This window comes from Vibrio sp. PID17_43, assembly GCF_002608565.1.
In the GTDB taxonomy this organism is placed as follows: domain Bacteria; phylum Pseudomonadota; class Gammaproteobacteria; order Enterobacterales; family Vibrionaceae; genus Vibrio.
In genome coordinates this window covers 1-57,671 of the sequence record NZ_LIXM01000025.1, presented here as the reverse complement: position 1 = coordinate 57,671, position 57,671 = coordinate 1, and the positions used below count along the sequence as shown (strand labels likewise).

Sequence of the window (57,671 nt, the reverse complement as noted above, 5' to 3'; positions counted from 1 at the left end):
AGTTAGAGCTCACACTTTTGGCACTTTGTAACTAAAAAATTATCCATAACGAAAAATTATCCCATAACGCGTTTTTGGACAAAACCGATTTAGAATGATGCGTCAACAGCGCTCTTCTATATTAGTAGAAAGCAACTTAATACCTCAAATTTCACTGAGGTCACGTCTAGTTCAAGACAGAATGGTGAGCAAGAAAGCGTGGCTGAATCAATCAACCACGCAATTTATCGCTAAACCTGACTCGATTTAACTATCTGAAAGTGAATTCAAAGCAGATACGCCAACAGGCTCTTTCTTCTGCATAGCAACCACAGCAGTACGTGAGCTGTATTCTTTGATAACTTTGTCGATCAACGGTTGCTGGCTTGCCGCTCGCTCTCTAAGAAGTTCAGCTTTAATACCATCTTGTACTAGTGAATTGTTGACAATCCAACCCCAAGGATTAATGTTCGCACGTTGCAAATCTTGCTGAAGATCGTACGCCTCTTGGACTGGTGTTGGTTCTGCTAGTGTCGTGATGATCACCTTGGTTAGATTTGGGTTTTGTAGCATAACCAAGGGGGTTTCCACGCTTTGGTTCTGACGTGTCATCTCTTTGTGGTATGCTCCTGTTGCATCAAGCAATAGCAGGGTATGGCCTGTTGGCGCGGTATCCATAATGACGAACTTTTTATCGGCTTGTTTGATCACTTCTGAGAATGCTTGAAAAACTGCAATTTCTTCAGTGCATGGAGAACGCAAGTCTTCCTCGAGCAGTTTACGACCATCTTCATCCAGTGATGCGCCTTTTTCGTTTAGAATCGTGTCACGATAGCGAGCAGTCTCGGCTGCAGGGTCAATTTTGCTTACCGTAAACTTGGTGTCGTCACTGTTCAGGGTATATTGCAAATGCGCTGCAGGATCGGATGTCGTAAGGTGAACGTCAAAGCCTTTTTCAGCTAACTTACTGGCAATCGCTGCAGCCATGGTGGTTTTGCCTACGCCGCCTTTGCCCATCAACATCACAAGCCCATGTTTTTGCTCCGCCAATTCTTCAATCATCACCGATAACGAATCATATTGATCAACGTTAATGGCCGTAGTATTGGTTGTATTAGTTGCCTTGCGCTCAGTATCAATGAGAGCTCGTAGGCTATCTAATCCCAGTACGTTACTTGATAGTAGCGGCACTTGAGCAAGTGGTAGTTTAGCCAATGACTCAGGTAGATCTTGAATCACTTTTTGTTCGCGCTCAATGATGGCATGTGCTAGCTCATCATCACCGCTTTGTTCTACAGGGAACAAGCCATTTAGTACTAAATGTTGTCCCTTCAAGCCGAGGTTCGAAAGCTCAAGGTGAGTTTTCGCGGCTTCTTTTAAGGTTGCCGACTGAGCTCGAGCCACCAAAATCAAGCGTGTTTTGTTTTCGTTTGATAGAACGTCAATCGCGTTCGCGTATTTAATTCGTTGCTTTTCAAGGCCAGCTAGCGGGCCCAAGCACGATGCATCTCCCTGACCATGCTCTAGAAATTCGTTCCATGCGCCTGGCAATTGCAACAGGCGAATCGTATGGCCCGTTGGCGCGGTATCAAACACGATATGGTCGAAGTCACCCGATAGAGATTCATCTGTTAATAGTCCTGTAAACTCATCAAATGCTGCGACTTCAGTTGTACATGCACCAGACAGTTGCTCTTCGATGCTTTTAACCACAGGTTCTGGAAGTTTGCCTCGAATCGGCCCGACAATGCGCTCACGGTAATTTTGTGCGGCGGCTTGCGGATCAATCTCCAATCCGAATAAGTTTTCAACATGGTTTATTGCGGTGATGGTTTCACCAATTTTAGTGTCAAACACTTGACCAACGTTTGATGCTGGGTCTGTGCTGACGATTAGGACTCGTTTACCTGATTCAGCGAGGGCAAGGGCAGAAGCACATGCGTGAGATGTTTTACCCACGCCACCTTTACCAGTAAAGAATAGGTAACGTGGTACTTCAGTTAGGTAATTGATCATGTCTATTCCTTAGCAGCATCCGCTTGATGCGCAGCAACTGGAGATTTTAGTGATTTTTGGTTCTTGAATTGAAATTTGAGCCCATGCAAAAAGTTCTTCACGCGTTGGGTATCGATGCGTAAGCGCAACATTGCCGTCAATTAATGTAATTGGTAGTCCTTTCTCTCCCACAATCTCAAGGAAAGCAGCGACGGCTTCGCTTTCTACAAATGCCATTGGCTCTTGAGCAAGATTGAAACGTTGAATGTCGGCTTTATTGTCTTGTAAGAAACTAAAGTCAGCAGAAAAGTTAACAAGATTCTGATCTAGGTCCGTACCGCAAACACCACTAGAACAACACATGGATGGATCGTAGATTCTAATTTCTTTCATAATGCACACCTTCAAATAGTTAATCGTCGATTAACGATATGATCGATTGTCTTTGTCCGCAATAATTTTGTTTCTAACTTTAGCAATACTTGATCTGAGTCATAAGCCGCAAGCATATGTGAATAAAGGTTAAAATAGGGACGATCAAGAAAGTTATTCATCAAACCAACTAAGTCTGCCCTTTTTACCAAAGGATTAGGTGCTGTTGCCGTATCTTGGAATTGAGCACTGCTTCTCTACTCATGCACCTTACGCTCAGTGCTTCTTGTGGGATATATCTAGGCGAAAAGCCGGCACCTAAATCTCATTTTTGATCTTTAAGTTTCGACCGTATCGTGTCAGCGTGGATAACCTAGGAGGGCAATAAGTTTTGTTCGATCTTGGCTCTTATAGCCCTTCCAAAGGGATTAAAGGGTGTAGCTTGTGTCCTTAAGCTTGCTGAGTCCCTAGCGTTAGAAGCGCCAGGTAGTATCTGGGTATCTGATGACTCTGAGATTGAGTTATCACCCATAAAGTAAAAAGCCCCAAACGATGGGGCTTTTATTAGCATATTAACGCTATTTTTTTAGCTTTTCATACCAAAGCGGATGGTGTTTCTTCACCTCTTCCATAGGTAACTTACCATCACGGAACATCGCCCAGAACGCTTTGCGGTTCACTGGCAGGGTTGCGAAGTGAATGTGGAACACTAATGCGACAATCATGCCTGCGAAAGCTACCACGTGCAGTAAGCGAGCCCATTCGACTAGGAAGTTGCCCATTAGCATGACACCGCTGATCACGAGTGCAGAAACTGCGGCAATCATGGTCCAAGCCATTAACTTTTGACCCATGTTGAACTTACCAAACTTACCGTGTTTCCCGTCAATGTAAGCCACGTTTAATTGCTTGATGCCCTCAGCAATTGAGCCATCTTTTTCTGGGAATACATGCCAGTTCTTGATGTCTTTAAGCATTACAATCACGAATGGTACGATGGTCGCCATAAACAGGAACGAGATTCCACGGTGTAGCATCTGCGCGAACACAATACCATCCGAATACGTCGTTTCTTTACCTGTTAACAAGCCATAAACCCATTGGTAGAATTCACCTAAGAACGAGAAGCTCGAAGAGAGAATTGGCAAACCCGTTAGGATAAACAGCACCACAAAGTGGATCAGATGAATGTGGAACCAGCGCTGCCATGAGTTAAAGGCAAGGACGGTGTTGTCATCAAGCAGTTCTTTGTTTTTCATTACGCGTATCCTTATTCTGCATCGCTGTGCTGAGAGTCGTTCTCTTTGGCTTTTTTCGCCAAGTGCGCACGGTGACCAGCAGCGACTGCAATTGAGCCAACCACGCCAGCTCCTGCGCCAACTTTCGCCAAATCACGAAGGGTTGAGGTTGTGCTGCTTGGGTCTTCAATCAGTAGGTGTTTACCAGCTTCAGATTTGCTAGCAATTGTGATCAAACCAAGCTCACCAACATTGCTATTCACTTCTTGTAGGCCGTAAGCAAATAGCTTGTCTTCGCTCGCTTTGTTCTCGATGCGGTCTTGCATATCCGTGCGAGAACCAAACGACAGCGCTTTCTGAGGGCAACCCTCAACACACGCAGGGCGCAGACCGGCTTCAGTTAGATGACTACAGCCATGACACTTGTTCATGGTTGCTGTTTTGTCGTTGTACTGAGGAATGTCGTAAGGACACGCCATTGCACAAGTACCACAGCCGATACACTTCTCTTCATCAATCACAACCTGACCACCTGAACGGCGTGAGATTGCGCCAGACGGACAGTTCTCTAAACACTTAGCATGCTCACAGTGCTGACATGAATTGCGAAAGTGATGCTCTTCGCCGTCAATGATCTCGGTAGTCATCTTCAGGTAAGCGACGTTGTCTGCAAGCTGGTTGCTGTTACGGCACTCAGCTTCACACTTCTTACAGCCAATACACAATGAAGAATCAAACACGATTGCATCTTTTGATTCATCTTCTTCAACCATAGTGATTGGGATGTAATCACGGATGTAGAAGACTTTCTCACCAATGTTTAACTCAGGATTAAGCGGCTTCGCGTTGTACTTTTTGATCAGTTGACTTACTTCGCTGTTAGCATCATCTAAATCACCAACCACGCGAGCACCAGACGGACACGCATCCACACACGCAGGATTTACGCCTGCTTTTACGCGGTGCGCACAGAACGTACATTTCTCAATCGTGCCTTTAGGGCGACGCAGTGGGTAAACGCTCTCTGTTTCTGGATTACCAAATGGAGAGTACGTCTCGCCCGTGGTTTCACGCATCGCAGCCGCTGAGAATAGACCTTGTGGCAACAATGGTTGGTTGTTGTCCCACGCCTTACCTGTCGCTTCTTCATTAAAATGAATCACGTTGTAAGGACAGTGAGACATGCACGATTTACAGCCGATACATTTTTCAGAATCAAACAATGTTAGGTCGTTTTCATCCTTGTACAGCGCGCCTTTTGGACAGTTTGCAATACAAGGCGCATCTGAACAGTGGTTACACATGGTGGATGTGTATTCGAATTTTACGTTCGGGTACTGACCCGTCGTGGTGACGATCTTGTCACACCAGTTTTTGTCTGGCTCAGTGTTGTTTTCCGTCTTACATGCAAAGATACAACCTGCACATCCGACACATTTTTGGGTATCAATTACCATTCCGTAACGCATGGCTCACCTCTTATACTTTTTCTACTTTGACGCCAATCTGACCATAGAAGGCAGATGAACCTGATAAACGCTCGAATGCTTGCGGCATGATTTCGTTGTTTGAGCCACCTTTAGGGATAAGACCAAACTTCTTCGAGGCATGTTTACCGTAAGCCCAGTGACCACGACCAAACGCTTTTGACACTGTGTTAGGGCGAATACCCTCAAACAGGCTAACGCGACAGGTGATAGAACCTTGAACCGTGGTTAGACGAACTTCATCGTGCTCTTTAATGCCAAGGCGTTTTGCGTCAATCGGGTTGATCTTCACCGTGTCGTAATCTGGGATCTCACCAGGATCGATATCAAAGTTAGACGAGTACCAACTGCAGTTTGCAGAGCGACCTTCACGGCTTAGACGCAGCTTGTGGTCAACGAATAAGAATGGGAAATCTTCTTCATCACCGTAACGGATTGGCTCTTCGTAGTGTGGAATCCACGCCTGTTCGCCACGCGCTTCGTAATCACACGCTGCCATCACATCATCAATACCAACGCTGTGTTTCTCAGCGTGTTTTTTCAGTGAATAGTGCAGAGTTTCACTGTAGAACTCGAACTTCTTGGTCTTGGTTTTCATCTTGCTCCAGCGTTTTTGATATGGCATCTCATCTGAGTTCCATACGCCGATCTTGATGAATTCTTCCCAACCGCTGAACTTAGTACCCGACTGGTATTTCGCTGGATCCCAGATGTTTTGCGTCATGGTTTTCGCCATGTAAACGCCAAACTCTTTATGGTTCTGCGGGGCTTTACCTGTTTCTGGATCTCTGAAATTATCCAATAGGTAGCGCATCGGCTGATTAAAGCCTTTACGAGCAAACGCTTTTGCCATTAGCCAAGGTAGACCTGCTTCATCTTCGACTTCCGCAATGTTTTGGATGATTGGTTTGCTTAGCGCTAGAGATGCGTGGCGGTTAGATGAAGACTTCTGAAGACCCCAACGCTCAAACATAAAGTGAGGCGCAGGCAGAACCAGATCAGAGAACCAAGTTAGCTCACTCACATGCGTAGTAACGTGGGTCATAAATGGAATCTTCTTCAACGCTTCATCCCACATCTCGTTACCCGGAGCGGAGAAGTTGAAGTTGTTGAAGTAGCTCAATACCACTTCTGGCAAGTATGGGTCTGCCTCAAGGATACTTGTTGCGACAGCACCTGTAGAAACACCACCACCACTCTTACCTTTCTTCAAGTTCGGGAATTCAAGACGGCCACGACGGTCAATCTTCTCTTTCTTCAGGCCGTTGTTCGCAATCTCATCTTGGTAATCAGACGTTGATGGGTTAATCACAGACACGGTTGAACCCCAGTCCATCGTACCGCCGACGTTATCTACCGCACCTAACAAACCATTAAGCGCATTCATCGCCAATGCAGTGTATGCACCGCGAGTCTGCATTTGTGAACCGCGTGAACGCCAGATCTGGATGTTTGGTGCGTTTTCACCAAGCTCTTTCGCGATTTGACGAATCTGTTTTGCGGAGATGCTACATAACGACTCAGCCCACTCCGGCGTGCGGTCTTTAAGCTCTAGGTTCCACCACTTAACAAGACCGTATGCATGGTTGTCTGCAAACAAGCTTTCATCAACGGTTTCACCTGCTTTAAAGCGGTTTTGACCATCAGTGAAGTCACCGACAAATTCACGATGCCACACGCCTTTCACAAGGATTTCATGCGCAAGTGCTAGCGCCAATGCACCATCTTGACCAGGCATAATCGGTAGCCAGCTGTGTGCTTTCGCCGCTGATGCAGAGAAGCGAGGGTCAACAATTGTCACCTTCGCGTTGTCTAGCATATTGCCCCAGTGCTGGTTGTGGTAAGAAACCTGACGGTTGGCTGATAGTGGGTCTACGCCAAACGACAAGATGTATTTGGTGTTCTTAATATCCCATTGACGGTAACCCCAGTTACCTTCGGTAAAGTAACTACCAAACTTGTCCGCTTCAGCGCATAGAGCACTGTGGCTAATTGCGTTTGATGAGCCGATGATTTTGGTCATGTTCTTCATCAGAACATCACTGAACATGGAGTAACGGCCACGCAACGTCACGTACTTATGCGTTTCGTTCTTCTCACGAAGTGCCATGATCTTCTCAGCGAACAGATCCATTGCTTCATCCCAGCTCACTTCTCGGAACATAGGATCGATACCACGCCCTTTCATCGGGTTGGTACGAATCATTGGTTTCTTGATGCGGTCAGGATCGTACAGCTCTTGCAGTGCTAGGTACTGACGCGAACAGCCTGCTGTGCCATGAATTTTCGAGTGCTCGTTACCACGAATATGGATTGCTCGACCGTTTTGAACGTAAACCTGTTTCGCACAGAAAGACGTACAACCGTTACAAACCGTTGATTCCCACGTTCCTGAGTTAACCTCAACACTGACTTTGTAGCCAGCTTTGTCCATCGCGTGAACAACTGGGTTAACCGAGAAAAGACTTAACGTTGCAGCAGCCCCCGAGCCTTTTAAAAAATTACGCCGAGATATGTTGAACTCACCGTTACTGTTCATTATATAGATCTCCATATATACATATTCAAATGAGCGTATATGTGAATATTCAAATATAGAAATACAATTTCTAACGGGAGTTTGAATTTGTGAGAGCGATTTAAGAGTTAAAACACAAGGAGATTAAGCGACCACTTTTTTGATAACAGTCAACACAAAGCTACCCATTTCTAGGTATGGCTTGCGTTAACAGGAATAATTCTTAATCAACTTTCTTAATTGCGGGTTAAAGCAACATACCTAGCTAAAACTGTTTGACTCGATACATCGCTGTTTCTGAGAGTGAACGTTTGTGGTGACCACGCCGCTCTTTCCAATACTTTTTTGAGCCATATAACTTCTGGCAACCTACTGCGAAATGTCGGGGGTGATTCTGTTGCCATTACTCAAAAATGATGTTGTGGGGATATTTTATCAATTAGGACAAATCTAACTCGCTTTTGTCCCAATCCTAATCTGAAAACCTGGAATCGTAAGAAGGTTTTGGACAATTTCGAGTTAGAGTTGCAGATCGAAATCGCCAACTCCAGATAAGCGAAGCTTGGGCAAAGTTGAGAAAGCTAGTTTAACTTAGGTGTATCGAGTAAGAGGTTAATCACCTGCGTCAAGATTATGAGAATTTATATAAACCCAAATGCATATTAACATGCTGACATTAGCTTGTTTTCATAAATCATTCGATAGTTTATGATTCATTTCATAACTATCTGAATATAATGAGCAAAGAAAGTTAATGGGCATAAACAGAAGCTGTAACATCATAATTGAACCATGCCAAGCGGGTTATGAAGCCAAGGTTAGTTTTGAAGCATATTCTACCGCTAAAGAGGAGTATAGCCGCACCATAACAAGAGCAACTAGAGATGAACTAGAACTAGCAATCAATGATTTAACAAAGAGCTTTCCTGATCACTATATGTCGGTCAATAAAGTCTCGAGTTTTCCGATGAAGCGTTCCTCTTTCAACTACCTATTGCTTGCGTTCTTAGGTGTCACTATTTTGTTTTGTATAGCAGTTTTTGGATACACTACATTTACCGAACAATCGCAGGTCATTAGTAATGGCTCGTGGGGTAAAGTAGCTGCTTTTTTCAATAATGTCGGTGCCCCCATTGTGGCGCTGATGTCATACCTTGCTCTTCTTTACACGCTACATCAACAAAATAAGTCACATGCACTTTCATTGGAAGAGTTAGCGTTGACTCGGAAAGAGCTTTCAGATTCGACATTAGCTCAGAAAACGCAGGCAGATACACTCAAATTGCAACTCGAAGAAGCACAAACGACAGCAAAGCGAGAGCGATTTGATAGCACATTTTACTCGTTGCTTGAGCAGCATAACTCTGCACTCGATATGCTTAGTACCGAAGACCTCACCCAAGGCAATCGGTCACTTAAAAAAGAGTTTGCAGAACTACATGGCAATTCTCTCTATTGTAGATACTTCCGATTGCTTTACCAAGTATTGAAGTTTATTGCTGTAGAGCATAGCTCTGAAGAGTCGTTAAATCAGTCGATATTCAGGTCTAGTGTAAAAAACGAAGAGAAGTTCTATTCAAATATCGTTCGTTCAATGCTACCAGACCATGTTCTATATTGGCTTGCTGTAAATTGCCACTGCCCATTGGGTGAGTCAGATCCATACATACTCTATAAAAAACTAATCATACGCTATAAGTTCCTTGAGCACTTAACTCTTGCCAATGGTGACTTACATGAAATTTTCAATTGGCCAAACTATGGGAAAAATTGCTTAGTTCTTATGGCTTATCGAAAAGATGACTTTGGAGAAAACCTGCATCTTAGAGACATCCATGAGGAATTAATCAAGTTAGAAAATATTCTACAGCCTACATTCAAGCCCCAAATAAAGCCTACCGAGAGTGGGCAAGAGGGATGGGAAGACATTCCAAATCGAAATCTTATAATATTTAAACTCGAGCCAAGCATGTTAGAAAATTACGACGTAAATATGTTGTATCGATGGCAAAATAATTTAAACCAGCTCGTAAAAGATTCAGCATACGCAAAACGCGACGTTTATATGGGGCAGGTTGTAAACACTCTAAGCATTGCTGATAGCTGCGAAATCGAGGGAGTTAAGAATTGTAGCGTTGTGGCGAATGATAAATTTTTCGAAATAGTTGAGTAAACCATGAAACTACCTACGGATTTCACTGAAGTAATTTCTTCTGCGAGCATCATGGATGGCGCATTAGTAAATCTACTCCGAACTAGGAATTAGAGACGGAAAAAGCCACTGTGTGCTAACAAACTTTGGGGCAATTTTGAGTTACGATACCAACAAAATCGATACCAACAAAATCGAACTAGTTCAGTGTGAAGTTTTTTCAGGTTACCTCCACGTATTTTTTGTTTTTTTAATACTAAAGTTGGCAAACCCTACTGCGGAGGCTATAGTCAATTGGACGAACCAATTGTTCAACCTTTGCAAGTGGCACCATATTTAGTAATTGATATTTAACGATAATTTTTGATTTCTTGTGCGCGAGGTAGCTTTCAAATCCCTATCTCTCCGCCACTTATTCTTAGAAAAAAGCCTTTGATTATCAAAGGCTTTTTTCGTATCTGAAGCATAGAAAAGTCACCTAACACAGATAGGTGATACATATGTATTTGATAAAATTGGCTTCTGGCGTGTACTACACACGTATTGCCACCCCTGTTTTTCTACAAAACTCCCATGACTATCCAAAGGAAGTTCGCTTCTCTTTGCTCACCAAAACGCGTCGTGAAGCGATTAAACGCAACACTCGTTTAGCCAGTGCTATCTGCTCTCTCTTCAACAAAGCACTAAATGGCATGCACAACGCCTTGGTCATTTTCTTGCTCACTTTTCATCATCGCGAACGTTCAATTACGATCTGATTGCATTTATTAGATTCCACTCTATTTTGTGAGATCCAAGTCATATAAAAATGACACACTTCCGACTATACCCTTTAGGAACCTCTACAACAAAAGGGATAAATATGGATAGGACCACCATACTTGTATATGACACATTGATGGATCTCACTAAGACCGCGCCAGATGAACACGCTAAAATTCGTCAGAACCTATACGATCAACTTAACTTGCCATTTAACAAGCAACTGACGTTATACGCACAAGTTCTGGCCCCAGCGAGCTCAGGAAAACTTGAAGACAGTAGCGATATTGATAACGCGCTAAGCATTGCAATGAGAGTAATTGAAACACCTGAGCATTAAGTCATTCATCATTTTCGCTTTGCTGTCGCATGATTTAAGCGTTCATTAGCCACATCTCTAAAATCAATATAAGAGTCCATGATGGCTTCATTGACTCTTATCTTATCAAAGCAAAAGCTCGCTTAATCCGTATCGCATTGTGACCCTGTCTGCCATATGCGCCAGTTCCCGATATTTAAATGATTCTCCGCCGTGTTTACTTAAGTAAGTTAGGAAGCAAAGAATAAGTTGCCCATCAGACAAACATAAGCCCTTACTGCGACAAATGTACCGATAATTTGTCCCTGTCGTTTGCGATGTAAAAAAGCCCGCTAATGAGTCGGCGGGCTTTTTCATTTCTGAGCGACTTAAAATATCACTGAGTTACTTCTTCATAAGATAACTAGCAACAGCTTGATACGCTGGCAATGACGTTGGATCTATCTTTGAGTTTGCGGCCGAAGGAAAAGATGAGAATCGTACAATAACCATTTCAGCGGTCGGATCGACGTATATTGTCTGCCCATGAACACCACGAGCAGCGAAAGCACCATGCTCGTTGTGCATAACCCACCACATACTGCGATAACTGCCGCCTTCAAGTGTTTTGTACCCAGCCTTTGCAAACGCTTTTTTATCTCCACCGGCCTGTATGTTTGTTACCACCTTTTTGGGGAACAGCTGTTGGCCATTGATTTCTCCACCGTTCAACATCAATAGACCAATTCGTCCTAGGTCACGTAGACCAGCACTAAGACCACCACCCGCGAAAGGAACACCCTTGGCATCCACCGTCATGTACCCATCTTGCTCTGCACCCATTTTTAACCAGATCCGCTCTGACAGTAAGGTCGCCATATCCTTTCCAGTGACTTTGGATATGATCCAACCTAAAGTGTCCGAATTAACGGTTTTGTAGCCGAAAGCCTCACCATGACTAATAGTGTCCTTTTTAACCGTTTTCAGATACTCAAAGTAACCGTTAGGGCCATCATAATCTTTTGCTTTTGGCAACGGGCTCGCAGCCTTTGAATAAACCCAGATATCTGCGTTTGGATCAGCATAGTCCTCACTGTACTTGAGCGAAGTAGTCATATCCATGACTTGCCTTACCGTGGCACTAGCAAACGCACTCCCTTTGAGGTCTGGGACAATCGTCTCGACTTTCGCATTAGGATCCAATTTTCCTTCGACAACAAGAATTTCAGCAAGCAGACCAGTGAGGGACTTGGTCATCGACATCGCGGCGTGCTTTCCCATATCGTTAAGACAGCCAGAATAGGTCTCGTATACAATCTTACCCTTGTGAAGAATGAGCATACCATCAGTATAATTAGCCGATAACGAATCTTTCCAACTCATTGTTTTTTCGCTACCTAATGGTTTGAACTTCACCTCATCGATAGCGCTATCCAGAGCATAGGTCATTGGAACCGGCGCGCCTATTCCGCGACTGACTTCTTTCGTCGGCATCAATTCACGAATATGACAAACAGTCCAGCGCATCTTTGGAAAACTGAAAAAGTCTGACTCTGGCTGCATAATGAGCTTATCATCAGGGACTGGAAATCCCTGCATCCAACCAAGCTTGACAGGGTTGGATTCGCTAGCGCTCAGAACAGGCGCCCCCTCCCCACTCGCTGAGATGAATGGGGAAAAAGTAGCGGCCAATGCTGCGAGGGTGGTCGCAGCTTTAGTAGTTGAAGACGACATTAATGAATCCTCCTTTCCAATTTGGGGCATATCCTCCTGCGGCACTTTTTATGCCCTCACCAGGAATTGAGATGCTTAATCCTGCGGTTAGATAAATGTTAGGGGTAACAATACGATTGTATTCAATAAAAAAATCATCCGATAGGTGCGCATTTGTAACGCCAGATACCACGGTTGATAGCCCATCAGAAAAATCTAACCTGGTGGCTTGTCCAAACTGTAACGGACTTCGAAGTACAGCCGCACGTACATGTGCATAACGCAATGTAACAGTATCTCGCATTGTTGGCATGATTCTAAAGCTCAGGTTATGTGACATTACGTTCGAGTTGATAAACACCATTGCGGACTTTGAACCTGTAGCCCAAGTGCTTGGTGAGCCATCGTAATAAAGTGGGTCGAAGCGTTCAATACGAGTGGTGTTTGGGTCATCACCCGAGAAGATCTGATAAGAGTAGCCTAAAGTAGGTTGCCACGAGTCGTCCGATAACGTGTATTCGGACTTGATACGCCCCCCCCAAGCACGAAGGTCAATGCGGTCGTTCCACTCATAGGCGAGGTCTAGCGCTAAACTTAAGTTGCTCAACGCACCGTCGAAACCATCCATTTTCCCATAGAAATTAAGCGCGTTCAGTTTAGCGCGCGCGTTAGGAATAATTATGGGAGCTCCGTTGCCGCCTGGTGCAGCCTTGGGATAAGCCGCGTCAGATTTAAGAACATGAATATAGCTAAGTCCAGCATACTCACCTTGTTCTCCATCCCAACGCAAGTCTAACCCATTGAGTAAGTTTTTAGTGTCATTGGAAGGTAGTTCATTTGGAGCCATGTAGAAGGCCGTTGTTGTGATGCCTCTTCCGGTCAACTTTGCAATAGCGGCTTTTTCCCATGCTTCTCGCGGACCAAACTTCAATGCGCCACGCTCAAAACCATCGGAGCCGCCGTTGGCTATCAACATTCCCGTCCCAAGTTTGAGTATTCTAGGCCCAAGCGAAACCTCTAAATTCCAATCACTAGAAAAGTTGGTCCGATAACCGAGGTAGAGCTCCTCTGGAGTGACTTTACCTGTGTTGCTTGCATCGAACGCGTCCGTTCCTGCGGTATAAGACCCGACTGCCGAGATCTTTCCGAACCAAGCGGATTCTGATGCGAAACGTCGCTCAAAACTGATGCCGGGCTCAGTATAAACTTCTAACCATTTTTCGTTTGCATTGTATTCCGTGTTTCCAGCTGCCAACTCTGCAAGGTCCCAAAAGAGGTTACGCTCAGCCACTGCGTTCACACCAAATTGAAAGTGCCCACGAACAGTCAACTGTTTAGTGTCAACAAACAACATGGGATCTGACACTGTCGATTCCGTTGCTATCGCAGGCGGACTGAGTAGTATTTCTGTCGCCATCACAAAGAATAAAAGTGGCTGACATACTATTTTGCTCTTACGAAATACAGAGGCATTACGCCAGAAACTTGCGCTATAGGGGTATTGATTATCGAGCATCCAGTGCATTCATTTTCCTTACAAAACAATAATTTGAATTAAGTGAAAAACGATATACCTATGACCTGAAGCGGTTGACTAAATTCTATAAATGGCTCATACGAAAACTATCATGTCCTTTCTTCCATTAGCCCTTACCTCTCAGTATCATATCTAGCGAGTATGAGAAGTCGGTTTACATCCCTTTTTTATCTTACATCTCAAGTAATAGCACAAGAATGATTTATAAGGCAAAGTTATAGCTTATCAGTTAGCCTTACATCAGCGCATTTCGCCCTACCTTAATTACGCTTAAAAAGCGTCCGTGATAACTTTATGGCTTTTTCTTATTGACGCGTTGTGACGCACACTCCGACAAAGCCCAAGAATGCCCTTGTTAGTTGAAGTTGTTTGGTAATCATTGTTATAACTAGGCGTATATAAATCATGGAAGATACACAATGCCTATTCATTTTCAGCAACTTGCAGCAAAAGGGAGTGCCTCTGCGCTCTCGATCGAATCCTGGCTCATCGACACTGGACACTCTTGGGGCATATTCAGCTCAGAGGGAGACATCGGCTCTTTACTCGGTGATTTAATCTGTGGCGAAATCAAACCCGAATCTGGCGTACTCGCTATCAAGGGTTTCCGTGTAGCACAGGTTTCGTTATCAGAGCAGCAACGCTTGCTCGAACAAGAAATTGAAAAAGATGACTCTGATTTTTTAGATAGAATTGACCAAGGTAGCAGCGTATACCAGCTCGTTTTTGATGTCTGTCAGGATGAGGCATTGGCTCTCCAACTGCTCGATGAACTTGACCTTGTACACCTTAAGTCAAGTGGATTTCGCGTGCTATCAACAGGTGAAACACGACGATTAATGCTGGCAAGGGCACTCGCCACCAAACCCAACCTCGTACTATTAGACAATCCCTTTGCTGGTTTAGATATCGCGCACCGTGCTTCATTGGCTGCCTACCTAGAATCTCTGTCCAAATCAGTGCAGATGCTGATCACCTTCTCTCGAGAAACAGACATGCCTGTTTGGATAGATCGCATTGCGCTATTCAACAACGGCAAACTCGACAGCACGATGGACAAAGCAAGTTGGGATAAGCACCCAATTATTGCTCAAATTAAATCTCAGTCTGAAAAACAGAGTGAAGAGATGATAAGCCTGATCCGTCACCACCAGCACTCAACGCATTTTGATAACCCACTATTCAAACTGGAGAACGGCAAAGTCGAGTATATCGATAAAACCATTTTTACCGATCTCAACTGGCGTATCGACAAAGGCAAACACTGGCAAGTAAAAGGACCAAATGGCTGCGGAAAGAGTACCTTACTGGGTCTAATATTTGGTGATCACCCGCAGTGCTACAGCAACAACATTCACATTTTTGGTAAAAAGCGTGGCAGCGGTGAAAGCATTTGGGAGATAAAGCAGCACATCGGCATGGTCTCTTCTGCTTTGCATTTACAATATCGAGTAAATTGCACTGCGCTAGAAGTCATTCTTTCTGGTTTCTATGACTCAATCGGCTTGTACTCGAAACCGAGTAAGAAAGAGATCAATATAGCTAAAGAATGGCTAGCGATTTTACATATGACTCAATACGACAAAACGCCATTTAAACAATTGGAATATGGGCAACAACGCCTACTTTTAATCGCTCGTGCAATCGTCAAGCAACCTACCCTACTGATTCTGGATGAGCCATACCAAGGTTTAGATTACTTAGGCCGTATTTTAGTGAAAAATACACTGGAGTTGATCGCGAAAGAAAACCTGAGTCAGCTCCTCTATGTTTCTCACTATCAAGAAGATGGGTTATCTAGTATTCGTAACTTTTTAGAGTTTAAATATGACAAGGATACAGGGGCTTATAAAGGCTACATTACATCCCAATAAACTGAACATGGCTGACGCCAGATATCGAATCAAACAATGAGATCGCTTGATTCGTTTCTTGTTTTTCTCATTTTCAACCGTTTGCTACCTAGACTAACCGCACGATAACACCTCTGATTAAGCAAACGAGTGCGGTTCGTTTCTAGGGATTCGTTTTCATTTCCCACTTTCTCATTTTATGAGAATATCCTGATTTAATTATTTTCCTTTTCTCAGCAACTAAGAATTATAGTTGTTGCATACTCATTATCACGTTACAACACTCTCATGACGATAAACAAAGCCAACGCTAATCAGGTAAATGAAAAGGCGCTGCAGTTGCTAATGCAAGTTGCGGTTAGCTCATTCCCAGTCTCAGCAAAAACGCTCAGTGAACAACTGAACGTGCCTCTTAGTAGTCTTTATCGGCACTTAAAACTACTAAAAGAGTGGAACCTGATAGAGGAAAGCGTACACGATAAAACCTTTGTCGTCGGCCCGGCGGCTTTACTATTGATGCACAGCTACGAAACTGCGCAACATGGCCTAGATATGGTCGAAACCATTTTGGCTCGATTAGTTCAGCAGACCGGTGAAATGGCAGCCTATATGGTGCCATCAGGTTATCGTGCACTTTGTGTCAGACAAAAAGAGAGTATGCAGGCGCTTCGATGCAGCTATGTCCAAGGACAAAGTCAACCATTGCTTCGTGGTGCCTCATCTAAAGTGATGTTGGCTTTCATGCCTCAAAGCCGTTGTGAGAAAATTTTACGCCATTTTGGCCAAGATCATCGCCTCAGCGATTGGGAGCAGGAGCTCAACATCATAAGAAAAAACGGATACGCGGTTAGTACATCAGAAATCGACCCGGGGGTTTCAGGCATCAGCGCACCAGTCATGAAAGGAAGTAAATTGATTGGAGCGGTCTCAGTGATGGCCCCGGCTCACCGAGTCGAAAAAGACAAACAACGTATTATTTTACATGTGTTGCAGGCAGCAAGGGCGTTGCCACCAGAAAGGTAATTCATCATGTTGAGCTTTTTCAAACGCTACAAACTTCATCGAGAAAAAAAACAGATTCACCACTACCCTTTTTCATTTATGACGGTATGTGAACGCATAACACCGATGACTAATAACGCGTTTGAATTAGCGGACCAGAGCCTAGAAAATGCTAGTGACTGGCTATACCAACAGCATGATCAAAATTGCGCGGCTAACCTAGGCCACTTTTCCCATAAGCAGATCGAGCAAGGATACTTCCAAGAAGCGCTGAGTCTTTCACTCTCGCGCCATTCCATCCCTGTCATATTGTCCAACTGTACCGAAGCTATTCTCTCTATGCTACCGATTGTGGTATCTGACCAAGATGAGATTGGCATCATCAATATCGGGCACAAAATGAACCTTAAGCCAACGCTTGAGCCTTGCCTTGGTTCTGCTTATCACTTTGCCCTATCACGATATCAAAATGTTCGCCTGTTTTTCGCAGGCGTCAGTACACAACACACCAAGCAGTCAACGTTGGAATATGCAGAAGATCAAGGATGTGACTGGGTAACCGATCGTGAGTTTACTTTTCGTCACCGCAATCATTTAAAGCAGCAGATAGCCAACTACCTTGATCACTGTGACAGTGCAATCATTACCATCGATCTTGCCTCGTTACTGGTCAAAAGTAACCTAGATGGAGCCCCTGCTCTCGACTTGCAAATGATGCTTAGAACTATTCGTCTCTGCTTAGTATCCGGGAAGGTAAAAACGATTCAGCTCGTTGGAGATAGTGAGCACCTTGTGTACTCAAAGCAAACCAAGGCCATTTTGGAAGAGTTGTACCAAATGGCGCCGCTGATTGATCATGCCGCTTAACACTTTCTAAATTGGGCAAAAGTCGGTACACTCCGTGCCGACTCCAAAAACACATACTTTAGAACTACTTATAGCCAGATAAATAGACCATAAGTGCGACGCAGATCCATCAGAAACTATTGAACTAAGATCACACTTGAGCTCTAATGCTTTAAGATTATGACTTGAGAACTAAAATGAATAACAATCAAGTCGACAGCGTGGGCTGCAACACAATAATAAAAACCCTCGCCTTGTTCATATTTCACACGCTTGCCGCCATTAAGAACAATCAGAATTAGGATTCTTAATGAAGCTATTACACACTTTCATGGCATTGCTCGCCGTTTTGCCATTCGCCGTTGGGGCAAAAGTTTATGATTTGGCAACGATCACTGCTTGGGATAGTGTCGAGTTTTGCGAATCAAAGAATATGTCTATTTACGAAGATACAATGCATGGTGTTATTTACTATTGCCCAGCAAGCATTACATTGAAAAATGGCGATTCTATAATCAATTCTGTCGATGAAAAATCTCTATTAAAAGCGTCATCAAAAGTCACATTTGAAGGTAACAATACCGTCGGTAGCGAATCTTCTTCTGTCTCAATCGCGACAGAATCGCCTACTGCAGGAGGTATTTTCTTCCGCAATGATGAACAGTCAAGATCGTCCATATATGGAAGTATGGATTCCCCACGAGACATTTCTCTCACCAATATAACAGTTGTAGGTTCTATTAAAACAACAGATGGGTTTGTAAATATTACAGGTGTTGACAATATTATTGACGGCTCTGTCACCGCACAAAAACAGGTTGAAATGCATGATGTTACCATATACGGCGATGTAACATCAGGAGGTTCTGGCATTGAAATTTTAGGAGAGCAAAATTACATCGAGGGATCTTTGAATGCGCTCTCCCACCTCTCTATTACAAACACATTGGTTGGTGGCTCAGTAACGTCTGGTGGTGCAATAACCGTAGATGGAGAAGGCAATATAATTAATGGTGATGTTACCTCACTGCATAATACTCTATTGCATAATACTGCTGTTTGTGGAAATGTTAAGTCCGACGGTGTATCCTTCTATTCTGAATCAGCGTCTAACGTAATCGTTGGCAACATATTGACCAAGCAAAACATCGAACTTCAAAATACAGAAGTCTTTGGTTTTATGGCTTCTGAAGGGGGCAGTGTAAGTTTAGACTCAAGTTTCCTATATGCGAATAAAGTCGCTGTCAATGTATTTCAACAGGCTACTGTCAATGGCACTGGCGTTGTCTGCGGTGACATCACGGCCTATAGCATTGATAGTGCCATCACTCGTTACTGCGGCATTGATGAACCGAATTGTACTTACGCTTCGAATGCCTGCCCAGAGATAGATGTACCCGTTTGTGAAATAAAGCCGCCATCAGAAGACGATTTTGAGCTTGTCGTTTCCCCACATGACGACATGGCATTGATGTGCGGAGACACGCTGCCACAATTTACCGTTACCACCACCAACAACGGGAAACCCGCGAGTGCGAAAGTAACCGCCGCCCTATCTCACCCTCGTCTATTTACGCTAAAAGTTTTAGAAGGAGAACAAGATGGCGACAGTTACCTTTCAACTAACGAGGGGACGCTATTGCTGGAAGTTATTCCCAAAAATATTAAACAACTGGAACTTGGGGCGACCTACACCCTAACCTTCACCATGACGGATGATCTTGAGAAAACCCAAACCGTCAGGTTCATGTTTAAACCGTTCATGTTTGAGGCGTATTCTAAAGATCGTAGCACATCAGTTGATGAGATCACTGTCATTGCAGGTAAATCACAAATCGTCAATACGCGTCTTTTAGCTTGCTCAGCAACCGGAGAGCAAATAATCGCGACAAACTATGATGGCGTGCCAACAGTGACCAACAAAGTCATAAAACCAGCCAATGGTCAGAACGGTCATTTCACATACTCCGCGGATTTTACTGATGGCGAATCAAGCCATGGTCTGATCACCAATGAGTCTGGCTTGTTCAATGTGACACTGTCCGACACTTTTACTTGTGAAGGGTATCAAGAGTGTCCGGATGAAGGCGTGGTAAAAGTGACAGGTACGTTTGATGTGAAATCACGCCCATGGACTTTAGCGATTTGTGATGGCTCGCATCCCCTTACTGCTGGTACTGCTGATTCCGGAGAGGGCTTTATTGCGGCTGGCGAAGAGTTTTCTGTCACCGTTAAACCGATTATCTGGCAATCCGGAGGATCACTGGCAGGCCCTGTCGACACTCACCGCTACTGCAATGCAGAGGTCACCCGTAACTTTATGCTGGAGGATGCGCCTGCTGCGAGCATTGTGCTTTCTAGCCAACAGGAAACCCCCATTCAGACCGCTGCGGGTCAGAGTAGATTGCTAAAAAGCACGCAAGGGTTGGTAAAATCACACACTGATACTACTGACAACGCATACACTTTTTCCCAACTCTATTGGGAAGAAGTCGGTAGCTTGCGTGTTAAAACAAATCTAAGTGGTCAATATTTGGGATTGACCGTTAACGAGGGTTACCGAGATATTGGTCGTTTTTATGCGAAATACTTTAAAGCACACAATGTCGACTGGACTTACCCTACCAATCAAGATTTTGTCTATATGAATCAACCATTAGAAAAGATTTCTTATGATGTCGTGGCTCTGAACGCAAAAAAACAAAATATCCTCAATTACATTCATTTTGCACCTCATTTACGTGAACACTTTAACTTGGGAGAGTTAAGCAGTTATAGCGACCGCTTTATCCCACCTCGTTCAACTCAAGGGGAATGGAATAAGGTCGGTAACGCAAGCATTGGAACGTTTACCGTTGCCAAAGCCGCATCGAGCGCAACATGCTTGAATAGCCCTTGTTGGGAGAAAGACGAAACCGATGGGCAATATCCAGATGGCCCGTTTAACCATGCGAATAACGTGTCTGTAAGTAAAATTGGTTTAACGTACGACGAGACTAATGTCGTTGATACGATCCATTTTTTTGATGGTCAACACGTGTTCGATAAACAACCTGATGCGCGCTTTGGTCGACTCAATTTTAAAGATGTTGGTGGTAACCAAGGGATGACGATCCGTGTACCGCTTGACGTTGAGGTTTGGAAAAATGGTCGGTTTGTTACTCACTTCAATGATAATGCGACAACGGTCAATGGTGAGCATTATACCCGTACACCAATTTGGTCAAACTCCTCAGCGGACAACACCCTTCTCACCGGCAGTGGCACTATGCTAGCAGGCCGAACTTATGGCATTGTCGCCAATCAAATTGATTCTGCACGGGAGCAAGTTCGTTTCCATCTTGATTTAAGCATCGCTGGGAACAATTTACCTTGGCTCAAATATAACTGGGATAAAAACAGCATTGAGGAAGATAACCCGCCGACCGTTGTCACGTTTGGCATTCACCGAGGCAATGACCGAATTATCTATCGAGGTGAACCGAACTTTATAGGTATGACCCGCTAAACTAGAGCCCCTGTAACCAACGCTGCAGAGATGGCATGGCTAGTCCACACTTTGTTGTCGGCTTACCAGATAAAGCGAATGCTTTTCACGGCAATCAATGACCGTCAGAAGTAGCGTTAGGAATACGCCTCTCATTTGTAAGAGGCGTAGATATTTTATGAAAACCGCCTCAGTCCCAATGTGACATAGATAGTGACTCAGCCTCTTCCACGAGTTGTACGCCATCCTCAGCTAAAAGATATCGATTGAGAACTAAATAGATTACGGCACTGCGAACCTTGTTCACATAATCCTCTTTGCTAGGGTAGCGCTGGGCAAGTTCTTCAGATGAAAATGGCTCAAACGTCCCTCCATTAGCAAAGAATATTCCGCCACCTCCCGCATAGGTGAAATCGATTCCTCCATACTTTCCTAGCGGCCCTCCCACACTAGTCAATAAACTCTGTTCGAAGGTCGTGGACATATGAGGTAAACGAATACCTCTGTCTGCGCTTCCATCACCATTTTCATCCGCTGTATAGATATCCCCACCGCTCCAACTCATCGCCGTAGCATCATTTCTTAAATCCAAAAATGACACTGGTGCAGCGTGCACAGGAGATGAGTGCATAAGTCGGCTCTTGGCTGGTGTCACCCCATGTTTAACCTGTAAATACAGGTTCCAAAATGACGCTCTGACAGCAGGAACGACAGAAATAGGGTTTTGCTTAAAATCAAGCCCTAAACCACCAAATAAAATATCAAATGGTAAAAAATTGGCGTCAATGTGAGCGAGACCAGCATAATCATAAATAGTAAGGGACTCGGAAGGCTGCCTTAATGCCCCGCGGCCTAAAGAGAGTTCAATCTCACTTTGAGTGTTAAATGCTACAGTCGGGACATGCTTCTTCGGTGGTTCCGTACAATCTCGGTAAAGCCAAGGAAAGTCGGCGTCTTGAAGTGATCGACAAATGCCTCCGGCAACGCCCAAAAACAGGCCATCAAAGATAGGATCCGACGGTTTGCCATTGAGCTCCATGGTTAACATATCCGCAAGTAATTTCCCAGTTTGAGACCAACCAAAGCCGATGGTCTGATGGATTTTACAAGCACGTATTGAGGGAAGGTGCTTGGTAAGTTTTCCTTTGCGAATCGCTTCAGAAAACGCTTGCAAGACGATATATCCATCTGTGCCTCGCTCCATATAACCGTTTGAAATATGGTCAATAACATTTTTATTCCACTGGATACCGAAATAAGTAAAACTCTGGCCAGTGCTTCTACCAGAGATTATGTCTTCCCCTAGGAACAATTGAGCAAAGTTAAGTGGTGTATAGCCAAGGGGAGTAATAGGGAATTCAAATAGTACGCTATTAACGACATCGATTATGGCCGTGTTATTACACTTTCCCCTAGGCACTAACGCTGTAATAGGAACCGTAAAGTAACCTTGAGAGCCATCGGGACGAACAAAGTCAGACGAAAAATCAGCACTAATTTGGAAATAAGGCTTATCGACCAAATTGGTCTCATTAATATCAATATTTGAAAATGGCGAATTTGCGTAAACTGAAAAAGTGAGTGCATAACACAGACACACTGCGTATTTCATGAGGGTTGATCGTTTCATAGCGGCACTCCTATACTGAGGACGCTCTTTGTTAATGACATAGTTATCACTAACAGTCTAGTTGAGTCATTGGTTGGCGCAATACGCTGACGGCCTACCCTGATGGCATCACTAAACTGCAACCTGAACGATTCACAACCAAAAAAAAATGCCCCTCAACTTGAGGGGCATTGTAAATAAACTTTATTTAACGTCGCGACGTGCTTTAAGTCGTTTCACCATCGCTAAACGACGCTCTGCTGAGCCTTGGTCTGTCGCCGACTGGTTTGGATTATTGCGGCGGCCTTGGCGATTCTTAAACGCAGGTTTTGAATTCAACTTGTCAATGTATGACTCACGCTGTTTAGGCTCATAGCCTGCAAGCTCAATGCGACGAATACGCTGTTGGATCAGGTTTTCAACCTGAACTACCGTTAGCTCTTCTTCTCGGTTAACGAAAGAGACCGCATGACCTTGTTTGCCAGCACGACCAGTACGCCCAATGCGGTGAACGTAATCTTCCGCTAGGAATGGCATGTCGTAGTTTACTACGTGAGGTAAGCTTTCAATATCCAGACCACGAGCAGCAACATCTGTTGCCACCATCACGCGTACTTTGCCTGTTTTAAATTCTTCTAGCGCACGACGACGAGCACTTTGCGCGCGGTCACCATGGCACACTACTGCCTTGATTCCATCTAGCTTAAGCTCTTTTACTACGTCGTTCGCCGTTTCTTTGTAGTTCACAAAAACCAACACTTGTTGCCAGTTTTTACGTCCAATCAGTTCAGAAAGTAATTCGGTTTTACGCTCTTGATCCACTGGGTAAAGAACGTGTGCAACCGTGTGTGCAGTGGTGTTTGCACGCTCTACTTCGATACGCTTTGGCTTACGCAGAATATCTTTTGCCAAAAGGTTAAGTTGGCTAGAGGTTGTTGCAGAGAACATCATGATTTGTGGATCTGTATCCACATCTAGCATGATCTTACGAACAGCGTGGATGAAACCCATATCCAAAATACGATCTGCTTCATCAAAAACTAGGAATTCTAGCTGAGCAACTGACACGTTACCCTGTTCAATGTGTTCTTCCAAACGTCCAGGTGTTGCTACCAAAATATCAACGCCATTTTCTAATGCGGTAACCTGAGAAGACATCTTACGACCACCAAAGATAGCCGCGACAGAGAGATTGGTGTATTGGGTGTACGCCTTAATATTGTCAGCGATTTGTTCCGCTAGTTCACGAGTTGGTGCCAAGATAAGTGCACGCGCGGTTTTGCGAGAAGCACTACGACCACTATCCAACAATTGTTGGATCATTGGTAAAGAAAAGGCTGCGGTTTTACCTGTACCTGTTTGTGCGGTAGCGAAGATATCATGGCCTTTGCGAGCCATTGGAATCGCCTTCTGTTGAATTGGCGTTAACTTCTCATAACCGCATTCTGCCAGTGCTTTAACCACTTCTGGCGCAAAACCTTGAGATGAAAATGACATTGAGCGTATTCCTTAAACAAACCACTTAAATAGCGTTAAAAATTTTAGCCGTGCACTATAACTGAATTTAAGTGATTTATCTCACTTTTTCATCTGTTAGCGCAAAAACTATTGGGACGACAAGAGAGCAACACCAAAGTCTCTCTATTAAGCGCTCTCCCCTCGTCATTCATCACGTTTAGAGAGCATGAGATGCCGGACTAAATCCCGAGCAGTGACTCGGGGCTTCGGCTATTTGATACCGCACAGCTTTAACAAGATACCTTCTAATTGTTCCCAAGGCATAAGTTGTGAGTCAATGACCTCTAATCGAGATTCAAAACCTTCAAGGCTAATCTGATTCACTGATACTACCCCATTGGCAACGTTGAATGCATAGCAGCCTTGGTCTGTATTAACCACCGCTTTGACACGTTCAGCAGTCAAATCAGAAAGCATTAAGAACAGTTGGTCAAAATCGAATTGGTACTCCGCACCAACCAACCAACCACAACTAAAGTAACCTTGGCCTTTATTTTCCTTACGGATGAACGCTTTACCCGGCGGCAACTGGAACTGTGGTTCTTGCTCTGCATGTTCATGATGATGGGATTCAATATGCGAAGACGCACTACCTTGTACACGTTCAATATCCAACACTTCTATTGGCAAGTCACCATCGTGAATCAATTTGCTGAACACTTTTGCCGGAGATTGTTCGATGATCCAATCGTTAAACACGTCAATATCATGACTAGAACACAAGTCAACTTTACTGCCGATCACCACATCGGAACTGTCTAGCTGATCAACAAAATTTTGGTTTGATAAGTACTTTTCATTACTCAAGTTGCGTGGGTCCACCAGCGCGATCGTAGCTTTTAGATCAACATAAGGAAGGTATTGTTCTGAAGTCAGTGTTGCAACCACCTGTTTTGGGTGACCTAAACCTGTTGGTTCAATAAGCAGGCGATCTGGTTTTTGACGTAGCAATGCAGTAATACCAACTGACATCGGCACACCTGCAGTGCAACACATACAGCCTCCTGGCACTTCTTTGATCAACGCACCTTGGTCTGTCATCAAGGCACCATCAATACCGATTTCACCAAACTCGTTGACCAATACCGCCCAATTTTCATTCTCTGGTTTATTTTTCAGTAAATTGAGAATAGTGGTCGTTTTACCAACGCCTAGAAATCCCGTCAGTATGTTGGTAGGAACTCGATTTGACATGCTTTTCTCCGACACGCTTGCGCATTAATACTCTGCGGAAGTATACGGAGAATGTCGTTTGCTTCAACGCTTTTTCTTACCAGGATCTAAGCCTTTTCGTAGAGCACTTGCTTTCGTTTGTTGATATTGCTCATAGTAACCCAATGCATCCACACTTTTCACACCAGACAAACACACACTGGTGTGAATCACACAGGTAAAAAACGCCACGATGGCAATGAGAATAGGAAACAGCCCAAGCGTATCTTCATATTTCAGGCTAGCAATAGCCAAAGCAAAAACACCGAGCTCTCACTCGGTGTAATCTTATGTTATGGCAAGCAATGATTAGCAAATTTGCCCTGCCATGATGGCAAGGTCTTTTTCATTCTTTAACGTAGCCTGAGCAACCAAACGCAAACCTTCAACAATCACATCTAAAGACATAGTTGGCTGATTTCCCGTCGTATCTTGTTCGGGCAACAATGGGATATGCACAAAGCCATGGCCAATATTTTTATCACGTAAGTAATGCTGAATGCCGTAAAAAACGTGGTTACAAACAAACGTACCTGCTGTGTTTGATACCTGACACGGGATCCCTTGCTCTTGCAACGTTCGCGTGATTACTTTTATTGGCAACGTCGAGAAATAAGCATCAGGTCCATCCATGACGACGGGTTCATCAATGGGTTGGTTTCCGCCGTTATCCGGAATTCGGAAATCATCCACGTTGATTGCAACACGCTCAGGTGTGATGCCAGCACGACCTGCGGCTTGGCCGATGGTAATCACATAGTCTGGTTGGTGTATCTCAATTGCAGTAATGATGGTATCTAAAGATTCATAACGTGTTACCGGGACTTCACATACAACGATCTCGCCACCATCAATCTTTGCGTTCGCCAGTTTATTCACTGCTTCTAGTGCAGGGTTAATTGACTCACCACCAAAAGGCTCAAAACCCGTAATTAGTATTTTTTTCATCATTATTTTCAAAACGCAAAGGGGGATATAACAAAAACCTTAAAGGTCACAATTGCCTTATTTGGCACAGCCATAAACCGCATCATACCAATACAATACGCAATAACGTTAACCAATTGCATGTGTTCTGAGAGCATCATCTTTACGATAGTGCACAAAGTACATAAATCATTTAGCGTTATTTATCCGCAAGATTATGCCCAAGTAACATCGAGATACTTGCCCTAAAAGAGTGAGTTGAGTATAAAATTGTTTGCGTGATAAGGTTATTGAGGGAGAGGTATTGGTTTATCTTAATAACTTCGTTAGAGTACGCGACCATTATGTATCTACAATCCGAAGAGATGGAATACAATGAACATTGATAACCACATTATCGAAACCCTAGAAGAGCTAGAAGCGTTTCTTCATTTGATAGAGAGCGGCGCACTAGGCCTTGACGGCGTAACTGGCGTTGCTCTTGCTACCAGCAATACCGATGGCCGACCATTTGTTGCGGTACTAGGCGACAAACATCAACTTCTACTTGGTCGCTGGGTTTCCCAACACGTTTACGACAACGGTAAAGATATCATTCGTAACGGTGTGAACAAAAAACATTAATCAATCCAACCACCAAGCTCAATCATCTATTTGAGCTTGGTGGTTATACCCTACCTTTACAACAGTAAATCCATTCCAAACAGCCTATTAATCGGCTTTAGAATCACATTTTTCCAGTTCCGCGTTAAAACGTTGGATAAACGTTCCTGTATCCTCGTACTTAGTAAACACCATAAAACCGTCACCCTGATTAACGAAAAACTCCAAGACGTCCCCCTCAATATTAAGTGTGAGATCACTATTGAATGAGGCATCAAGCATCACGCCATACAACACCGTCGATGGTGTCATATTAAGATAATTCGCCTTTTTCTCTGGATTTAAAGCGTTCTCGTATGCCAATTGTAGTGCTTGTGCGTTTACGTTATCGCCTAGATAGAGCACTCGCCATCCATTATCACGTTTCAGTACAAACGACGGCTGACCAAACTGAGTCTCTATTGCGGACAGTACCGCTGAATTACTCTCAGCAGTTAACTTAACTAAGCCTGAAAAATCCATGACAGACTTACCTTTGTAGAGACGAAAACCTGCGCGAGTTATCCCATCCTTTATGTCTTGCAAAGGTTGACTGTTATACGTCGTAATACCATAGATAGGAAAAGGGTCGAGATCATCAGGAAACTTGTTGAAATCCGCAAGAGACGTAATTTTTACCAACGGTTGAGAGCACGTGACAATACTGTCAGTCTGGAATATACCCGCAGGACCAATGAAGCCATCATCATAACCTCTATCAAATTCAAACTTCCCCTGATTCATTGAGGTGGCTACGCCTTTATCATTTTTTTCTACGACAAAAGCATCGACTTTGAACTTAAGGTTATTTATTGATGCCGCCTCAACAGTGTTACCAGTCAGTTTTATCTCTTCTGCTAATACTTTGCATGAGATCAAACTGGACATAACACCAATAATAAACATGACTCGATTCATCGTTACTGTCCTTAATTCGACTAATTGTATAAAAATGCCTTGCGCCCCATGCGAGCAGGCATGTTTTATGCGTGGATTTCCTAATTATAGTGGTAAACTAAAATTGACCACAGTTTTAGAATTTTCCCAATATAATCGTTCTGATTCATTGGCAGTTAGACCACCGTTATACTTATGTAGCCTGAGTTGGCTGTAATATCCAATAATGTATCTTGTTGAGCCTCAACGAAACTACGATAACCCACTGTTGGCACCCATCCTGTTTTCAGACTTCTAAAGAAACGCTCCATCGGTGCATTATCATTACCCCAACAATTTTCTCTGCGAGATAAACTCTGTTTTATTTGAAACGCCACAGTAATTGACGGTTTTTACGGTTGGTATAGTGACTGTATTGATCGCTATGGAACATGACGCCTTTAGGCTTACCACAAGCCTCATACGCCATCAAAAGGGCTTTGCTTGTTAGTCGAGTATCAGGTGATAAAGGCATTGACCAACCAATTTTCGGGCAAAAAGGTCGATAACAACTGCTAAATACATCCAACGATTTCCCGTCCAAATATACGTCACATCACCCACCCTGCTCTCATTCGGTGCTGTAACCGAAATCGGTCGACCGGTAGTGGGTTGGAAAACTTGAACACTTAGCTAAAGTGCTAGCATGAGGAAATATAAGTCAAATTCAAAGAATTTAGAAAGCATGTTCAACCCCTCACTTTGGGGGAAAGGTCAGGTATTGTGAGTTGAACATTGTCATTTCACAGTGAATTAGTTTGGCTAGACTTCCCCTTTGCCTACTAAAAGCACAATCGAACTGGCTGCTATTGTCAAACTGCCTATTTTAAACCAAAATAACACTGTATATATAAACAGCACTATTTATGAACGTTATTCCTATTTCTGCCAGTGCCGGTATCACCGGTTTTGAATCCCCTGCTGCTGAGTACCGCCAGCTATCTCTCGATCTCGATGAGTTATTGATCGAGCATCCAAGTGCGACTTTTCTAGGGCGTGCCAGTGGTGACTCGATGCAAGGTGTCGGTATTTTTGATGGTGATATCTTGATCGTAGATCGCCATGTGGCACTCAATAATATGGATGTCATCGTGGCGAACTTAAACGGTGAGTTTGTCTGCAAACTGCTTGATATAAAGCATCGCCAGTTACTTTCAGCTAATCCGATTCATGCGCCGGTTCTGGTGCAAGATTGCGATACCTTTTCGGTTGAGGGTGTGGTGATTCGTTCTATTCGTTGCCACCGAGCAAGCCACTTATTAAGGCAAGAGTGATGTTCGCCCTAGTCGATGCCAATGCGTTCTATTGCAGTGCAGAGCAAGTCTTTCGACCTGAATGGCGTGGTAAGCCGTTAATCGTGTTATCTAATAATGATGGTTGTATCGTGGCGGCTAACCGCCAGGCAAAAGAGGCCGGTGTCGAGAAGTTCAAACCCTACTTTCAAATGAAATCTCTCTGCGAGCAGCGTGGTGTGGTGGCATTATCTTCTAATTATGAGCTTTATGCGGATCTCTCTTCAAAAATGATGGAGGTCATTGGGCGCTTTGCACCAGAGCAGCATGTCTACTCGATTGATGAATCTTTTTTGTCGTTTCATCGCTGCGCTCCTGCGATCTCTTGTTTGCGTGAACACGGGATGTTATTGCGTAAAGCGGTTTGGCGAGAATGTCGATTACCCGTTTGTGTCGGCGTGGGGCCAACATTGACGCTGGCTAAAATCGCTAACCATGCTGCTAAAAAAATTGCCGGTTATGACGGTGTATGTGTACTGGACAGCAAAGACGAACGAGAAAAGGTGTTAGCACAGCTCTCTGTTAATGATGTTTGGGGAATTGGTAAAAAGCTTACATTACATTTAAAGCACCTTGGTATAACGACAGCATTGCAGTTGGCCAACTACCCTGCCCCTTTAGCGCGAAAGGTGTTTAATGTGGAGTTAGAGCGAACGGTGCGAGAGCTTAACGGCCAGGTATGCAAGCAATGGGATGAAGCAAGAGCAGATAAAAAGCAGATTTTCTCAACGCGCAGTTTTGGTGAGCGGATCATTGATGACGTCGCGTTACGTGAAGCGCTTTGTCAGCATGCCGGAATTGCATCACGCAAGGCAAGGCGACAAGGTTCTCTGTGTAAGGTATTGGTCTGTTTTGCTTCTAGTTCACCATTTGATGATACACCCTACAGTAAACGCATGATCCATCGTTTCCCCTACCCAACTGCAGATGTGACGCAAATTTCTAAGGTCGTATCGGAGTTCGCTAACCAGTTATTCTCTGAGGGTGTGCGTTTTTATAAAGTGGGCGTTGGGTTGTTGGATTTGCTTGATGGGCGCCAAGAGCAAGCCGATTTGTTTAACCCTACCCCAAACAATGCGCCACTGATGTCTTTATTTGATGGTTTAAATCAGCGCTATGGGCAGAACACGGTGTTTTTAGGCGCCCAAGGGATTGAGCAGAAATGGCAAATGCGGCGTCAGTTTTTAACGCCGCAGTACACTACGCGCTGGGCGGACTTGCCCAAGGTTCAGTGTTGAGGTATTTCAGAAAACTCTTTGACAGAACCACTTCGGGAACTTTGCTAATTTAGCACCACATCAAATAGCTCAAGTATGGAAAGTTCTTAATTGGTGTGTCCAAAACTGATGTCGAAGACCAGCTTTAAACCAACAGTAGATCATAGATTCATATTAAGGTCGCAGAATTTACCTCGCTAGTAGTTGGAGTTACTTTACTCTGCGTCCCGACTGGTAGTTCGGATCGCGTTGTAAGTCGGTCCACTTTAAACAAGTGTTAATCACAGAGTTTTTACATTTCATATATCTTTGAAATTTGGCATCAAACAAGCAGAAATTGTCTCTCCTTGATACTCTATCGAAGAAGCTAGCTCACCATTTATAACCACGTTAGGAACGCCCATTTTTGCCAAGTCGCGTGTTGAGTAGTACCACCCATGCGTTTCCTTTATTAATTGACATTTTTTTGAACTGGTTTGACCATAGACTGTGATGTCTGGGTCAACATCAATGTACTTAAAAAATGCATCTTCTTTTTCACGCAGTCGTGCTACAAACTTCATTAAGCCTTCTTTATCACCAGAAGGGGCCATCGCTTTCCAAATCTCATCTGACTGCCTTGGGCCTCCATGCCAACCAATAAGAGAACCATTCTTAATCAAGACCGTTTTGGCAGCTGGAATAACATAATTTGCACATGCAGAAAAACAAAGCGTATCAACTTCTATGTCTAGGTTATTTTCTTTGACAAAATACCCAAGTTCGATGCCTGAAAGCACATCACCGCCAGGGCTAGTGATTCTAAGCTTTTCAATCTCTGCACCAGAGTTTCGCACAACTCTTAATGCTTCCAAAACGCTATCGCCAGATATTGGACCGTCAAAGTTAAGGGTTTTTCCTGTGACCGATACATTATGTTCGGGCATGAAAATAACTGGAATACTTTTACAACCAGACAACACGGCTAGTGATACTAGTGTGAGACAAAGAAATCTCATTTTTTGAACTCCGTTTTCAGTTAGTTTAATTCTATCTTTTTGACGGTGCATGGGTTGCCAGCAGCCATACAGTTAGCAGGAATATCTTTCGTAACGACGCTACCTGCCCCAATAACTGCACCTTCTCCAATGCGCACTCCAGGAAGAACAATACATCCGTAACCGATCCAAACGTCATTGCCAATGATGACTGGCTCAGCTTTAATATTGTCAAGTTCATCCGGATGGCCTCGCTTTGTAAGCGCATGGCCGCTGCAATCCATAATCACGGTATTTGGGCCAAAAATCACATTGTTTCCTATTGAAACTTTGTCGTAAGCACAGATGGCAGTACCTTGGAGCACACACCCTTTGCCAATGACTATTTTTCCAAAAGGTTTGTCTTTAACTGAAACACTTGTCAGCTTGGTGACACCAGAAGGAAAGGCAGGAAAGTGGGATGATTCAATGTAACAGCCTGAATCGATAGCGATCACCTCATTCCCGTTTGGTAAAGCATCGAAGTCATTTGAGCCGACTTTAGTCAGAGTAATCGAAGGGCAACCAGAAAATGTTACCCAATTTTCCGAACCAAAGTATTTACTATATTGTTCCATCAATTCAACGTCAGATAATTCAGAATGATTATCTGGACAGAGTATTCTTTCGTGGTTATACATCTTGAGCTTCCTGCTTAAAATTATTTGGGATTTCCTGAACTAGACCACTATCCATAAGCAATACTCGATCAGCTGATGCTATAGTCTCTGGACGGTGCGCAATCATCAAAATAGGCGTATTGATTTCTTTAAACATCTGGCAAACAAACGACTCCGTATAGATATCTAAGCTACTTGTCGCTTCGTCCAACACTAGAAACTTAGGCTTTTTATACAATGCTCGTGCAATGAGAATTCTTTGTTTTTGGCCGCCTGAGAGGCTAGAACCCATCTCCCCAACCAGCGTGTGATAGCCCATGTTTAATCGTTCGATATCATCATGGACACCCGCCCTACGTGCGCACTCAACTAGCCAATCTTCGTCTAGATCACTAGCGAAGAACGTAATATTTTCGATTATTGAACCACTAAACAGCTGGTCTTCTTGCAAAACTGCACCAACTTGAGTTCTAAGAGATTTGGAGGCTGTCGATTTATTACCAAAGTAGTTAATGCTGCCCGATGTAACTGAATAGATACCTAATAACAGTTTAGAAATTGTTGACTTACCACAACCAGACGGCCCAACTAACGCAACAACCTCATCCCTTTTTACACTAAAACTTGCGCCGTTAAGAATTGGAGGCTGATCTTTTCCGTAGGAGAAGAAAACATTGTCAAACTCGATAACAGTATTGCTTGGATTATTGGTTACAACGGGCAACCCTAGGGCATCAGGAACACTTTCCGTTTCTTTCTCAGTTAAAACGATATCCGCTAAACGTTCGTTGTACACAGATAACATCTTAAATTCGAAATACTTATCGATTAATGAACTAATACTGGCAGAAAACCGACCTTGATATGAAAGAAAAGCCATAAGCATGCCGATTGTAAATAGTCCATCCAGTACTAAATTTGCACCGAACCAGAGAACCGTCGAGGAAACAAGACTAACAATCGTCACATTCATTGTGTTGTAGATCATCCCAAGCTTTTGCTCGTGTAGCTGAGCGTTTCTGCGATTAATATTGAGGTTCCGCCAAGACGACTCACGCCATGGCAGCGTCCCGTTAACTCTTAAGCTCAATACACCGCGAACTGTCTCTATGAAGTAGCTTTCTTCTTGCGTACTGGCTTCCCAAGTATTTTCTTCGGCGCGCTTAAAAGCACCAAACCACGCAAACCTGAGAGCGATGTAGCCTAGCGCCGCAGCAATCGCTATGAATGAGAGCTGAGGACTGTAAACCAACATAACCGACAGAGTACCAACCACTAAAACTAAATCGAGTAGGGCTTGAATAGCGCTCGTCGTTAACGTTTGTTGAATGACATCCACAGCTGAGAATTTAGCACTAATGCTCCCGATATCCCTTTTTTCAAACCAATCTATAGGTAATCGAAACAAATGATGGAAAACATTTGCCGCCCACTGCATGTTGAAATTCACGGACAGCTTGATGGTCGCCCATTGCTGAGCAAGGCCGATTAAGGTTTGCGTCGCGGTAACCATAAGTATGGATCCAATGACAAGTACAAGAAGATTTTTGTCATACCCAACCAACACTTCATCGATCACAATCTGGTTAAAGATCGGCAAAGTAAGCGCTAACACCTCTAAAACCAATGCGAACACAAAGATTCGACCTAGTGCTCCTTTAAGGCCAACGGTTTTACCAATTAGAGTTGATAGCTGAACCGCTTTGCTTTCAACTTTTTCCTCAAAGTCGTGGGTCGGTGTTAGTTCAAGCGCGATGCCTGTGAAATGCTTATTGACCTCATCATGACTCAGTGTCAATGCACCGTTGGCTGGATCGTGAATTTCAATTTTCTTGCCACTCACTTTTTTTAACACAACGAAATGATTGAGATTCCAATGCAAAATGCAAGGTGTTGCTAATTGCTCCAATTCATGTAGATCTAAACGTACTGCGCGACCTGAAAGCTTAAGAAGTGCACCGCACTCAATGAGCCGTGCAAATGACATCCCATGCTGGGTAATACCGCATTTTGCTCTTAGCGATCGCAAATCAGTTTTGTAACCATGCCAATCAGCAACCATCGCGAGGCATGCAATACCGCATTCAGCCTTTTCTGTTTGTCGGATTAAAGGGAGCTTCTTTCCCCACCCCCAGTCTATCAACCCTTCTGCATGCATGATTACATTCGTCCCTTGATGGTATACAAAGGCTCTAACAGCCACTCGTAAACCTTACGTGTGTCCAGTTCAATATCTGCGGTCAATGTCATTCCTGGCACAAACATTTGCTCTTCCCCATAAACCGTAATAGTCGGCTTATCGAGTTTTACTCTCACTTGGTACAAGCCAACGCCACCATGAGTGCGCGAAAGCTGGCTTTGTATCAATGGGCTATTGGGCAGCATCTCAGCGGTGACAGCAGATTTTGATATTGATGAGATAACACCTTGTTGTACGCCAAACTTTTCATAAGGGAACGCATCGAACCGTAAGCGGACATCTTGGCCTTCTTGAATAAAACCTATGCTGCGACTCGGTGCGTACAACTCAACAACAACTGGCTTTTCTCCCTCTGGGATAACAACAAGAAGCGGTTGACCTGTGTTAACTGAATGACCTTCCTTAACGAAAATTGACGCAACCACACCGTTAATCGGCGATACTACCTGGGTATCCGTTTGGTAAAAGTACTCAATTTTGTTTTGAGCAATTTGCTGAAGCTGGCGATCAATTTCTTGCAGGGTAATGTCGAGCTCTAGCTGGAGCGTGTCTTTCGTTTCTTCTAGCTTAGCTTGTTCTCTCACCAACCGTTGTAAACTTAGCCGCTGGGTTTGCACCTTAGCTTCTAGTGTTATTAGCTCAAGCTTTTGCCTTTGAAGTTCAATAGTGGAGATGAACTGCTTATTAACCAACACTTGCTGTTTATCAACCAAACTTTGAGCAAGAGTTAGCTCCTGTTCAGATAAATCAACTACCACATTAAGTATGCCCACCTCTTCAGACAAACGTACCAGGTCATCATCAATGACCTCTAGCTGGTGTTGCGATTTCTCTACTTCTTTATTTCGGCGTTCATTTAACAAAATAATTTGATTATCAATTGTGGAGACAATTCGCTGTTTAACACCTTGACCAAACTCATCATATCGCTCAGTTTTTATCTCATACAACGGTTCACCAGCGAGTATTGTCTGACCTTCACTTACAAAGACTTTTTCGGCATAGCCTTCATCATTTGCCTGCACTTTGACAATGCCCCCTGTCGGACTAACCACACCGTTTAGAGTATCTCTACGGGTGTACTCGGCAAAAACAACGAAAAAGATAATAGTCATCAAAACGAACACAGATGCACCTACGAATAGGTACTGATTCAATGATGCATCAATCAAAATAGATCCTTGATGGTCTGATTTCTGCGCCTCAAAATATTCTGGCCGATATAGATGCTTGGCTCTTACTACCACGAGTGATCCTTTCCCTAAACAAACAGAACTAGAGTTGCGTCACTGCAATTCTTTGTTGCTTATTTGACACCAACCTGGTGTTTACTTTTTTGGCCGATAAGTCGACACCACATTGACAGATCTTGGTTCTGCATTTTGTAGGGTGGGTGGGAAGCTCAATGTTTTCGTCATAGATGGAGCCAATCGGGCCATCCTGCATACACCAAGAGCGATAAATATCACCGCTGAATGTAACAACTAAACTATCAATACCAGCGTAACAATCCCAACCGATAAAATTTGTTTGATCGTTAGCGATTAAATCAAAAGTGGACAAATTCTCAGCTGTACCATCAGCATAATTCACTTCCAGTTCAGCCATTGACGGTGGGAGTGTTTTAAGCTCTGGTCGACCACGAAAGTCTTTCATTATCCGTTCTTGTTCACGGGTGTACGGATATTTCTGCGTAATGCCACCGTGGCCAAAGCCTTCAAAAAGAGGTTGAAGAGCAATAGAGCAACGTACTTCTTGTTTAAGTTTGTTTGCAAACGCTAAACAGTCATCGAAACGTTCAGGAACCATCATGACATTAACGTGAAAACGAGTGGATTTAGAAGCCTCGAGGACTTTAGATACCTCAATAAAATGGGATTCACTCTTGATGTCGTTAATATGATAACTAAGGCTCACTCCAGATAAATACTTAGCATTGTTTTGCCACCAAGACAGTTTTTTTGAGCCATTGGACACAATCGTGACTTCACCATTTTTACGAGAAATATATTTTAGCAAATCGCTAAAGTAACCTAGAAGAGTTACTTCACCTCCTCCAAATTCAAAACATGGCCTACCATTACCGTATTCTATATTATCAAACAGATGCTTAACGAAATCTATTACAACTTTATAACTAGGAGCCTTAATAGTTCCTCCATTTAAATCTGAATGGCAATAATTGCACTTATAATTACAAGAATTCATCAAAGCCCAGTTAATATAAAGTCCACTTTTAATTCTATTGTTATATAGATACCAATCACTACTCATCATTTCCCTCATAATTGCACGTAGGGATAATAGATAAAGCTAATGCGAAATACACGAAAACCATAGACAATACAAAAGATAGAATGATTACAGAAACCCAACCTAGTTCGGTGTAGACATTTAATAGCCAAACAATAAATGGAGGAAGCATAAAGTATAGATTAAACCATTTTGAAATACTTAAGCTAAAACCACAGTTGGAGCATTTGAATTTTTTATCTAACTTTAAACCAAATAACAATCTAAATAGGTTGACATTCTGTTTACATGAAGGACATTGTCTCATTATATTTACTCCTATCCTCCACACCTTAATATTTGGCGTGAAGGATATTTTATATCCATGTTGTAATAGACGTTTTATCTATCGGCCAAACCCTGTTGAAGATCCGTCCATACCTCCGGCATGCCCGTGATAAGCTCCTCCATTATGCCCACTTTGACTGGCATTAGCGCTATTACTGACCATTTGAGAACATAAAATACCGGCGGCAGTCCCTGCCTGCCAACTTTTTGTCACTGCCCCAACTGCTGCCCCTGCTATCCCACAGCCGATATTGCCTACAATCGTCCCTACGCTACCGTCACCGCCACCATAAACCATTGAAATTTCATCAACACTTAAATTATACATAAATTATTTCCTTATATTTAAATTACAGTAAAAGAGTACTGCGCTCATAAAAACTATCTTGTTAGCCAGCCTTTTTTCTTACCTAGAATTTCATCGGAATATCCAAGTAAGTTCGGTAGCCACGTTATAGACTCCAGCAAGGCTGAATATATTGGCGCTTTGAACACCTGCCTATTTGATAAGTCACCATACAAATCAAAATCTCTGATATAAGACTTCACGAGTAAAAAGTAGATCATTATATTGGCAACCCCGAACACTATTGGAATCCAAATACCCATTACAATCATAAATCCAAATAAAATGATGCTAGAAGGAAATATGTATTGTGCTGCAGTCAATAGAAACCAAGGAGATGCACACAAACCCGCTATCCAATGTGTCTTCCAAGCTTCCATATAAGCTTCTACTCGCCCACGAGCCCAACGCCGACGTTGATTAAACAAACCCTTAGCATCAGTTGGGCACTGCGTAGTTGCCTTTGCTTTAGGAGCGTAACCTGTTCGATAGCCATTTGATATTGCCTTCCAACACCATGCGATGTCTTCGACTAACCACTCGCTCCAGCCTCCTAGTTTTTCCACTGCTGAAGCTCGGTGCGCGACAAATGCGCCTGCTAATACTGGAACACAGCCGAGTTTGTCTTGTGCGGCTCTTATCGCGCCATAAAAGCTAATATGTTCATAATGTTGCAATTTACCTATAAAACTGTCTTTATGATTTTCCGGCGTAATATAGCCACAAACAGCAGCATATTTATCATCAGACCAAAGTTTGGTAACCAGTTCATAGATACCGTTGGGCTCAATATAGGTATCGCTATCTACAACGACATACACCTCCCCAGTAGCGACTCCAAGTTCCAAGACATGATCTAAAGCAAAGCCTTTCCTCCCACCGTTGACCGCTCTTTCAACAATCTGAAAGTCGTGATTAGCTTTAGTGTTAGATATCCACTCTTTAACTCCAGTAATTACATTATTTGTCGAGCCATCATCAATAACAATAACCTGAATTCGGCTTGAATAGTCTTGTTCATTTAACTTGTTCAATGCACAGATTAAATGCTGTTCCTTTTCGTTATAAAAAGGCAAAAATACCGAAACTTTTGGGTCATCTCTATTTGTGGACTTTGACTTTCTGAACTTATAGCAAACGAACAAAACTAGTGTTGTTACAAACGACAATAAAGACGTAGAAATTAATATTACTTCTATAACATCAATCATGTTCATCTCACTTATGATAAATAATCGTTAATAAGCTGACTAACAGATTGATAGTCATAATTTGTATGCAAATGCCCCTGAAGCATGGTAAAGGATGAATATTTGACCCTTCGCAAAGGAAATCCTACAGACTTAACATCTAAACCGAGGGCTTTTGCTTCAGCGAGTACATCCTGACGAAAGTCTTCGTCATTAAAGCGAGTAATAAACCTTCGCTCTTCGTGTTTTAGGCGCTCTTTTAAAAGGCTCGCTTTATCAATATTCGATTGTGAGTGATCCTCAATACTTAACTCAAATAACAGAAACTTGTTCTCATATTCATCAAGTAACCTCGAAAAATCTGATGAATATTCTCTTATTTGATTTGGTGTCAGTTCGCCTTGCGAGTAGTGGTTAAGCGTGTCAATAAAGTTAACTAACCAGGACTCTATGAGCTCATGGTCATCCCATACGGCCCCGACACCATTTGCGAGTACATAGTTACCGAAATCAGGCACCGCTGTTATGGTGCCAAAATCTAAGAACCGACCATCAACCGAGATATTTGAGCTCGTTAAAGATCCGTGTGGGATGCCTTTCACTCTCGATGCTGCAATCTGGCAAGCGAGTCGATCAATCATTGTATTGAGGGCATCACCAAGGGAAGTATTATGGTTTTCACCTAACATCAAATTAGAGAGATAGGGCGCCGCCTTTCTTATGCGATTGGCATCATTATCACGAAGGTAACGGTATCTTTCCTCTGGCCAAAAGAAGGTGCAACGCTCAAAATGGGCAGGGCGTACAGATACTTCCCTGATCGCTAAGGCGCAATGCTTGTTAGCTGTGTCATTTAAGTATCCAAACTTATGCTTTACGTTCGTTTTGATTATGGCGAGTGTTCTTATAGATCCGTAAGGCAGGTGCTTGTTGCAGATTTCGCCCCAAATTGCTTCACTGATCGCTTCATCGATAAATAACTTACCGTGTGAATGGCTTTCAGACATATTTGCGGCTACTAACGGGTTACGCCCAATCCCTTTGATTTGAAAATGGCCATTTAATCCACACCTTGCGCTACCACCATTGCATATTTCATGTCGAGAACCGTATTGATCTGCCATAAACTGCTTTTTGTCGTTAGTAATAATTCTTGTTTTCTTGGCATATCCCTTAGAAACGTAACTAAAATTCTCGAGTAACTCATTTTTAATCGAGCCTTCATCAAGTTCGATTTCATACTCTTTAATGAGATCTTTATTGATCCAAACGACTTCACAGTCTTTTAGTTTGTAGGTATCAAATAAAACAAAGGATTCTTTAGGCAAATATTTGTCAACATAAGGAGTATTGTCTTTTCCAACACACTTATGTGTTTTTAGGAGTTCAGTAGCCATATATACTCCGTTTATTCGTTTTGATGACATTTCCTTTTTCATCTCGAATACAAACATTGATTTCATCTCTACTTATTTTTGTTGAGGAAACAACATGCTTATAAAGCTCTTTCAACTGACTTGATCTATTTTTTTCGACGAACCAGTCAACAATAATCAGGTTACTTCCCTCATTCCAATTCATTGGTTTAAGTGAGAATCTAGTCTGAGTCATATAATGAGACAGCGTTAAATCATCAACCCAAGCCCATATAACGTATCCCGTAAATCCAATGTCACTTGATAGCTTTAAGAACTTGTATTGCCTGTGAATTACTGCTGGTTTGATCCAATGCAGGAATGAAGCTAGGTTAAGTTCCCTGCGTTTGGCACATTTGGCCATTACCTCTAAAAACTGTCCTAGTTCATGAGTTACCTCTACCTTTGATAAAGGCCCATAAGGTAGCCCGGAAATTTGACTATTAGCTAAGGAAACAGAAGTTTTGTTCATTACAACCTACAGGGCAGTTTTATCTATTACTTCTTCTATTAAAAATTAGGAATAAAATAATCACACCTTTACTAGCATTTATCTTCGTGTCACAACGTAAAAAAAAGTGTTGATAAAATTAGTGATTTCACCGACATGCGAGACACGTATCGGTTATGTTGCGTAGTTCGATGTGTAGTGGTCAACTAGAATGGGCTTTGCTGCTCAAATCGACGGAACCAAATCAGGTAGCTATGATCTGATCGGCTACACCGATTAATCGACGTAGCGTCATGCCTAAACCTCGTTGCAAAACAACCAACTGGAAGCGGTACAACAAAGCACGAATCAACTCAGGCTCTCTGACCTTTTGGATTGATGGGGAAACGATAGCCGAGTGGAAGCAAATAAGGCAAACGAGCTGACCTACGCCGATTCAGCGACTTAACCATTACTACTGCTTTGTTGCGTAAATCGAGTGATCGCAATCGCCCATATACGCAACTTTCCTATAAAAGCTAATGTGATTTAGCTTGGCTAAATTGCATGGTGAAGCTAATAATTAGCAAGGGGCTCCGAACTGAAGGGCTAGAATTCAGCTAAAACCGATTATTCTACTTGCACTTGAGTGTAATCACGAATATTTACATTGCGAATAGTGTAAAAATGTAATTCGCCAATGGGCAAAAAATACTTTCCCGCCTCAAATGCCTTGAGCTGAGTATTGCACTCGCTCATAAAAGTCATTCAAAAAGAGACGCGCGTACATCTCATTGCTTTGTATGTGACTGTAATCTATTGCCGTAATTTTGTTTTAAAAATCATATGTAGTATGGCCAAAAGTTTGCAGACCAAAACTGCGGTTACGTTGCAACTTGTCGGAATATGTTAGCAAATGGATTTCTTATTGCGTGTCAGGTTCACTAATAGGCGTTAGATTCACTCTAAAAGCTTGATCTCTTAAATGCGATACGTCATTTTAATAAGTTGATTAAATGGAATTTTTTACAGGCAATTGACAGAATGGACACTACCCAAAATGGCAAACTGGATTTTCACGATCATCTGAAAACGAATATCGAGTCTTCAGCCGCTATAAACCAAATCATCAGTCATGAGACGCTCAGGATCAGAGCCTCTTGCAATCGTGTTGCTGAAGAGCTTGAACGTGAACTGTATATCTGGAACAGTCAATCTGGCCTTCAGCATTTTCATAACGGCGAATTGAATGAGATAGATGATCATGAAGAGCCCCATGAAGTTCTTAACTGGCTGTTAGAGCACAGCCAAGAGGTCGAGCGGAAAGGCTTCATTTTGCTACTTGAAGATTTTCACCCATTTTTAACATCTGATAATCACAGACTTATTGGCAGGCTGCGAGCTTTTGCCGTTGCCGTTGCGGGGCGGGAAATCTCTGGCTGCTCCATAGTACTGTCACAACCAATAGCGTTGCTGCCGCCAGAATTAGATAAAGAAACTCAGATCCTCGAAATGCCACTACCGGATACAGGCGATCTACACAAAATTCTTGAGCAGGCTAAACAGCGCTACGACATTGATGAGCGTGATTATAACCCTACACCGAACCTTCTTGAATCTGCACTGGGCTTATCGACCAGTGAAGCGCAGCTAGCCTTTTCCAAAGCCGCTTGTCAGTTTCAGCGCCTGACAGAATCTGAAATTCCATTTATCGTCAAAGAGAAAGAACAAGTCATCCGAAAAAGTGGTCACTTGGAGTATTTTCACCCTAAAGCCACACTGAACGATATTGGTGGCCTCAATAATCTCAAGGCTTGGCTAGGTCGTCGCCAACAGGCGTTTAGCGAACACGCAAGAGAATTTGGGCTAGAAACACCTAGAGGTGTTCTGCTTCTCGGTCTGCCTGGAACGGGCAAAAGCCTAGCGGCTAAAGCGGTTGCCAATGCATGGCAGCTCCCACTGCTGCGACTCGATATGGGGAAAATATACGGTGGGATAGTCGGGCAGTCTGAAGAAAATATTCGCTCGGCGCTACATATGGCCGAAGCTCTGTCACCCAGCATTCTATGGGTAGATGAGATTGAAAAAGGCATGTCGGGAATGCAAAGCTCCGGATCAACCGACGGTGGAACGACATCTCGCGTATTGGGTACCTTTCTTACGTGGATGCAGGAAAAAGAAAAACCTGTTTTTGTCGTGGCGACGGCAAACCATATAGCACAACTCCCTCCAGAGCTTCTGAGAAAAGGCCGGGTTGATGAAATCTTTTTTGTTGATCTGCCAGTGCATGCTGACAGAAAAGACATTATCTCGATTCATCTACAACGACGAAATAGACGTGATGACTTTACGGATGAAGAGCTGAACCAACTTGCCACAGAGAGTAAAGGTTTTACCGGCGCAGAGCTCGAAGAAGCAATTAAAGAAGCGATGTTTATCGCCTTTGATGATGGCCACCCACTCAATAAAGAAGACATTAGCCGTGCTATTGAGTTAACGACGCCTCTGTCACAAACCATGGAAGAGATGATCCACCAAACACGTGCGTGGGCAAAAGGTCGAGCTGTCCCTGCAAGCAGCGCGGAGCCGGAGGCTATGGAGAAAACATCCAGCAAAAAACCTCGTCTGAAACAAGAGGGTGAAAATCCTTTCATTGATTGAGTGTAAAATATGGAAAATCCGTTTTTTACTGCCCTTGCGGGCAATGGCGTTGATTCGCAAACTTTGGCGGATCAGACTCAGAAAGTGCTTATGCCTTTTCGACATTATCTCGACAACAGTATTGAGGCGCTAAAGAACAAAGAAGTCAGTTGCGAATGGAAACCCGTCGCCAATAAGCGCTACCTGCTTCGACCGGACAAACGTATCTGGCAACTCATACCGATATGTGAGATTGAGGTTGTCGCTGGTAAGGAACACTATTACCAGATCCTGTCGGTTGATGGTGAGCTCCCTGACACAGATTTTTTCCCTGATGAAGACGACCCCATTTGGCAAGGGAAAGGTAAAGGCCGGCGAAAGACTGACATACCCAATGGCGGTTATAATGACCTGGATTATCAACTATATTTGCCTGATCTTGAGTTAGATGATGAACCAATTTCATGGAGCGGTTACCACCTCGAACTACGGCCTTTAGCAGTGCCACTGAATCAGTTGGATTCGGTTCATATTGACGGTCAAGAGTGCAAAGTCACCCATCAGATTAATAATCAACTCATGCTACAAGGGCATGTTAAAGCGGACAGCAAGCTTTCTATTAAGGGTCAAGACACCTCTTTCTCGTTGCGGAAAGGATTGGATGAATCTGGCCTGAAACAGTGGCAAGCCAAAGTAGAAAACAATGGCTGGTTGCTCTTTTCTGAGTCTCCTCCACAACTGGATGGACATAAGATAGAAGATGTGACTGACAAGCGGCTTGCTGAGCTTAGTTGTGGTCATTTTCAGTTTCATGGGTACCCTTTGCAAAATGATCACTGGGAGCTGCGGATAGAAGTTAAGCAAAAAGAGAAAAGCCTGATCCTAGAAAGTCATACCAATGAAGTACTAAAGGATTCAGGCTCACTTACCTGCAATGCATTTCCCCCACTAAAGTGGCAACTGGAAAAAGCCCCAGTCGAAGAAAAATGGATTCAGCTGATTGAAAAAAACAGCGGCGACGACACTGGAAAATCCGATCTAGATTACTTCTTTGGAGATAACCAGAACATCAAGATACTGGATTCGACGCAGCGTAAGTTTGACGATGGCTTTCGTGTCCTCAAAGCTCGCCCTGATGAACGTCAAATACTCCTGGCTAGAAATATCAAAAGTAAGCGAAACTGGCTTAGTGAATACCCATCTAAACAAGGGAAGTCCTGCGAGATCCGAGTGAGCGTGGATACGAGTCAGTTGATGCGTCAGAAAGATGCAATCAAACAGTTGATGAACCGACCCTCTGCAGGTCATTGGCCGCTGATCCAGATGTTGCAGACACGCGAGCAAACGCGTTGGCCAGAGGTAACCGCAGCTCAGCTCCCAGAATCAAGTTGGACGGTACTCACAGATCCAAATTTTGATGGCTGTGATCGCCAGCGAGAGTTTGTTCTCAAGGCCCTGGCAAACAGAGATTTCACTATTCTTGATGGCCCTCCAGGGACAGGGAAAACCACCACAATTCTAGAGTTAATCATGCAGTTGGTGCAACAAGGCAAACGTATTCTGTTATCAGCCTCGACTCATGCTGCAATCAACAATGTTCTTGAACGTATCAAAGAAAATGCGGCACTCTCTGCAAAAATCTTTCCCTTACGTATCGGTGGTGAAAACAACGCCATTGGCGTTGAGGAGTTCCAGTTCGATAACCTGCTGAATGAACTTCAACAAGTTCAGGGCTGTCAACAACTGAGTAAGCAGTTAATGGTGGACTCTTCCAATCTGGTCTGCGGTACCACCATCGGCATTTTAAGACTTTTCAACGATCGCGATATCTCTCTGGAGAACGGTGAACCACCGTTTGATGTGATGATCATCGATGAATGCAGTAAAACCACCTTTCAAGAGTTTCTTGTTCCTGCACGCTTTGCCAAACGCTGGGTATTGGTAGGTGACGTGCGCCAGTTATCGCCTTTTACCGACCGAGAGCAAATCGTTGCCAATCTCGATAATCTGATGCTCGTCCCGCCAAAAGGCAAAGCTCCAAGTCAGAACCTTGCTGCTGCAGTTCAGCAAGCGTGTTTTTTATTAGAAGAACTACGTGGAGATCACGACGCTCCCTACTCCCAGCCAATGCTGGTACCTGTAACACGTGATGTCGCCAACGCTTTGGCTGCAGAAATTCGAACACGCGCTTCAATACAATCCATGGCTAACGGTATGGACAAGTTACAGGTCATAATGGACAACGCCTGTCGTGACGGTAACCTGTACTGTTTTGGCTTACGTCAGGTTCAACAAAGCCCTGAACTGCTTTATCACTACAATGTGTATTTTGTCGAAGAAAGCTGTTTGGGAGCTCTGTCTCACTGGGTTCCGAATGATATGTTGATCCTGCATCCGGATTGGAGTCGTACATCGCAGGCAGCGCAGCATCGGCGGTTAGGGACTTCGACCAAGCGGTTCAAGGTTAAAACAACAGATTATACTGACACCAAGATAATCCATAACGAGTTATTCGAGCGTCTCGATAGCACCAAATGGTCTGAAGAGGTGTGCTGGCGTCTGGAGCGAGAGTATTGGCTGCGGTTATCCGCCAATCGAAACAGGAAAACGGGTTATCTACGCGATACGCTAGAACGCCTGTTTCCAAAGTCTGTATCGGCTGATGGCCGGATCCACGTACTTAAAAACATCGCTTTTCCATCCATTTTGGAGGCACTTTCTGGGGATGGACTGGTAAAACGCAAACACGATGAGCCAACGACATTGAACCAGGGCTTTGCTTCTGCTGAGAAACGTCAACGTTATACGACACTAACCTTTCAACACCGTATGCATCCGGATATTTCGGCATTCCCTCGACAGCAATTTTATCCAAAAGGTGTACTGGATGATGGCGGTAAAACGCGATCAGATCGAGCATGGAACTATCAGAAGTACCATTCCCGTAATATCTGGCTGGATGTCCGTGGAACCACTTTGCAGGGCAACAGTAACAAGCAAGAAATACAAGGCCTGATAAACGAGCTGCAGGATTTCTGTGCTTGGGCGGAAAATAAAAGTAAAAACAAAAAAGGTGAGGCCTTCGATGTGGCGATTCTAACTTTCTACAAAGGCCAAGAAAGAGGTTTAAGGGAAGCTTTGCAAAAATTGCCAGGTAACGCCAAACGATACGCAAGATTTAACGTCAAGGGCATATCGATAAAGCTGGCCACGGTGGATTATTTTCAGGGCCAAGAAGCGGATGTGGTCTTTCTATCAATGGTGAACACACATCGTGATGGCTTTATGGACTCACCGAATCGTCTTAATGTTTCCATTACCCGCGCCCGTTACCAGCTTGTGATTGTAGGCCACCATGAATATTTCTCTCAGCGTTCGCGAACGCCGGAGTTAAATAATCTCGCTAAATCCTGTCATGTTATCGCGCCAAGCACCCAAAGTCACTCTAGCAAAAATGCTGACAAGAAACGGAAGTCTCGTCGATGAAGAATCAATCAAGAAACAAACACTCCCGCCAGAATCAGTCGGAGAAAGGGGCTAACCGTCGCACGGCATCTGTTAAAAACCTCGACGGCAATACAGGCTCACTGGCATTAACACTCAGCAGAACCGTCAGTCTTAAACGCTATCCCGTGATTGCCAAAGTCACTTTCCTGCGTGAGCGGCTTGACCTTCAGACCTTATTAAAGGCTATTTTGCATAACCCAACAGATATGCCCCCTCGAATGAAAGCCTATCTCAAAAAAGAAGCATTATGGGATCCGTCAGGAATCACTGAAATGGGTCAACGCGTCATTGATACTGGTCTGTTCGAGACTAAAGAACGTGGCCTATATCATATCTGGTACACAAACAACGACCGGTTGCTAGGAACTCGCCCAGTTATGATGCAAAGGGATACCGCATTTTTTGAGCCTAGTAAGGTAAGCTGGAAGAAAGGGGTTGATGCCGAACGGTCAGAATTCCGAGTAGATGAGCCTTTGCGATTGAATGTGCTTGAAGCGTCCTTTGCCGATCGCAACCGATCTGCATTGAAAAGTATTACCTTACCCTTGTCCTCACTAGAGCCTGAAGTGATTTGTTCATCTGAAAAATCAGCAGAGATTGAGCTAATCTGGCAACTGGGGATATCAACATCCACGGTCAATTTGAAAGGTTCGTTGGATATGTTGAATTTCCAAACCCCAAATGGCCATCACAAATCCAGCCCTCGGCCAGAAATTCTTGAACTTTCAATACATGATTTTGGTGATCGTATCAATGATGTCATGATGGCTGTTGCCAGTGAGTTTAATGGCCAGTGGCAGCCAGAAAAACAATGTCTGACGGCTCCGCTAAATCAAATTGACCACGATCCCTCCGCGGTAGAGAAGTTCCAGATTAGCCGTTTTAATCATTCAGACCTCAACACGAGTATGGATGTGTTCCGTTCTATCCAAGCCAAGTACATTCCGGTTCAACCTGTTGATCAAAACGATGCTGAAGATTGGCATCGCTTCTGGCTGCAAGAGTTTTACCGTAAACAATATCACTCATCAGAAACTGCCCGAAAACAACAATCTGAATGGCTGAATAACACGGCCTTGAATGATTTCGAGTTGCCATTAAAAGAACATCACTCTTTGTTATCTGAGCTAAAAAGAGAAACTCAACCAGAAGCTTACTGGCATATTGCTACCATGGCGGATTTGACTCCATCTAGCAGCAGCAAGTTACGCATGCCAATCAGTTTGGTCAATGGTGATACGCTAGACATCAACATGTTGCTGCAAAAATTGACGAATGAGGGGCCTATCTATCAAGTCATTTACTCTGATCGCTATGTTCATACACCACGTCACAGTCGTAACTTAAAGTCCATTGCCGATTGCCTAATACACGCTGACGGCTTGCTCCTGACCCTAGACAAGCCGCATGGAAAAATAGCAAAACTGCCTACTAATTGGTCTCACGAAACCTTGCGTAAGGAAAGTGACAACCACGGGAGGTACTGGATTTTGATTGGTAGCAAGCAGACTTGGTGTTGGGAATGCAGCAGCGGATTGGATTTTATTCGTGATATTGACTCGACTTTCTACGTTGATGGCTCCCCAACTTTCACCCCGAAAGAAATCACTGAACTCCCTCAATATCTCCAACATCAGATTAGTCATGTACACAGTATGAGAAAAAACATCGCAGCGGAGGCTCTCTAATGACACGGATCGCACCTCGTCATGAACACTTCACGACGACCTATCACCACGAGCAGCTACCCGCTTTGTTCAAAAAGCAGTATTCCGATGCTGATATCAGTGAAAGTTTACCTCAGCATGATTCCGGCCATTTAAACGCTTTAGTATCAAACTCGCGCCAAACCGTCTTGATTGCCAGTGAACAGCTGAAAGAAGAGTCTCTGATTCAGTCTATTAAAGCGCAAGCAGACAAAGGCATTCGTGTTTACCTGTTATTAGGTGCCAAAGCGATGAACAAAGCAGCAATTGATGCCCTATCCGGCCGCTGCCTCATTCGCACTGGCGTTCAACAACAAGGGGCATTGATACTAGTCGATCACGCCACCACCGACGCGCAAGGCCTTCTGTTAATGTCGCATTCGCCTTTGGTGACGAAAAGTGAATATGCCTGGGGTATTCAACTGGAGTTGCCGCAAATCGAGGACAGTTTTCGTAGTTTCTGTAAGTTGTTTTGGCAATCCAGCAGCGAAGAATATCTGCATCAAAACCAACCTAAATCCAGTGTTCAACATCCTGATGGAGCGGTTTTGACAAACCACTCTCATCACTTGGGTGGAACATTAAAAGATTGTCTGAGCGATACGCTGGATCAGTTGCGTGCCGCGACTCACTCTGGGTTTGGCGCTGATGGCGATAACTGGCGCTTACTATTGGATAGCCAGTCAAATCAAATAGCAACGTTGGCACGCCATGGTGTTGCGTTGACCGACAAGCCTCTTCCATCCCTGTTGTTGTCAAGCGATGGCCACTGGCTTTTGCCCGATGAAACCGACTTTGCCGTTACCAACTGGTGCCTAAAGTTATCAGTAACTCAAAGCGAAAAGCTCGAGCAAGCTTACGATCAGGCATTTGAAGACGCCGCCTGGCAGTATCAAGATGAAACGGCAATCGGTGAGTTTGCCTCTCAACAGCGATTGCGCTTTGCCGCACACCCCGAGTTCGAATGCATCGTTGAGGATAATCGTGAAATCGAACTTGATGCTATCCATACCCAAAGCATAGATAGCTTTTTGAATGACGATGCCAATGCACTCGCATCAGAATTTACAGCGTGGAAATATGAGCAATTAGCCCATGCAATTCACTACAACGTGCTGATACATCCACCCTACTGTCCGAATGAGGCAAAGCCAGATAACTTGTATAAGTTATGGGAAAATACCGAAAGAGACTGGCAGAAGCGACTGGATGATTTACTCAATGAACAGTCAAACATTGATCAACAGCAAGCCCGCATCTCAGATAAATTGAAAGGTTTCATCAAGGGTTTCTTACTAGGACAAGGGCAATCTACCAAAGGGCTGAATCGAGAAATCGACACCCTTAAGGCTTGGTCTGTCATTACCGCGACACCAGCAGAGCGGACAGAATATCGTCAACGTCTAACAACCTTAGCATTGAATATTCGTAAGCGAGGGACTGATACCGCCCGGAATATGGATATGGCCGAACAAAATCAGCGCTGGGAGCAACAGCGATCCAATCTTCAGCAAGATGTTGATAATAACACTGACCAGTTGAACGAGAAAACTGCTGAGCTTAAACAGTTGAAAGACAATGAGTCAGAAGCCCGCGGCCGCGTTACCGAAGAATTTCACTCGAACTGGGTATCCGAAACAGAGAAATTGACTGACCAACAACTGGATTCGGTTCAGATAGGTGGTTTAACGCTCGAACAGTTTATGCCAGATACACTGCCCGCACTCCCCGAGCCAAGCCCCAAAAATGCGGATCAGGAAACAAAGCAAGCAAATCAGCAAGCGATCAATCAAGCACAAGCAGACAGGGAAAAAATCCACCAAGCAGCCCAACAAGGTTGGCGCGAAGCCAAACGTCTGTCGATTCGTAATATGACGCTTGATCAGGCAAACCATTGGAAAGCATCGATTAAAGATAAGATTTGGAGAAAGCACTATAAAAACTTTGAGCGCTGCATAGCGACTTATGAACAGGGCCTTAACAAAGTCGAACGTGAGATTCAGGCGGCGACAAAGGCTTTAGATAATATCAAAGCGGAACAAGGCCATTCAAAAAAAGCGCTCGATGAGCATGGCTCATCGTTTGTGTATAAATCTAAACAAGCAACCGATGCCTTTGCCAAACAACTAGGACTTTCCGAGAGTAAATCAGGAGACAGTGAATTTCAATGGCCATCTGATGAGCTACCAACCAATGGTACAGAACTGCGCGAACACCAACAGAAACGGTATCTAGTGGTCTTTGAGTACCACCAGATTGATCAAGCTAAGTTAGACGCTCAACGTTTAAACGCTGAAATTGTGTGTCACAAGGAGAGTGAACATGCCTGAACAGAAGATCACCCTGCTCATTGATGAAGAGGGGGCTATTACAGCCAAAACCAGTGGCTTTAAAGGCGAAAGTTGCCTCGAAGCCCTAGATGATTTGTTGGATCTGGAGAGTAATGTTAGCAGTGTCAAAAAGACAGATGAGTATCACCAGCGACAGACTTTAGTCCAGCGCAATAAGCTTGAAGTAAAGCGGAGATAACCGATGAGTGCAGTGATTAAAACCACAACCCCTTTTGTCATGGAGGAGATTTTATTTCAGGCTTTGGAGTCGATTGGAGCAGAGCCGGTTAAAATTAATCAACAGAATATCGCGCAAACCCACCATAGTGGCGGCTTGGTTATCGGTGATATTCTGACCAACCGTTCAGACTATTATGGGAGACAACATTTCCGGCAAGAAAATGGAAAGTGGCTTTTACGCCACGACTCAAGTGAGATGAACGGGCGAGTGGAAAATTTAAACAATAGTCACTACAAACCTGTTCGTAACTTCCTGCATGAACTTTCATCTTGTTATTTAAAATATTACGAGCAGCACCTAGAAAAAGTTGCCGAGCAAGAACGTATCCGCCTAGAAGAAGAGCGTAAAGCTCGGGTAGAAGCAACGAAACGAAAGGCGATTGAAAAAGCCAAAGCACAGGGCTACTCAGTCAAAGAAACGCTCAAAGGAAATCAAATCCAGTTGGTTTTGGTGCGGACGGTTTGAATGATGGCGGTAAATTACGGCGAATATTTTAATCTGGCTCATGTGGAGCCATTGTCACATATCTATGGCCCTGGTCAGCGTTTTGTTGTTTGGCTACAGGGCTGCCGATTGGCCTGCCCAGGATGCTGGAATACCGACATGTGGTCGTTTTCGTTTAAAGAAAAAGTGCACAGAACTGCATTACTACAACAGATCCTGTCTGAGACAGAGATTCAAGGCGTCACTTTTCTTGGCGGCGAGCCGCTACATCAATCAGAAAACCTCTGGTGGTTAATGGAGCAAATCAGGCAACACTCTGATTTGACCATATTTTTGTTTACTGGTTATGAAGAAGAAGAGCTGACCGAGCAAGGAAACATGCACAAAATTGAGTCGCTATGTGATATCGCGGCCATAGGGCGCTTTGATATTAACCAGAGAAATATCCAACAGCAATGGATAGGCTCAGATAACCAAAAATTACTCTACCCATTGAATTCACGGGAGCAACAGAATCAACAACTTCAAAATGAGGTTGAGATCATTATCTGCGAGGATGAAAGTATCAGAGTGTTAGGATTTCCTGATCACAACCTGAGTCTGATTTTTGGAGGGTAGAAATGGCGTGCTCGACATCCTCTACTAGAAGTATCAAGTAAATTGACGAAACAACTAGTTTCGCTATTGTTCGAGACCTTCTTACACAATTGGGCAACAGCTTGTTGCCCAAATAAATCTAATCATGGTTATGTACATCCACAATATGTCTGGGGGGTATAGATGTGCTATACAAACATCACGCACCAAACGCAGATATAACGCGTTGCTTGAACGCTTGGAGTGAGAGTTCATCGGAATGTTTGCCATCTTGCTTCGACAATAAATCGCTACTACCTGCTTTCCAAGCGACAATGCCTGTTGGATCATTTTCGCTAGCTGCATTACCGGTGACCAAGTTAAACACCGACTCGTCAGCGCCTGTACTTGCGCTAACCTCTCGCTCCATCCATACACACGCCTCTGGAATATCCTGCTCGATACGTTCCGCAAACTCTATCAAGCTTTGCTCTGCAAACGTGAACAACCAAGCCTCTTGCGGTGCAGCACTATTAACGCGTAGCACTCGGCCAAGCACTTGCCTAAAATACAATTCCGTCTTTACTGCACTTAAATGGCAACAAACCTGAAGTCTTGGAATATCGGTACCTTCGCTGATCATCCCGACACTGACGATCCACTGCTGATTGCTATTTCTAAATCGCTCAATTTCCGCTAATGGCTGCTCGTGCTTGTAAGTGACGATTGCTGTAGATTGCCCAAACTTATTGGTGAGTAGCTGCTTTATATGTAAGGCATGCTCAACTGACGCTGCAACAACAAGACCTGCTGCGTTTGGAGTTTGCGATCTCAAATGCTCTAGCTTCTCACAGGCTAATCTCAGCAAGTATTCCATCGCATCATGATTGTGGATGACATGCAGGTATGAATTACCTGTTCGCTTCAACATTTCTGCGATAGAAGTAAATGATTGAGAGGTCTCTTTACCAACCACCGACAGTTGATTGCTATCAACCAGTACAATTTTTGGAGAGCGGCATACATTGTCGGCAACAGCTTGTTTTAAAGAGTATTGATAATCTACACGCAAGGTTCCAAGATCATTGGTGTAATCAGCCATTGCGATCGGTAAGGTATCGGATCGCCATGGAGTACCTGATAATGCGAGGGTGTAAGATGCTAGGTTTTGGATTTTCGCTAGAACTTGTTTGCCCCATACGTTCCCGCACCGGTTTCTGAGCCTGCGCAATGATGAATCTCATCAAAAATAGCGAATACTCGATAACGCTTAAGAGCATGCAAGAATTCATCATCAACAAACTGCAGTGATTGGTAGGTCATTGATTGACCTACCGAACCCAATGTGCCACTAAAAGGTCGCTGTAATATTGCTGAAAAGGTTGTTTTCATCCCATCCGATATAGTCCGTGAAGGAGAAAAGCAAAGAACGAGGTCAACAAAATTCAGTTCCAGAAGCCTTGATGCTATGGTAGCAGCAAGCACTGTTTTACCTGCTCCTGGCGTTGCCTGACAGAAGAAATGGCTTTCTCCACTGAGGTATTTATTGATGGCCGCTGTTGCGCATTCTTGTTGCCACCCCCTCAACATGCCTTTTGCTCACTCGCGATCGTATCAAGGACCGTCGTCAACACATTCACCTTACCTAACAACTGTGCAGAGCGCTCTCTGGCTTGATTCAGCAACAGAGCAAGTTTAGGCTCAAGCTCAGGAAAGCGTTGAATTAATGACTGGTATTCTCCCACTTCACCAAGTGCAATCTCCAACTCGCCACGCGACTCATTCCGCTCACTGGCTAATACCGACCAAGTGAGTACTTCTGCCTCAATTACCTCGACAGACGTAGGTTTAGGTGCAAACTCATAAACATGTAACAACTCCGTTTGAAAATAGCGCTTGTTGGCTCGTGAGCCTTCAACTCTCAACCAATTGTTACGTTCAAAGCGCAGCAATTGACGATAGAGCCGCAAACGCAGATTCGCTAAATCACAAGTTTGCTCAACATAAGGCAAGGATGCATCCCGTAATTCGACGACTGAAAAGCCATCCATTCTTTTTTCAATCAATAGCTTGTGCATTAACGCATCAATTTTTCTAGATCGTCTCATTGGTAACTCAAACAACTACTAAAACTAAGGATTGCTTAGTATGCGCAAATCAGTAAAACTAAGAAAATCTTAGTTAGATAAAGACTACCAGTATGATGACTACGTGCCATTCCAAAACCCATTTCCACAGCGCCTCAGAGAGGCCCGTAAGCAAGCGAACTTGTCCCAAAAAGCCTTGGGTGTCTGTATAGGCATGGATGAAAGTACGGCGAGTGCGAGAATGAACCAATACGAGAAAGGAAGACACACGCCAGATGTGCGAACGTTGAAGCTCATCGCTGATGCGCTTGATGTGCCACTGAATTACTTTTTTTGTGAAGATGAGGCGTCAGCAGAGTTAGCAATTGCAATCTCTAAACTCTCTGTCGACCAGAAGAAGAAAATTGCCGAGATTATCGCCAGTCTTCCTTCTGAAGAATGACGATGCACATTAATTGGACCTTCGTAACATTTATTTCAGACTGTCACAAAAGTAAGCCGACCGAAACTTTTGGACATATATGGACGCCCCTGTGATTGCAAGAACTGATTAGGTTCGGCTCGCTGACATATATCCGACGTCTCTATGAGCTTTTACTGCTCGCGCCATGATGTAATCTGCTCTCTACTTCCTTTACATTTCCACGGCATCAGTAATGCCTTGTCCAAAACTAGGTTTTCGCAGAGACGTTGACCGTTAGTTCATCAATACTTGCAAACTCGGGTACTGCTGTTTAACTGTAGAAAATTCTATATATTAACTGTTACGCAAAGGCTTTATTCACATTGAACTGTTCACCTGAGCTTAGAAGATGCCATCCAATTCGACATAGCTTATTAGCCAAGGCGACAACAGCTTTGACTTTGCCTCTTCTGGCAATAAGCTCCCGTAACCACATTCCCATCTTATCCTGACGTTTATCTGCATACCGAACAACCGCTCGTGCGCCATGCAAGATTAGCGTTCGTAGCTGTTTATTGCCGTTTTTGGTAATACCTTTCAGGCAGGATTTACCTCCTGAGCTATGCTGCTTAGGGACTAAACCACACCAAGCAGAAAACTGACGGCCATTAGTGAATTGTTTTCCGGTACCGAGTTCACTGATTAATGCAGAGCTGATAATGGGGCCAAATCCCGGTACTTCTTGTAATGCCTTAAAACGGTGGTTGGTTTTACACAGCTCAATTAGGTCGTGTTCTACTTGCTGAATATCTCGATTTAACTGCCTAAGCTCATCGTAGTTTTCAATCAATAGACGTCTCATAATATGGGATAGCTGATTACTCGCATCTTCAATAGCTAATGGTAAAAGTTCTTGAAACTTAGTCACATGCTTAGGAAATATCACTCCGTATTCAGCGGCCATAGCACGAGATTGATTAACTAAAGCAATGCGATTATCGACGAGGCGTTGACGGACATTTCGCAATGCTTTGATATCTTGCTGCTCAATAGTTTTTACTTGTACTGGGTGAACGTCTGGTCGTTGGGAAGCTTCGCATATTGCTCTTGCATCATTAGCATCGTTCTTCTGATGCCCCACAAACGGTTTAACGAATTGAGCTGGTATTAGCATAACTTCAAACCCGTGCTGCTTCATTTGCCGAGCCCAGTGGTGGGATGATGCACAAGCTTCCATTGCGATGAGAGTGTTCTCTGGAAGCTGAGTCAGCTTAGTCATCAAATCGCTTCTGGTGATCTTTCTGTTCCATGCCACCTTGTTATCATGAAGTAGAACACAAACCTGAAAGACGGATTTGGCAATCGATACCAACAACTTTAATGTTCATGATGGATGCTCCTTCGTAATTAAGTGCTAACACCTTAATTCTGGCTCATCGAAGCCGTTAATGGGGGCGTCCATCACATCATTTCCGAGCTAGCTAAAATAGCTAGCTCAGTGACTAAGAAAAATTTCTTCTAGGTCGTCATAATTAGGCAGGTCATTCACAGTTGTCTGCTTAGGGTTTTCTACTCATGATGATGACTTATTTCACTTCAAGGTACTGATTAAAAAATGAAATTATCGGCTGATAACCACCCGACACTTCAATGATATAAGCAATAGCAATATGCTCATTGGTATCAATGTCAGCACAGTAACCTTTACTGTTGAAGCCGGAATAGTTTGAGCTGGATATATAACGCGAATTCCTGCCCGTTTTAATGGATACGTTATCGATCTGCTGTACTCGGTGATCCATCTCTTTTTTATGCTTTGGATGCACGCAAACAGTTAATCTAGCGTCTTTGAGTCCGGTCTTCCTGCTGATGTAAGCTAAAATAGCTCCATCTGAACTCACGGCAAGTTCTTTCGACGTGCGAGACTTGTTGGGGTTAGTATCCAAACCCATCTCAGCCAACAAGGCCCTTAACTGTTGCTCCACATCGTCTCGTATAAATTTGTCAATTGGTGAGCGCAGATCGCTAGCTTGCACATCCTTACTTAAAGTTCGCATGGATTTTTTACTCCCACTGGCCACCGAGCTAATTCGTTTGCTTGACGAATGCTGACTAGGGTCAACCATCGGGTGGATTGGTCGGTCACCACGTGGCAATTTAACACCTAGATCTGTTAATTGCTGGAATAACTCCGATTTCATCTCATTCAATATCTTACTATTGGTTTTGCTCGACAAGCTTTCTTTACTTTTATTTTCCATGAAATAAGCCAATCGTTCAGCGTTCGCGCCCGAGGGGTGAGGCAGCCCCTTCAAAATTTGCTCGGACTTAATGAAACCTTGCTGGGCTAGGTATGCAAGGATGTCACTAGTTCCTTTGCCGAGCGGAATAAACAATACGTCATCAGGAAGGCGCTGACACTCACTAGCTAAGTACGTGTCGACCATCTGTTTTAAGATAGGATTTGTAAGTCCCTGCTTGGCTGAGCTGATGGGTTCACCATTCACCAAGACTGGATAACGAAATACAGATGTACTGTGCAGTAAATGCTGATCTGTTGAAAACAGTTGACTTGCGGATTCTAGCCCCCAATGGGTATTCAATCCTAGGTAGTCCAAAAGGTTTATCAAGTTACTACGAAGCGCGCCAGAAAAGCTGGCTGTATCTTTTACTTTCTCTAGGATGATCGATGAAGTCTCGCCATTATTTATCAATTCACTGGCGCACAAATTCGCATTTTCTGCTTGGGTCTTTCCGGGAGAGATTCCAACGATGCAGATTTTGGCTCTCGGTTTTATAGCATCAAAAGGGGAATAATAAACGTCTATCGTACCATCACTCATCATTCTCAACTCAGGAGTGAAAGGTTGATTTTTTACATAGTTTGACAAGCATGATTTGAATCTTTCAAAGTTGCATTCCATAAATTCCCTACTTAGTTTCGTTTAATCTTTCCGCTAAAATAATAGCCACATGTGATCATAGAATTACCATCAACGCTGATGACTAGATAAGGGGGATTCTTTGCACTGAGCTTATCTATTAAGCGTCTAATAACTTTCAGTTTTCGCTTTTTAGTTCTTTGGGGATATTCATCTGAACTCCGCAGGTAAATCAAAACTTCTTTGAGCGCGTTCAGCCATCGGCTTTTCTCTTTGTTCGAGATCGCACATAGAGAAGTACCTCCTTTTTGATAAAAGTGTCGGCCTATAGAAGACAAAACATTAATTTCATCTTCATGTAGTGGTCAACAAACTCCGGACACAGATTTAAGCCGATTTTCGGCATTTACTGGTGACAGCCCATCATTTGCTTGATGAGGCCGTTGTCGGTTGTAGTAGTCCATCA

At 43.7% G+C, this 57,671-nt stretch carries 42 protein-coding genes and 5 pseudogenes; 19 read left to right on the top strand and 28 right to left on the bottom strand.

Annotation, left to right across the window (positions count from 1 at the left end; translation table 11 throughout):
* Positions 1 to 246 precede the first annotated feature (246 nt).
* The 6 genes and pseudogenes from arsA to AK965_RS16795 form a co-directional block, all read right to left on the bottom strand.
* Complete coding sequence (gene arsA, locus AK965_RS16820) at positions 247 to 1,995, bottom strand: arsenical pump-driving ATPase (protein WP_099080694.1); 1,749 nt, start codon at positions 1,993 to 1,995, stop codon at positions 247 to 249.
* 9 nt (positions 1,996 to 2,004) lie between these two features.
* The gene (gene arsD, locus AK965_RS16815) at positions 2,005 to 2,367 is read right to left on the bottom strand and encodes an arsenite efflux transporter metallochaperone ArsD (RefSeq protein ID WP_099080693.1); all 363 of its coding nucleotides are present in this window, start codon (positions 2,365 to 2,367) and stop codon (positions 2,005 to 2,007) included.
* 557 nt (positions 2,368 to 2,924) lie between these two features.
* Complete coding sequence (locus tag AK965_RS16810) at positions 2,925 to 3,605, bottom strand: cytochrome b/b6 domain-containing protein (RefSeq protein WP_099080692.1); 681 nt, start codon at positions 3,603 to 3,605, stop codon at positions 2,925 to 2,927.
* An 11-nt stretch (positions 3,606 to 3,616) separates the two neighbouring features.
* Positions 3,617 to 5,053, bottom strand: coding sequence for a 4Fe-4S dicluster domain-containing protein (locus tag AK965_RS16805; RefSeq protein WP_099080691.1), 1,437 nt, complete (start codon positions 5,051 to 5,053; stop codon positions 3,617 to 3,619).
* Between the two features lie 10 nt (positions 5,054 to 5,063).
* On the bottom strand, positions 5,064 to 7,610 hold the full coding sequence (locus AK965_RS16800; RefSeq protein ID WP_099080690.1) for a molybdopterin-dependent oxidoreductase: 2,547 nt from the start codon (positions 7,608 to 7,610) through the stop codon (positions 5,064 to 5,066).
* 250 nt (positions 7,611 to 7,860) lie between these two features.
* Positions 7,861 to 7,992: pseudogene (locus AK965_RS16795) on the bottom strand (IS5/IS1182 family transposase); the annotation flags it as partial.
* A 351-nt stretch (positions 7,993 to 8,343) separates the two neighbouring features.
* On the opposite strand from AK965_RS16795, the gene AK965_RS16790 reads away from it, so the two are divergent.
* The 3 genes and pseudogenes from AK965_RS16790 to AK965_RS16775 all read left to right on the top strand — a co-directional run bounded on the left by AK965_RS16790 (position 8,344) and on the right by AK965_RS16775 (position 10,843).
* Positions 8,344 to 9,762, top strand: a complete 1,419-nt coding sequence (locus AK965_RS16790; protein WP_099080689.1) for a putative phage abortive infection protein — start codon at positions 8,344 to 8,346, stop codon at positions 9,760 to 9,762.
* 479 nt (positions 9,763 to 10,241) lie between these two features.
* Positions 10,242 to 10,430: pseudogene (locus AK965_RS16780) on the top strand (DUF6538 domain-containing protein); the annotation flags it as partial.
* Positions 10,431 to 10,603: 173 nt separating this feature from the next.
* Positions 10,604 to 10,843, top strand: coding sequence for a PAS factor family protein (locus AK965_RS16775; protein WP_099080687.1), 240 nt, complete (start codon positions 10,604 to 10,606; stop codon positions 10,841 to 10,843).
* A gap of 363 nt (positions 10,844 to 11,206) precedes the next feature.
* Here AK965_RS16775 and AK965_RS16770 read toward each other — a convergent pair whose 3' ends face one another.
* The gene (locus tag AK965_RS16770; RefSeq protein ID WP_099080686.1) at positions 11,207 to 12,535 is read right to left on the bottom strand and encodes a serine hydrolase; all 1,329 of its coding nucleotides are present in this window, start codon (positions 12,533 to 12,535) and stop codon (positions 11,207 to 11,209) included.
* A complete protein-coding gene (locus tag AK965_RS16765) occupies positions 12,516 to 14,039 on the bottom strand; it encodes an alginate export family protein (RefSeq protein ID WP_216360620.1) in 1,524 nt (507 codons plus the stop codon). Before AK965_RS16765 ends, AK965_RS16770 begins: the two co-directional genes overlap by 20 nt.
* A gap of 431 nt (positions 14,040 to 14,470) precedes the next feature.
* Between AK965_RS16765 and AK965_RS16760 the strand changes: the two genes are divergently transcribed.
* The 4 genes from AK965_RS16760 (at position 14,471) to AK965_RS16745 (ending at position 21,260) form a co-directional block, all read left to right on the top strand.
* Positions 14,471 to 15,925, top strand: coding sequence for an ATP-binding cassette domain-containing protein (locus tag AK965_RS16760; protein WP_099080685.1), 1,455 nt, complete (start codon positions 14,471 to 14,473; stop codon positions 15,923 to 15,925).
* A 267-nt stretch (positions 15,926 to 16,192) separates the two neighbouring features.
* Positions 16,193 to 16,927, top strand: coding sequence for an IclR family transcriptional regulator (locus tag AK965_RS16755; protein WP_099080684.1), 735 nt, complete (start codon positions 16,193 to 16,195; stop codon positions 16,925 to 16,927).
* A 6-nt stretch (positions 16,928 to 16,933) separates the two neighbouring features.
* Positions 16,934 to 17,773 carry an arginase gene (locus AK965_RS16750; RefSeq protein ID WP_099080683.1) on the top strand — a complete coding sequence of 280 codons (840 nt, stop codon included), beginning with the start codon at positions 16,934 to 16,936 and terminating at the stop codon, positions 17,771 to 17,773.
* Between the two features lie 289 nt (positions 17,774 to 18,062).
* Entirely contained in the window at positions 18,063 to 21,260 is a 3,198-nt protein-coding gene (locus AK965_RS16745) for a DUF6701 domain-containing protein (RefSeq protein ID WP_099080682.1), read from the top strand.
* A 169-nt stretch (positions 21,261 to 21,429) separates the two neighbouring features.
* On the opposite strand, the gene AK965_RS16740 is transcribed toward AK965_RS16745, so the two are convergent.
* The 5 genes from AK965_RS16740 to pcp all read right to left on the bottom strand — a co-directional run bounded on the left by AK965_RS16740 (position 21,430) and on the right by pcp (position 26,526).
* Positions 21,430 to 22,869 carry an alpha/beta hydrolase domain-containing protein gene (locus tag AK965_RS16740; RefSeq protein ID WP_099080681.1) on the bottom strand — a complete coding sequence of 480 codons (1,440 nt, stop codon included), beginning with the start codon at positions 22,867 to 22,869 and terminating at the stop codon, positions 21,430 to 21,432.
* A gap of 183 nt (positions 22,870 to 23,052) precedes the next feature.
* Positions 23,053 to 24,345, bottom strand: coding sequence for a DEAD/DEAH box helicase (locus AK965_RS16735; protein WP_099080680.1), 1,293 nt, complete (start codon positions 24,343 to 24,345; stop codon positions 23,053 to 23,055).
* Between the two features lie 231 nt (positions 24,346 to 24,576).
* Positions 24,577 to 25,560, bottom strand: coding sequence for a GTP-binding protein (locus AK965_RS16730; protein WP_099080679.1), 984 nt, complete (start codon positions 25,558 to 25,560; stop codon positions 24,577 to 24,579).
* A gap of 63 nt (positions 25,561 to 25,623) precedes the next feature.
* On the bottom strand, positions 25,624 to 25,833 hold the full coding sequence (locus tag AK965_RS16725) for a hypothetical protein (protein WP_099080678.1): 210 nt from the start codon (positions 25,831 to 25,833) through the stop codon (positions 25,624 to 25,626).
* 54 nt (positions 25,834 to 25,887) lie between these two features.
* Positions 25,888 to 26,526: a pyroglutamyl-peptidase I gene (pcp, locus tag AK965_RS16720; RefSeq protein WP_099080677.1), complete on the bottom strand. Its 639-nt coding sequence runs from the start codon at positions 26,524 to 26,526 to the stop codon at positions 25,888 to 25,890.
* Between the two features lie 354 nt (positions 26,527 to 26,880).
* Here pcp and AK965_RS16715 point away from each other — a divergent pair, with 354 nt between their 5' ends.
* Positions 26,881 to 27,129: a hypothetical protein gene (locus tag AK965_RS16715; protein ID WP_099080676.1), complete on the top strand. Its 249-nt coding sequence runs from the start codon at positions 26,881 to 26,883 to the stop codon at positions 27,127 to 27,129.
* 87 nt (positions 27,130 to 27,216) lie between these two features.
* Here AK965_RS16715 and AK965_RS16710 read toward each other — a convergent pair whose 3' ends face one another.
* Positions 27,217 to 28,065: a hypothetical protein gene (locus AK965_RS16710; RefSeq protein ID WP_099080675.1), complete on the bottom strand. Its 849-nt coding sequence runs from the start codon at positions 28,063 to 28,065 to the stop codon at positions 27,217 to 27,219.
* An 84-nt stretch (positions 28,066 to 28,149) separates the two neighbouring features.
* Positions 28,150 to 28,674: pseudogene (locus AK965_RS16705) on the bottom strand (DDE-type integrase/transposase/recombinase); the annotation flags it as partial.
* 275 nt (positions 28,675 to 28,949) lie between these two features.
* Here AK965_RS16705 and AK965_RS16700 point away from each other — a divergent pair.
* Both AK965_RS16700 and AK965_RS16695 read left to right on the top strand, forming a co-directional pair.
* Complete coding sequence (locus AK965_RS16700; protein WP_099080674.1) at positions 28,950 to 29,357, top strand: LexA family transcriptional regulator; 408 nt, start codon at positions 28,950 to 28,952, stop codon at positions 29,355 to 29,357.
* Positions 29,357 to 30,613: a Y-family DNA polymerase gene (locus tag AK965_RS16695; RefSeq protein WP_099080673.1), complete on the top strand. Its 1,257-nt coding sequence runs from the start codon at positions 29,357 to 29,359 to the stop codon at positions 30,611 to 30,613. The genes AK965_RS16700 and AK965_RS16695 overlap by 1 nt, the downstream gene beginning before the upstream one ends.
* Positions 30,614 to 30,891: 278 nt before the next feature.
* Here the strand turns inward: AK965_RS16695 and AK965_RS16690 are convergent, their stop codons facing one another.
* The 9 genes from AK965_RS16690 to AK965_RS16645 all read right to left on the bottom strand — a co-directional run bounded on the left by AK965_RS16690 (position 30,892) and on the right by AK965_RS16645 (position 40,431).
* The gene (locus tag AK965_RS16690; protein ID WP_099080672.1) at positions 30,892 to 31,641 is read right to left on the bottom strand and encodes a hypothetical protein; all 750 of its coding nucleotides are present in this window, start codon (positions 31,639 to 31,641) and stop codon (positions 30,892 to 30,894) included.
* Positions 31,611 to 32,249: a DapH/DapD/GlmU-related protein gene (locus tag AK965_RS16685; protein ID WP_099080703.1), complete on the bottom strand. Its 639-nt coding sequence runs from the start codon at positions 32,247 to 32,249 to the stop codon at positions 31,611 to 31,613. The genes AK965_RS16690 and AK965_RS16685 overlap by 31 nt, the downstream gene beginning before the upstream one ends.
* A complete protein-coding gene (locus tag AK965_RS16680) occupies positions 32,242 to 34,386 on the bottom strand; it encodes a peptidase domain-containing ABC transporter (RefSeq protein ID WP_099080671.1) in 2,145 nt (714 codons plus the stop codon). Before AK965_RS16680 ends, AK965_RS16685 begins: the two co-directional genes overlap by 8 nt.
* A gap of 2 nt (positions 34,387 to 34,388) precedes the next feature.
* Positions 34,389 to 35,675, bottom strand: a complete 1,287-nt coding sequence (locus tag AK965_RS16675) for an HlyD family secretion protein (protein ID WP_099080670.1) — start codon at positions 35,673 to 35,675, stop codon at positions 34,389 to 34,391.
* Positions 35,676 to 35,703: 28 nt separating this feature from the next.
* On the bottom strand, positions 35,704 to 36,705 hold the full coding sequence (locus tag AK965_RS16670) for a radical SAM protein (protein WP_253252710.1): 1,002 nt from the start codon (positions 36,703 to 36,705) through the stop codon (positions 35,704 to 35,706).
* Between the two features lie 361 nt (positions 36,706 to 37,066).
* Entirely contained in the window at positions 37,067 to 37,336 is a 270-nt protein-coding gene (locus AK965_RS16660) for a hypothetical protein (RefSeq protein ID WP_099080667.1), read from the bottom strand.
* A gap of 53 nt (positions 37,337 to 37,389) precedes the next feature.
* The gene (locus AK965_RS16655; protein WP_099080666.1) at positions 37,390 to 38,565 is read right to left on the bottom strand and encodes a glycosyltransferase family 2 protein; all 1,176 of its coding nucleotides are present in this window, start codon (positions 38,563 to 38,565) and stop codon (positions 37,390 to 37,392) included.
* A gap of 11 nt (positions 38,566 to 38,576) precedes the next feature.
* Positions 38,577 to 39,941, bottom strand: coding sequence for a protein adenylyltransferase SelO family protein (locus AK965_RS16650; protein WP_099080665.1), 1,365 nt, complete (start codon positions 39,939 to 39,941; stop codon positions 38,577 to 38,579).
* A complete protein-coding gene (locus tag AK965_RS16645) occupies positions 39,931 to 40,431 on the bottom strand; it encodes a toxin-activating lysine-acyltransferase (protein WP_099080664.1) in 501 nt (166 codons plus the stop codon). The genes AK965_RS16650 and AK965_RS16645 overlap by 11 nt, the downstream gene beginning before the upstream one ends.
* Before the next feature lie 272 nt (positions 40,432 to 40,703).
* On the opposite strand from AK965_RS16645, the pseudogene AK965_RS16640 reads away from it, so the two are divergent.
* The 8 genes and pseudogenes from AK965_RS16640 to AK965_RS16605 all read left to right on the top strand — a co-directional run.
* Positions 40,704 to 40,884: pseudogene (locus tag AK965_RS16640) on the top strand (transposase); the annotation flags it as partial.
* 549 nt (positions 40,885 to 41,433) lie between these two features.
* A complete protein-coding gene (locus AK965_RS16635; protein WP_099080663.1) occupies positions 41,434 to 43,050 on the top strand; it encodes an AAA family ATPase in 1,617 nt (538 codons plus the stop codon).
* 9 nt (positions 43,051 to 43,059) lie between these two features.
* A complete protein-coding gene (locus AK965_RS16630) occupies positions 43,060 to 46,515 on the top strand; it encodes a DEAD/DEAH box helicase (RefSeq protein WP_099080662.1) in 3,456 nt (1,151 codons plus the stop codon).
* Entirely contained in the window at positions 46,512 to 48,224 is a 1,713-nt protein-coding gene (locus tag AK965_RS16625; protein WP_099080661.1) for a hypothetical protein, read from the top strand. The genes AK965_RS16630 and AK965_RS16625 overlap by 4 nt, the downstream gene beginning before the upstream one ends.
* The gene (locus AK965_RS16620) at positions 48,224 to 50,572 is read left to right on the top strand and encodes a hypothetical protein (RefSeq protein WP_099080660.1); all 2,349 of its coding nucleotides are present in this window, start codon (positions 48,224 to 48,226) and stop codon (positions 50,570 to 50,572) included. Before AK965_RS16625 ends, AK965_RS16620 begins: the two co-directional genes overlap by 1 nt.
* Positions 50,565 to 50,771 carry a DUF2997 domain-containing protein gene (locus AK965_RS16615; protein WP_099080659.1) on the top strand — a complete coding sequence of 69 codons (207 nt, stop codon included), beginning with the start codon at positions 50,565 to 50,567 and terminating at the stop codon, positions 50,769 to 50,771. The genes AK965_RS16620 and AK965_RS16615 overlap by 8 nt, the downstream gene beginning before the upstream one ends.
* A gap of 3 nt (positions 50,772 to 50,774) precedes the next feature.
* Complete coding sequence (locus tag AK965_RS16610) at positions 50,775 to 51,278, top strand: hypothetical protein (protein WP_099080658.1); 504 nt, start codon at positions 50,775 to 50,777, stop codon at positions 51,276 to 51,278.
* Positions 51,279 to 51,875 (top strand): 4Fe-4S single cluster domain-containing protein, encoded by a 597-nt coding sequence (locus AK965_RS16605; protein WP_099080657.1) that lies wholly within the window; start codon positions 51,279 to 51,281, stop codon positions 51,873 to 51,875. It begins immediately after the preceding gene.
* Between the two features lie 178 nt (positions 51,876 to 52,053).
* Here the strand turns inward: AK965_RS16605 and AK965_RS16600 are convergent.
* Both AK965_RS16600 and AK965_RS16595 read right to left on the bottom strand, forming a co-directional pair.
* Positions 52,054 to 53,423 (bottom strand): annotated as a pseudogene (locus AK965_RS16600) (DEAD/DEAH box helicase).
* Positions 53,417 to 53,941 (bottom strand): hypothetical protein, encoded by a 525-nt coding sequence (locus AK965_RS16595; protein WP_099080656.1) that lies wholly within the window; start codon positions 53,939 to 53,941, stop codon positions 53,417 to 53,419. Before AK965_RS16595 ends, AK965_RS16600 begins: the two are co-directional and overlap by 7 nt.
* Before the next feature lie 103 nt (positions 53,942 to 54,044).
* Here AK965_RS16595 and AK965_RS16590 point away from each other — a divergent pair, with 103 nt between their 5' ends.
* A complete protein-coding gene (locus tag AK965_RS16590) occupies positions 54,045 to 54,362 on the top strand; it encodes a helix-turn-helix domain-containing protein (RefSeq protein ID WP_099080655.1) in 318 nt (105 codons plus the stop codon).
* A gap of 322 nt (positions 54,363 to 54,684) precedes the next feature.
* Here the strand turns inward: AK965_RS16590 and AK965_RS16585 are convergent, their stop codons facing one another.
* Together AK965_RS16585 and AK965_RS16580 are read right to left on the bottom strand one after the other, a co-directional pair.
* On the bottom strand, positions 54,685 to 55,698 hold the full coding sequence (locus tag AK965_RS16585) for an IS110 family transposase (protein ID WP_119463973.1): 1,014 nt from the start codon (positions 55,696 to 55,698) through the stop codon (positions 54,685 to 54,687).
* Positions 55,699 to 55,909: 211 nt separating this feature from the next.
* Entirely contained in the window at positions 55,910 to 57,247 is a 1,338-nt protein-coding gene (locus tag AK965_RS16580) for a hypothetical protein (RefSeq protein ID WP_099080654.1), read from the bottom strand.
* Positions 57,248 to 57,671 lie beyond the last annotated feature (424 nt).

Excerpts from the sequence above, each read along its gene's own strand:
- AK965_RS16625 (WP_099080661.1), top strand. The coding sequence starts at position 46,512 with ATGAAGAATCAATCAAGAAACAAACACTCCCGCCAGAATCAGTCGGAG.
- AK965_RS16685 (WP_099080703.1), bottom strand. The coding sequence starts at position 32,249 with ATGTATAACCACGAAAGAATACTCTGTCCAGATAATCATTCTGAATTA.
- AK965_RS16580 (WP_099080654.1), bottom strand. The coding sequence starts at position 57,247 with ATGGAATGCAACTTTGAAAGATTCAAATCATGCTTGTCAAACTATGTA.
- AK965_RS16670 (WP_253252710.1), bottom strand. The coding sequence starts at position 36,705 with ATGATGAGTAGTGATTGGTATCTATATAACAATAGAATTAAAAGTGGA.
- AK965_RS16730 (WP_099080679.1), bottom strand. The coding sequence starts at position 25,560 with ATGTCAAATCGAGTTCCTACCAACATACTGACGGGATTTCTAGGCGTT.
- AK965_RS16775 (WP_099080687.1), top strand. The coding sequence starts at position 10,604 with ATGGATAGGACCACCATACTTGTATATGACACATTGATGGATCTCACT.
- AK965_RS16735 (WP_099080680.1), bottom strand. The coding sequence starts at position 24,345 with ATGTCATTTTCATCTCAAGGTTTTGCGCCAGAAGTGGTTAAAGCACTG.
- AK965_RS16620 (WP_099080660.1), top strand. The coding sequence starts at position 48,224 with ATGACACGGATCGCACCTCGTCATGAACACTTCACGACGACCTATCAC.
- AK965_RS16765 (WP_216360620.1), bottom strand. The coding sequence starts at position 14,039 with ATGCACTGGATGCTCGATAATCAATACCCCTATAGCGCAAGTTTCTGG.
- AK965_RS16745 (WP_099080682.1), top strand. The coding sequence starts at position 18,063 with ATGAAGCTATTACACACTTTCATGGCATTGCTCGCCGTTTTGCCATTC.
- AK965_RS16680 (WP_099080671.1), bottom strand. The coding sequence starts at position 34,386 with ATGCATGCAGAAGGGTTGATAGACTGGGGGTGGGGAAAGAAGCTCCCT.
- AK965_RS16710 (WP_099080675.1), bottom strand. The coding sequence starts at position 28,065 with ATGAATCGAGTCATGTTTATTATTGGTGTTATGTCCAGTTTGATCTCA.
- AK965_RS16630 (WP_099080662.1), top strand. The coding sequence starts at position 43,060 with ATGGAAAATCCGTTTTTTACTGCCCTTGCGGGCAATGGCGTTGATTCG.
- AK965_RS16750 (WP_099080683.1), top strand. The coding sequence starts at position 16,934 with ATGTTGAGCTTTTTCAAACGCTACAAACTTCATCGAGAAAAAAAACAG.
- AK965_RS16610 (WP_099080658.1), top strand. The coding sequence starts at position 50,775 with ATGAGTGCAGTGATTAAAACCACAACCCCTTTTGTCATGGAGGAGATT.
- AK965_RS16755 (WP_099080684.1), top strand. The coding sequence starts at position 16,193 with ATGACGATAAACAAAGCCAACGCTAATCAGGTAAATGAAAAGGCGCTG.
- AK965_RS16770 (WP_099080686.1), bottom strand. The coding sequence starts at position 12,535 with ATGTCGTCTTCAACTACTAAAGCTGCGACCACCCTCGCAGCATTGGCC.
- AK965_RS16805 (WP_099080691.1), bottom strand. The coding sequence starts at position 5,053 with ATGCGTTACGGAATGGTAATTGATACCCAAAAATGTGTCGGATGTGCA.
- AK965_RS16655 (WP_099080666.1), bottom strand. The coding sequence starts at position 38,565 with ATGATTGATGTTATAGAAGTAATATTAATTTCTACGTCTTTATTGTCG.
- AK965_RS16615 (WP_099080659.1), top strand. The coding sequence starts at position 50,565 with ATGCCTGAACAGAAGATCACCCTGCTCATTGATGAAGAGGGGGCTATT.
- AK965_RS16595 (WP_099080656.1), bottom strand. The coding sequence starts at position 53,941 with ATGAGACGATCTAGAAAAATTGATGCGTTAATGCACAAGCTATTGATT.
- pcp (WP_099080677.1), bottom strand. The coding sequence starts at position 26,526 with ATGAAAAAAATACTAATTACGGGTTTTGAGCCTTTTGGTGGTGAGTCA.
- AK965_RS16790 (WP_099080689.1), top strand. The coding sequence starts at position 8,344 with ATGGGCATAAACAGAAGCTGTAACATCATAATTGAACCATGCCAAGCG.
- AK965_RS16690 (WP_099080672.1), bottom strand. The coding sequence starts at position 31,641 with ATGCACCGTCAAAAAGATAGAATTAAACTAACTGAAAACGGAGTTCAA.
- AK965_RS16715 (WP_099080676.1), top strand. The coding sequence starts at position 26,881 with ATGAACATTGATAACCACATTATCGAAACCCTAGAAGAGCTAGAAGCG.
- arsA (WP_099080694.1), bottom strand. The coding sequence starts at position 1,995 with ATGATCAATTACCTAACTGAAGTACCACGTTACCTATTCTTTACTGGT.
- AK965_RS16760 (WP_099080685.1), top strand. The coding sequence starts at position 14,471 with ATGCCTATTCATTTTCAGCAACTTGCAGCAAAAGGGAGTGCCTCTGCG.
- arsD (WP_099080693.1), bottom strand. The coding sequence starts at position 2,367 with ATGAAAGAAATTAGAATCTACGATCCATCCATGTGTTGTTCTAGTGGT.
- AK965_RS16645 (WP_099080664.1), bottom strand. The coding sequence starts at position 40,431 with ATGAACAAAACTTCTGTTTCCTTAGCTAATAGTCAAATTTCCGGGCTA.
- AK965_RS16695 (WP_099080673.1), top strand. The coding sequence starts at position 29,357 with ATGTTCGCCCTAGTCGATGCCAATGCGTTCTATTGCAGTGCAGAGCAA.
- AK965_RS16650 (WP_099080665.1), bottom strand. The coding sequence starts at position 39,941 with ATGGCTACTGAACTCCTAAAAACACATAAGTGTGTTGGAAAAGACAAT.
- AK965_RS16740 (WP_099080681.1), bottom strand. The coding sequence starts at position 22,869 with ATGAAACGATCAACCCTCATGAAATACGCAGTGTGTCTGTGTTATGCA.
- AK965_RS16700 (WP_099080674.1), top strand. The coding sequence starts at position 28,950 with ATGAACGTTATTCCTATTTCTGCCAGTGCCGGTATCACCGGTTTTGAA.
- AK965_RS16635 (WP_099080663.1), top strand. The coding sequence starts at position 41,434 with ATGGACACTACCCAAAATGGCAAACTGGATTTTCACGATCATCTGAAA.
- AK965_RS16810 (WP_099080692.1), bottom strand. The coding sequence starts at position 3,605 with ATGAAAAACAAAGAACTGCTTGATGACAACACCGTCCTTGCCTTTAAC.
- AK965_RS16660 (WP_099080667.1), bottom strand. The coding sequence starts at position 37,336 with ATGTATAATTTAAGTGTTGATGAAATTTCAATGGTTTATGGTGGCGGT.
- AK965_RS16800 (WP_099080690.1), bottom strand. The coding sequence starts at position 7,610 with ATGAACAGTAACGGTGAGTTCAACATATCTCGGCGTAATTTTTTAAAA.
- AK965_RS16605 (WP_099080657.1), top strand. The coding sequence starts at position 51,279 with ATGATGGCGGTAAATTACGGCGAATATTTTAATCTGGCTCATGTGGAG.